Source organism: Mucilaginibacter sp., from assembly GCF_039925265.1.
GTDB lineage: Bacteria > Bacteroidota > Bacteroidia > Sphingobacteriales > Sphingobacteriaceae > Mucilaginibacter.
On sequence record NZ_JBDSZG010000032.1, the window covers coordinates 1 to 57,671 of the forward strand.

52 protein-coding genes (1 of these 52 running past the window's edge) are annotated in these 57,671 nt (G+C 45.6%); 35 read left to right on the forward strand and 17 right to left on the reverse strand.

All coding sequences use genetic code 11. The annotated features are described in order from the left end of the window. The first annotated feature begins 322 nt into the window (after positions 1-322). From ABIX36_RS14365 to ABIX36_RS14380, 4 genes are all read left to right on the forward strand, one after another. Positions 323-1,585 (forward strand): DUF5103 domain-containing protein, encoded by a 1,263-nt coding sequence (locus ABIX36_RS14365; protein WP_348082855.1) that lies wholly within the window; start codon positions 323-325, stop codon positions 1,583-1,585. A gap of 147 nt (positions 1,586-1,732) precedes the next feature. After that, complete coding sequence (locus tag ABIX36_RS14370; RefSeq protein ID WP_348082856.1) at positions 1,733-2,257, forward strand: acyl-CoA thioesterase; 525 nt, start codon at positions 1,733-1,735, stop codon at positions 2,255-2,257. 167 nt (positions 2,258-2,424) lie between these two features. Next, positions 2,425-3,294: a pepsin/retropepsin-like aspartic protease family protein gene (locus ABIX36_RS14375; RefSeq protein WP_348082857.1), complete on the forward strand. Its 870-nt coding sequence runs from the start codon at positions 2,425-2,427 to the stop codon at positions 3,292-3,294. Between the two features lie 43 nt (positions 3,295-3,337). Then, entirely contained in the window at positions 3,338-3,862 is a 525-nt protein-coding gene (locus tag ABIX36_RS14380; protein WP_348082858.1) for an O-acetyl-ADP-ribose deacetylase, read from the forward strand. A gap of 74 nt (positions 3,863-3,936) precedes the next feature. On the opposite strand, the gene ABIX36_RS14385 is transcribed toward ABIX36_RS14380, so the two are convergent. The 4 genes from ABIX36_RS14385 to ABIX36_RS14400 form a co-directional block, all read right to left on the reverse strand. After that, on the reverse strand, positions 3,937-4,344 hold the full coding sequence (locus ABIX36_RS14385) for an EVE domain-containing protein (RefSeq protein WP_348082859.1): 408 nt from the start codon (positions 4,342-4,344) through the stop codon (positions 3,937-3,939). Positions 4,345-4,522: 178 nt separating this feature from the next. Continuing rightward, the gene (gene can, locus ABIX36_RS14390; RefSeq protein WP_348082860.1) at positions 4,523-5,269 is read right to left on the reverse strand and encodes a carbonate dehydratase; all 747 of its coding nucleotides are present in this window, start codon (positions 5,267-5,269) and stop codon (positions 4,523-4,525) included. Positions 5,270-5,281: 12 nt separating this feature from the next. Further along, positions 5,282-6,886, reverse strand: coding sequence for a SulP family inorganic anion transporter (locus ABIX36_RS14395; RefSeq protein WP_348082861.1), 1,605 nt, complete (start codon positions 6,884-6,886; stop codon positions 5,282-5,284). 145 nt (positions 6,887-7,031) lie between these two features. Continuing rightward, positions 7,032-7,364, reverse strand: coding sequence for a hypothetical protein (locus tag ABIX36_RS14400; protein WP_348082862.1), 333 nt, complete (start codon positions 7,362-7,364; stop codon positions 7,032-7,034). Between the two features lie 100 nt (positions 7,365-7,464). Here ABIX36_RS14400 and ABIX36_RS14405 point away from each other — a divergent pair, with 100 nt between their 5' ends. From ABIX36_RS14405 to ABIX36_RS14415, 3 genes are all read left to right on the forward strand, one after another. Next, positions 7,465-9,006: an acyl-CoA carboxylase subunit beta gene (locus ABIX36_RS14405; RefSeq protein ID WP_348082863.1), complete on the forward strand. Its 1,542-nt coding sequence runs from the start codon at positions 7,465-7,467 to the stop codon at positions 9,004-9,006. A gap of 131 nt (positions 9,007-9,137) precedes the next feature. Beyond that, a complete protein-coding gene (locus ABIX36_RS14410; protein WP_348082864.1) occupies positions 9,138-9,563 on the forward strand; it encodes an endonuclease domain-containing protein in 426 nt (141 codons plus the stop codon). Between the two features lie 81 nt (positions 9,564-9,644). Continuing rightward, positions 9,645-10,478: an isocitrate lyase/phosphoenolpyruvate mutase family protein gene (locus ABIX36_RS14415; RefSeq protein ID WP_348082865.1), complete on the forward strand. Its 834-nt coding sequence runs from the start codon at positions 9,645-9,647 to the stop codon at positions 10,476-10,478. A 259-nt stretch (positions 10,479-10,737) separates the two neighbouring features. Here ABIX36_RS14415 and ABIX36_RS14420 read toward each other — a convergent pair whose 3' ends face one another. Together ABIX36_RS14420 and ABIX36_RS14425 are read right to left on the reverse strand one after the other, a co-directional pair. Continuing rightward, positions 10,738-11,094, reverse strand: coding sequence for a hypothetical protein (locus tag ABIX36_RS14420; protein WP_348082866.1), 357 nt, complete (start codon positions 11,092-11,094; stop codon positions 10,738-10,740). Between the two features lie 127 nt (positions 11,095-11,221). Then, positions 11,222-12,556: an MBL fold metallo-hydrolase gene (locus ABIX36_RS14425; protein ID WP_348082867.1), complete on the reverse strand. Its 1,335-nt coding sequence runs from the start codon at positions 12,554-12,556 to the stop codon at positions 11,222-11,224. Between the two features lie 179 nt (positions 12,557-12,735). Here ABIX36_RS14425 and ABIX36_RS14430 point away from each other — a divergent pair, with 179 nt between their 5' ends. Further along, complete coding sequence (locus ABIX36_RS14430; RefSeq protein WP_348082868.1) at positions 12,736-13,164, forward strand: tetratricopeptide repeat protein; 429 nt, start codon at positions 12,736-12,738, stop codon at positions 13,162-13,164. Here ABIX36_RS14430 and ABIX36_RS14435 read toward each other — a convergent pair. After that, positions 13,161-13,583 carry a PIN domain-containing protein gene (locus ABIX36_RS14435; RefSeq protein WP_348082869.1) on the reverse strand — a complete coding sequence of 141 codons (423 nt, stop codon included), beginning with the start codon at positions 13,581-13,583 and terminating at the stop codon, positions 13,161-13,163. The two genes, ABIX36_RS14430 and ABIX36_RS14435, sit on opposite strands and share 4 nt — an antisense overlap. 5 nt (positions 13,584-13,588) lie before the next feature. Further along, complete coding sequence (locus ABIX36_RS14440; RefSeq protein ID WP_348082870.1) at positions 13,589-13,834, reverse strand: DUF6364 family protein; 246 nt, start codon at positions 13,832-13,834, stop codon at positions 13,589-13,591. 327 nt (positions 13,835-14,161) lie between these two features. On the opposite strand from ABIX36_RS14440, the gene ABIX36_RS14445 reads away from it, so the two are divergent. Then, positions 14,162-16,888, forward strand: a complete 2,727-nt coding sequence (locus ABIX36_RS14445) for a valine--tRNA ligase (protein WP_348082871.1) — start codon at positions 14,162-14,164, stop codon at positions 16,886-16,888. A 101-nt stretch (positions 16,889-16,989) separates the two neighbouring features. Then, positions 16,990-18,795: an ATP-binding protein gene (locus ABIX36_RS14450; RefSeq protein WP_348082872.1), complete on the forward strand. Its 1,806-nt coding sequence runs from the start codon at positions 16,990-16,992 to the stop codon at positions 18,793-18,795. On the opposite strand, the gene ABIX36_RS14455 is transcribed toward ABIX36_RS14450, so the two are convergent. Next, on the reverse strand, positions 18,796-19,254 hold the full coding sequence (locus ABIX36_RS14455) for a type I restriction enzyme HsdR N-terminal domain-containing protein (RefSeq protein WP_348082873.1): 459 nt from the start codon (positions 19,252-19,254) through the stop codon (positions 18,796-18,798). Positions 19,255-19,425: 171 nt separating this feature from the next. Between ABIX36_RS14455 and holA the strand changes: the two genes are divergently transcribed. The 3 genes from holA (at position 19,426) to can (ABIX36_RS14470) (ending at position 22,474) form a co-directional block, all read left to right on the forward strand. Then, a complete protein-coding gene (gene holA, locus ABIX36_RS14460) occupies positions 19,426-20,448 on the forward strand; it encodes a DNA polymerase III subunit delta (protein WP_348082874.1) in 1,023 nt (340 codons plus the stop codon). 591 nt (positions 20,449-21,039) lie between these two features. Beyond that, on the forward strand, positions 21,040-21,789 hold the full coding sequence (locus ABIX36_RS14465) for a YoaK family protein (RefSeq protein ID WP_348082875.1): 750 nt from the start codon (positions 21,040-21,042) through the stop codon (positions 21,787-21,789). Between the two features lie 13 nt (positions 21,790-21,802). After that, positions 21,803-22,474, forward strand: a complete 672-nt coding sequence (can, locus tag ABIX36_RS14470) for a carbonate dehydratase (RefSeq protein WP_348082876.1) — start codon at positions 21,803-21,805, stop codon at positions 22,472-22,474. A gap of 25 nt (positions 22,475-22,499) precedes the next feature. On the opposite strand, the gene ABIX36_RS14475 is transcribed toward can (ABIX36_RS14470), so the two are convergent. Next, the gene (locus tag ABIX36_RS14475) at positions 22,500-23,318 is read right to left on the reverse strand and encodes a hypothetical protein (RefSeq protein WP_348082877.1); all 819 of its coding nucleotides are present in this window, start codon (positions 23,316-23,318) and stop codon (positions 22,500-22,502) included. Positions 23,319-23,468: 150 nt separating this feature from the next. On the opposite strand from ABIX36_RS14475, the gene ABIX36_RS14480 reads away from it, so the two are divergent. Further along, positions 23,469-23,813, forward strand: coding sequence for a hypothetical protein (locus tag ABIX36_RS14480; RefSeq protein ID WP_348082878.1), 345 nt, complete (start codon positions 23,469-23,471; stop codon positions 23,811-23,813). A gap of 83 nt (positions 23,814-23,896) precedes the next feature. On the opposite strand, the gene pruA is transcribed toward ABIX36_RS14480, so the two are convergent. Then, positions 23,897-25,534, reverse strand: a complete 1,638-nt coding sequence (gene pruA / locus ABIX36_RS14485; protein ID WP_348082879.1) for an L-glutamate gamma-semialdehyde dehydrogenase — start codon at positions 25,532-25,534, stop codon at positions 23,897-23,899. Positions 25,535-26,397: 863 nt separating this feature from the next. Here pruA and ABIX36_RS14490 point away from each other — a divergent pair. Continuing rightward, the gene (locus ABIX36_RS14490) at positions 26,398-26,745 is read left to right on the forward strand and encodes a VOC family protein (protein WP_348082880.1); all 348 of its coding nucleotides are present in this window, start codon (positions 26,398-26,400) and stop codon (positions 26,743-26,745) included. A gap of 175 nt (positions 26,746-26,920) precedes the next feature. Further along, a complete protein-coding gene (locus tag ABIX36_RS14495) occupies positions 26,921-27,568 on the forward strand; it encodes a hypothetical protein (protein ID WP_348082881.1) in 648 nt (215 codons plus the stop codon). Here ABIX36_RS14495 and ABIX36_RS14500 read toward each other — a convergent pair whose 3' ends face one another. Both ABIX36_RS14500 and ABIX36_RS14505 read right to left on the reverse strand, forming a co-directional pair. Beyond that, positions 27,569-28,126 carry an arylesterase gene (locus ABIX36_RS14500; RefSeq protein WP_348082882.1) on the reverse strand — a complete coding sequence of 186 codons (558 nt, stop codon included), beginning with the start codon at positions 28,124-28,126 and terminating at the stop codon, positions 27,569-27,571. Positions 28,127-28,179: 53 nt separating this feature from the next. Then, positions 28,180-28,518 carry a hypothetical protein gene (locus ABIX36_RS14505; RefSeq protein ID WP_348082883.1) on the reverse strand — a complete coding sequence of 113 codons (339 nt, stop codon included), beginning with the start codon at positions 28,516-28,518 and terminating at the stop codon, positions 28,180-28,182. Positions 28,519-28,632: 114 nt separating this feature from the next. Between ABIX36_RS14505 and ABIX36_RS14510 the strand changes: the two genes are divergently transcribed. Both ABIX36_RS14510 and ABIX36_RS14515 read left to right on the forward strand, forming a co-directional pair. After that, positions 28,633-28,905, forward strand: coding sequence for a hypothetical protein (locus ABIX36_RS14510; RefSeq protein ID WP_348082884.1), 273 nt, complete (start codon positions 28,633-28,635; stop codon positions 28,903-28,905). A 352-nt stretch (positions 28,906-29,257) separates the two neighbouring features. Then, positions 29,258-30,544, forward strand: coding sequence for a hypothetical protein (locus tag ABIX36_RS14515; protein ID WP_348082885.1), 1,287 nt, complete (start codon positions 29,258-29,260; stop codon positions 30,542-30,544). Here the strand turns inward: ABIX36_RS14515 and ABIX36_RS14520 are convergent, their stop codons facing one another. After that, entirely contained in the window at positions 30,545-31,486 is a 942-nt protein-coding gene (locus ABIX36_RS14520) for a DMT family transporter (RefSeq protein WP_348082886.1), read from the reverse strand. A 333-nt stretch (positions 31,487-31,819) separates the two neighbouring features. On the opposite strand from ABIX36_RS14520, the gene ABIX36_RS14525 reads away from it, so the two are divergent. The 5 genes from ABIX36_RS14525 (at position 31,820) to ABIX36_RS14545 (ending at position 38,763) form a co-directional block, all read left to right on the forward strand. Beyond that, positions 31,820-32,236: a GNAT family N-acetyltransferase gene (locus tag ABIX36_RS14525; protein WP_348082887.1), complete on the forward strand. Its 417-nt coding sequence runs from the start codon at positions 31,820-31,822 to the stop codon at positions 32,234-32,236. 206 nt (positions 32,237-32,442) lie between these two features. Continuing rightward, on the forward strand, positions 32,443-33,558 hold the full coding sequence (locus ABIX36_RS14530) for a M42 family metallopeptidase (protein ID WP_348082888.1): 1,116 nt from the start codon (positions 32,443-32,445) through the stop codon (positions 33,556-33,558). A 73-nt stretch (positions 33,559-33,631) separates the two neighbouring features. Next, positions 33,632-34,531, forward strand: a complete 900-nt coding sequence (locus tag ABIX36_RS14535; RefSeq protein WP_348082889.1) for a sugar phosphate nucleotidyltransferase — start codon at positions 33,632-33,634, stop codon at positions 34,529-34,531. 195 nt (positions 34,532-34,726) lie between these two features. Beyond that, entirely contained in the window at positions 34,727-37,660 is a 2,934-nt protein-coding gene (locus ABIX36_RS14540) for an insulinase family protein (RefSeq protein ID WP_348082890.1), read from the forward strand. A gap of 734 nt (positions 37,661-38,394) precedes the next feature. Next, the gene (locus tag ABIX36_RS14545) at positions 38,395-38,763 is read left to right on the forward strand and encodes a response regulator (protein WP_348082891.1); all 369 of its coding nucleotides are present in this window, start codon (positions 38,395-38,397) and stop codon (positions 38,761-38,763) included. Here ABIX36_RS14545 and ABIX36_RS14550 read toward each other — a convergent pair. Then, positions 38,742-39,857, reverse strand: a complete 1,116-nt coding sequence (locus ABIX36_RS14550; protein ID WP_348082892.1) for a hypothetical protein — start codon at positions 39,855-39,857, stop codon at positions 38,742-38,744. The genes ABIX36_RS14545 and ABIX36_RS14550 overlap by 22 nt on opposite strands. A gap of 319 nt (positions 39,858-40,176) precedes the next feature. On the opposite strand from ABIX36_RS14550, the gene ABIX36_RS14555 reads away from it, so the two are divergent. From ABIX36_RS14555 to ABIX36_RS14585, 7 genes are all read left to right on the forward strand, one after another. Continuing rightward, entirely contained in the window at positions 40,177-43,278 is a 3,102-nt protein-coding gene (locus ABIX36_RS14555; RefSeq protein WP_348082893.1) for a tetratricopeptide repeat protein, read from the forward strand. Between the two features lie 14 nt (positions 43,279-43,292). Continuing rightward, a complete protein-coding gene (locus tag ABIX36_RS14560; protein ID WP_348082894.1) occupies positions 43,293-45,140 on the forward strand; it encodes a hypothetical protein in 1,848 nt (615 codons plus the stop codon). Between the two features lie 38 nt (positions 45,141-45,178). Beyond that, positions 45,179-46,279, forward strand: a complete 1,101-nt coding sequence (locus tag ABIX36_RS14565; protein WP_348082895.1) for a hypothetical protein — start codon at positions 45,179-45,181, stop codon at positions 46,277-46,279. 49 nt (positions 46,280-46,328) lie between these two features. Further along, positions 46,329-47,042 (forward strand): MotA/TolQ/ExbB proton channel family protein, encoded by a 714-nt coding sequence (locus tag ABIX36_RS14570; RefSeq protein ID WP_348082896.1) that lies wholly within the window; start codon positions 46,329-46,331, stop codon positions 47,040-47,042. Continuing rightward, positions 47,039-47,440: a biopolymer transporter ExbD gene (locus ABIX36_RS14575; protein WP_128531729.1), complete on the forward strand. Its 402-nt coding sequence runs from the start codon at positions 47,039-47,041 to the stop codon at positions 47,438-47,440. The genes ABIX36_RS14570 and ABIX36_RS14575 overlap by 4 nt, the downstream gene beginning before the upstream one ends. Before the next feature lie 69 nt (positions 47,441-47,509). Beyond that, the gene (locus ABIX36_RS14580) at positions 47,510-48,322 is read left to right on the forward strand and encodes an energy transducer TonB (protein ID WP_348082897.1); all 813 of its coding nucleotides are present in this window, start codon (positions 47,510-47,512) and stop codon (positions 48,320-48,322) included. Positions 48,323-48,609: 287 nt separating this feature from the next. Further along, positions 48,610-49,917, forward strand: coding sequence for a folylpolyglutamate synthase/dihydrofolate synthase family protein (locus tag ABIX36_RS14585; protein WP_348083032.1), 1,308 nt, complete (start codon positions 48,610-48,612; stop codon positions 49,915-49,917). Positions 49,918-50,103: 186 nt separating this feature from the next. Here the strand turns inward: ABIX36_RS14585 and ABIX36_RS14590 are convergent, their stop codons facing one another. After that, a complete protein-coding gene (locus ABIX36_RS14590; protein WP_348082898.1) occupies positions 50,104-50,631 on the reverse strand; it encodes a GNAT family N-acetyltransferase in 528 nt (175 codons plus the stop codon). A gap of 154 nt (positions 50,632-50,785) precedes the next feature. On the opposite strand from ABIX36_RS14590, the gene mgrA reads away from it, so the two are divergent. From mgrA to ABIX36_RS14605, 3 genes are all read left to right on the forward strand, one after another. After that, on the forward strand, positions 50,786-51,775 hold the full coding sequence (mgrA, locus tag ABIX36_RS14595; protein ID WP_348082899.1) for an L-glyceraldehyde 3-phosphate reductase: 990 nt from the start codon (positions 50,786-50,788) through the stop codon (positions 51,773-51,775). Between the two features lie 196 nt (positions 51,776-51,971). Continuing rightward, entirely contained in the window at positions 51,972-54,440 is a 2,469-nt protein-coding gene (locus ABIX36_RS14600) for a DUF5686 and carboxypeptidase regulatory-like domain-containing protein (RefSeq protein ID WP_348082900.1), read from the forward strand. Between the two features lie 88 nt (positions 54,441-54,528). Continuing rightward, entirely contained in the window at positions 54,529-54,930 is a 402-nt protein-coding gene (locus ABIX36_RS14605) for a VOC family protein (RefSeq protein ID WP_348082901.1), read from the forward strand. 39 nt (positions 54,931-54,969) lie between these two features. Here the strand turns inward: ABIX36_RS14605 and ABIX36_RS14610 are convergent, their stop codons facing one another. After that, positions 54,970-55,494, reverse strand: a complete 525-nt coding sequence (locus tag ABIX36_RS14610; RefSeq protein ID WP_348082902.1) for a GNAT family N-acetyltransferase — start codon at positions 55,492-55,494, stop codon at positions 54,970-54,972. Between the two features lie 124 nt (positions 55,495-55,618). Between ABIX36_RS14610 and guaA the strand changes: the two genes are divergently transcribed. Together guaA and ABIX36_RS14620 are read left to right on the forward strand one after the other, a co-directional pair. Continuing rightward, positions 55,619-57,148, forward strand: coding sequence for a glutamine-hydrolyzing GMP synthase (guaA, locus tag ABIX36_RS14615; RefSeq protein ID WP_348082903.1), 1,530 nt, complete (start codon positions 55,619-55,621; stop codon positions 57,146-57,148). Continuing rightward, positions 57,105-57,671 carry the 5' end (the start) of an ABC transporter substrate-binding protein gene (locus ABIX36_RS14620; protein ID WP_348082904.1) on the forward strand. 684 nt of this gene lie beyond the right edge of the window, so only the first 567 of its 1,251 coding nucleotides appear in the window; the start codon lies at positions 57,105-57,107; its stop codon lies beyond the right edge, outside the window. Before guaA ends, ABIX36_RS14620 begins: the two co-directional genes overlap by 44 nt.

The window sequence follows — 57,671 nt, forward strand, 5'->3', positions numbered from 1 at the left end:
ACAACTGAAAGTTTGTGAATAGCTTCTCTTGATAATGTTTTTTGCCTTGCATGACGTTAATATACTAAAAATCAACATATTAACGAAATTATCAGGCAAATAAATAATACGTTGTGCAACGGCCACGAGGACAGTTGCGCCAGCGGGTGAATTTTTTTCATACTGAGCGATAGCGAAGGATCTGATAGCGAACTTTGCATCACCGCTAAGCACGTCGGCGAGTAGATACTTCGCTATCGTTCGGTATGACAAAGTGATCTCACTGCGAAAGCTCACTGAAATATTTTCCCGCCACCCGCGTTTTTGTGCTATTATTGTGATAATGAAAAAAGCCCTTTGCCTGTTAATTCTTTCTGCGCTAACCTTTTCTATTGCCTTCGCGCAAGCACCTTACGGCAACGATGTATTTCGCCCGGAGATTAAAAGCGTTGAGTTTTATAAAGTAGATAAACAGGCGGCGGCTTTCCCGGTGATCAGCTTAAACAGCGAGGAAAAAGTTGTTTTAGGCTTTGACGACCTGAGCGGTGGCAGTCGTAATTTTTATTATACCATTGAGCATTGCGATGCCAACTGGAACTCCTCGCACCTCTCCCCTGCCGAGTACCTGCAAACTTTTATGGACGACAGGCTTTTTAACTACACTTATTCATCGGGCACGTTTCAAAAATACACGCACTACGAGTTAACCTTACCTAATCAAAACATCGCCCCCAAAATATCCGGTAACTATATTTTAAAGGTTTATGAAGACGGCGATCTTAATAAAATGATCCTTACCCGCCGCATGTATGTGCTGAACAGTCGCGTAGGCGTTGGCGGCACTATTGGTACATCAAACAATGTAGCGGCAAGGCGTACCAACCAAAAACTGAATTTTACGGTAGATTACGGCGGTATTAACGTGCAAAACCCCAACCGCGATATCCGTGTGCTGGTGATGCAAAACAACCGCCCCGAAACCGGCAAAATGAACAATGTGCCTACCTACATCCGTGGCACACAGCTGGTTTATAACGATGTAAACATTAACGATTTTGCGGGCGGGAACGAGTTCAGGCACTTTGATACCCGTTCGTTAAAGGTAAATTCGGAGCGGATAGGCCGAATCTACCGCGATACGGCCAACACCGTAATGCTGCTGGGCGACCCAAACCGTAACCTGCCCAACTACACTTTACTGTATGATAACGATGGCAAGTACTACGCCATTAACCAGGATGGCCGTGATTCGCGCACGGATGCGGATTACGCGCACATGTATTTTAATGTGGGAACGAATAAGGCTGAGACAGAAGGCACGCCTTACATCGTTGGCCAGTTTAACGATTATAAGATTGATGCGAATAGCCGGATGCAGTTTGACAGTCGTGGCCGTTTTTATACCAACCTACTGCTAAAACAAGGCGTTTATGATTATATGTACGTTTGGGTGAGCAACGCCACTAAACAACCCGATTACACCGCGCTGGAAGGTAATTACTTTGAAACCGAGAACGAGTACCAGCTACTGGTATACGCCCGCCCCGCCGGTGCCCGTTGGGAGGAGTTGGTGGGTTACAGTTTGTTACGGACGGTGCGGCCGTAAGCCTTTCCGTATAAACGCGATACTTTGCGCCTCCCTTAGGACGGCGACAAACTCTGCGTCAGCAAATATTCATTAAGACGCGAAGTATCGCGTCTCTACAACAGATTGGCAGTGTGCTAATTTCCCCTTAAAAACTATCTTTGCAGTATGAACGGAAAAGCGCCTAAAGAATCATTCACCATCATGAACGAGCTGGTATTGCCCAACGATACCAACACCCTCAATAATTTAATGGGTGGGCGCTTGCTGCACTGGATGGATATAGCGGCCGCCATATCCGCGCAAAAGCATTGCAACCGCGTAGTGGTGACCGCGTCGGTAGATAACGTTTCCTTTCATCACCCCATAAAACTGGGCGATGTGATCACCATAGAGGCTAAGGTTACCCGTGCGTTCACCACCTCAGTAGAGGTAAGGATGGATGTATATGCTGAGAACATCCCGCAAGGTACCCGCCATAAAAGCAACGAGGCTTACTACACCTTTGTAGCGCTGGATAAAGAAGGCGGCAAAGTACAGGTGCCCGAACTGCTCCCCGAAACCGAAGACGAGGTAGAACTTTACGAAGGCGCGCTCCGCCGCCGCCAGCTCAGGCTGATCTTAGGTGGTAAAATGAAACCGGATGATGCTACAGAACTGAAAGCGCTGTTTTTCGCTGCGCAGAAGAAGTAAGCACGGCATGTCCCCTTTTACTCACCCCGACAACGCTACGCTGGTCGACCCTCTCTACCTTCGGTAAAGAGGGTTAGAGGATCATTTTAACGTCCTCTCCTTTGGAGAGGATTTAGGTGAGGCTTTTGTAACTTTCACCCTGCTCATCCATCCAAATAAAAAACCGGATGATGAAAAACACCTGCCTGCTTGCCTTTGCCTTACTTTTTGCCTGCTGCAATATCGCCACTGCGCAAAACAAACTGCAATTTTCCATCCCGTTTACCCTGGTAGATAACCGCCCCTTCATCGAGGTGAAAATTCAAAATAAAACCCTGCATTTCATCCTGGATTGTGGTGCTACAGATGTTATAGACGTTACATCAGCAAAGGCTTTACATCTCAACCTCGAAAATGAAAGCACCACAAGCGGCGCCGGTGCTAAACGGATGCCCTCCTGGGAAACTACCGTGGATACCACCCGCATTGGTAAGGCTACTATACTCAAAGGAGATTTTAACGTGGTAGATCTTTCCGAAATCAAAAATAAACTGCACCTGCCCTACCTCGACGGTGCTATCGGCTATAATTTCATGAAGGGCTATATCGTACAATTTGATTATCCTAACCACACGGTAAACTTTTACAGCTCCTATGCCGGCACAAACGGTATACATTTTAGTATGTATTACCATATCCCAAAACTAAAAGCCACTATAGATGGGAAACCCGCCACCCTGATAATGGATACCGGCGACCGCACCGCCCTTACCGTATTTAACCATTATGCAGAAAGCACAGGCATTAAAAACCGCTATTCACTGTCAGATACCAGCATCACGGGTTATGGCATAGGCGGGCCTATTTATGCCCGCACCTTCACGCTGAAACAAATAGGTATTGGCAAACAGTTAATAGCTGGTGTACCCTCCCGCATTCCCATGCTCAAAACCGGCGGCTTTGCCGATAACAATATTGACGGCAGCATAGGCGGCGGCATTTTAAAACGCTATAAGTTTACAATAGATTATAAACGGAATTTGCTGTATTTGGAGTAATTTCGGCACAAACAGGTACGGACAGACAACCGTTATAAGCTTTATGGATTCGAGAATAAAACTACAGCAGGGCGATATCACCAAATTACAGGTAGGCGCCATTGTAAATGCAGCCAACAGCAGCCTGATGGGCGGCGGCGGAGTTGATGGCGCTATCCATCGCGCGGGTGGCAAGCAAATACTTGAAGAGTGCATAAAAATTGTGGACCGACAGGGCCGCTGCAAAACCGGCAAAGCAGTTATTACCAGCGGGGGCAAGCTGCCTGCCAAATATGTTATCCATACCGTTGGCCCGGTTTATAATGGTGGAAAAAACGTTTTGAAAGAAGAAGAGCAATTGGCCGGCTGTTATACCAACAGTTTAAAATTGGCTGTAGAGAATGGGATAAAAACCATCGCCTTCCCCAATATCAGCACGGGCGTTTACCGTTTCCCAAAACAGCGAGCGGCAGAGATCGCGGTAGCAACCGTTGAGAATTTCCTGGCAGAAAACCATCAAATAGAAGATGTGATCTTTATTTGCTTCGACGATGAAAATCTGGGCATCTATCAAAACCTCGGCTTGTAAATTCGCCAAAAAAAATTGAGCGAAAAGGCGCGTTTTCACCCCTTTTAGTGATAAAAAACGCAAGTTTTTGGAGCTTAATTATTTGCCAGTTCCAGTATCCTGTCAAATTCTTCGCGTTTAACGCCCATTACTGATAGGCGGCCCTGGCGTACCAAGCCAATATCTTTGAGGCGCTCATCGGCTTTTATTTCTTCGAGGGTTACGGCGCGTTTGAGGCTTTCTACGGGCTCAAGGTCAACCACTACCCAGTTTGGGTCTTCGGTTGTGGGGTCCTGGTAGGCTTCTTTTACCACGCGGGCAATGCCCACAATTTCTTTACCCTCGTTACTGTGGTACCACATCACCAGGTCGCCTATTGCCATTAGCCTCAGGTTGTTGCGCGCCTGGTAATTGCGTACGCCATCCCAAAAAGTGCGGCCCTCTTTGTTGAATTTATCCCAGCTATATTTAAATGGTTCTGATTTTACCAACCAATGATTCATGATAATGCGCTATAATTTACCAGGCAAATATGATAAAATGCCGCAGTAAACTAAATAGCGGGCTAACATATTTACGCAAATACCACATAAACAGGGCAGCCAACATTCACCAATAAAAAACCCCGGCTGCAAACCTGCAAACCGGGGCTAATTTAAACCTCATCTCAACATGAGTATTTTAGTGCGCAGCTATGGCTTCTACACCGTTCAGTTCGTATACATAACCCAGGTTATGCGGGCTGCTGCTGGTCACTTTTAAGTCTTTTACAAGGCCGCTACCTAGGTCTATCACCCAGCCATGTACCTCCAGGTCGTGGCGTTCCATCCAGGCATTCTGCACAATGGATGTTTTGCACAGGTTATAAACCTGCTCGCTTACGTTAAGCTCAACCAGGCGGTTAACCTTTTGCGTTTCATCTGTTATACGGTCCAGCTCGTGGCTGTGCAGGCGGTACACATCTTTAATATGGCGCAGCCAGTTATCAATAATGCCAAATTGCTTATTAGTAAGCGCGGCGGCAACGCCACCACAGCCATAATGGCCGGCGACTATAACGTGCTTCACTTTCAATACGTTAACCGCGTAATCAAGCACGCTCAGCATGTTCATATCCGAGTGATTGCACACATTGGCAATGTTACGGTGTACAAATACTTCGCCCGGTTTAGTGCCCGTAACTTCGTTTGCCGGTACGCGGCTGTCTGAGCAGCCTATCCACAGCACTTCGGGGCTTTGGCCTTTTGCCAGGTTTTTAAAATATTCCGGATCCTCGCTGATGCGTTTTTCCACCCATTGGGCGTTGTTAGCTATCAGCTTTTCGTAGCTGCTTTTTTGCGCCAGCGATATCTGTTTTACATCAATAGCCGTTTTGTTGCTTTGGCCGTTCTGGCCGTTGTTGTTTTTTTTATCTTCTATGGTCGACATGGTAAATTTCTTTTAGAGTTTATAAACTAATTCTTTTAATGGCGGTACGTCATACTTATCCTTAACATCGATAAGTTGTACAATGATGCCCTTGGTATAGGCATTGTGCTTGTAATTGTGGATGATCTCCAGTACATCCGGGTCTATAAAGCGGGAGTTAGAACCATCGATGATCACATCGCTGCCTTTTGGTAAGCTGGTAAGCGTTACCTGTATGGCTGCTTTGTTGAGGAACGATACCTCTTCTGCAAGCCTCAGGGTGATGGTTTTCTTATCGCCTTTAGTGGTTATCTGGTAAAAATATGGGTTACGTAAATTGGTACGCAGTATATAAAATATACCCACCATCATGCCTATCCCTACGCCTATCAGTAAATCGGTAAATACTACAGCTACAATGGTAACCACAAAGGGGATAAACTGATCGAGCCCCTTGTGCCACATGTGCTTAAACAGCCCGATGCGCGCCAGTTTGTAACCCGTCATTAACAGGATAGCGGCCAAACACGATAAGGGTATCTGGTTAATCAATTTAGGGATAAACAACAGGGATAAGAGCAGCATCAGCCCATGAAAAACTGCACTTACTTTGGTACGTGCACCTGCATTTACGTTAGCAGATGAACGCACGATAACCGCCGTCATAGGTAAACCACCAAGCAAACCGCTCACTAAATTGCCAGCCCCCTGAGCAACCAGCTCGCGGTTCGTAGGTGATATTCTCTTTATTGGGTCTATTTTATCTACAGCCTCCAGGCTTAGCAGCGTTTCTAAACTCGCTACCACGGCAATGGTAAAGGCTGTTATCCAAACTTCTTTATTTGTTATGGCGCCAAAATTCGGGCTTTTAAACAGCGCGAAAAATTCTCCGCTGTTATTCACCATCGGTAAGTTAACCATCTGTTTTTCCTGCAATGCTAACCCTGTCCCGGCAAATAAAGCGCTTAGCGCAATACCTGCAAGCACCACCAATAATGGGGCAGGCACCATGGCCACTTTTTTAATTTTTGGCCAGTAGATCAATATTACTAAGGACACTCCTGCTATAATAACGGCCCCGTAATTGATCTTGCCGAGCGCGCTCATAATACCGCTAAAGGTGTTGTTGCCTTCTCCTGCTTCACTAAAGCCTTCATCGCCTTCAAAATCCTTGTCATAGCCAACGGCGTGCGGAAATTGCTTCATGATGAGGATAATACCTATAGCGGCAAGCATCCCTTCTATAACAGGGGACGGGAAGTAATTGGCAATGGTGCCGGCCTTTATAATACCCAGCAGTATCTGCAGCGCCCCGGCTATCATCACCGCCAATAAAAACGTTTCGTAGGAGCCAAGCTTGGTGATAGCGTTTAATACAATAACAGTTAAACCCGCAGCCGGCCCGGCAACGCTCAGTTGCGAACCGCTGAAGATACCAACCACAATACCACCAATAATACCGGTTAATATCCCCGCGAAAAGCGGCGCGCCGGATGCCAGCGCAATACCCAAACATAGGGGCAGTGCTACCAGGAACACCACTACACTTGCGGGCAGATCTTTTTTAAGATTTTTAGACAGGAAATACTTTTTCAGGTTGAGATCGCCGCCGGCGATGCCTCCTTGATTAATTTGCATAACAGTTTTTTTTAGAATGAATTTGGGGACCAACAGCCGGGTGCCAGAGCCATGATAAAACACGACCAAGCATGCTGCTTCAACCGTAAACAAAATTGTACGGCTGGCTACCCGGTTCAGTGTAATTTGAACCGGCTAAAAGGTGTTATGCGTTGGGAGGTGGGGTAGGTACTACCGGGTGGTAAACCTGCGTGTAGAGCGAATGTTCCTGGTTGTGCAGTACGTTGGTTTCAACTATAAAAGTTTTGTAAACCACAAAGTGCAAGTAGTTTTCATCGAAGATCTTTTTCTCTTTAAAAGCGTCCTTCTCAGGATCCTCTTTTTCGGTTTTCGATTCGTGCTCCAGCTGCATAATAACCGCGTTCACCGCTTTATTATCGAGGCATAAAAAAGCAGGTGCAATGGATATAACCATCTTTGCAACAAAGATGCTCATAAACAAAACCACTACCGAAATTTTTAAATTTCTTGCTTTCATGCGTCGGCAAATATAGTAAAATCTGTAAACCAAAAACAGTGTAATTACAATCTTACAATTTAATTACTAATTTTAGCGCTGTACCTAATAAACCGGGATAGTGAATAAAAAGTTAGAGATACTACAGCAAAAGCGCCAAAAAGCGCTCGAAGGTGGCGGCCACGCCCGTATAGAAAGCCAACATAAAAAGGGCAAACTAACCGCACGCGAGCGCCTTCACTTTTTATTGGATGATGGCAGTTTCCAGGAGATCGGGATGCTGGTTTCGCACCGTTCTACCGATTTCGGGATGGAAAAAGAGAAGTATCCCGGTGATGGTGTGGTTACCGGTTACGGTACCGTTAATGGCCGGTTGGTATATGTTTTTTCGCAGGACTTCACCGTTTTCGGCGGCTCATTATCAGAAACTCATGCCGAAAAGATCTGTAAGATAATGGATCTGGCGATGAAAAACGGCGCACCGGTTGTCGGCCTTAACGATTCCGGCGGTGCCCGCATCCAGGAGGGGGTGGTATCGTTAGGTGGCTACGCCGATATATTTTACCGCAACACCATGGCCAGCGGCGTTGTGCCGCAAATATCGGCCATTATGGGCCCTTGCGCTGGCGGCGCGGTATACTCCCCTGCCATTACCGATTTTATTTTAATGGTAGAGCATACCAGCTATATGTTTGTAACCGGCCCCAACGTGGTAAAAACAGTAACGCACGAGGTAGTTACATCAGAAGAGCTTGGCGGCGCAAATACCCACGCGACTAAAAGCGGCGTAACCCATTTCGCCTGTACAAACGAGATAGACGCCATACAGCATGTGAAGAAACTACTAAGCTATATGCCTCAAAATTGCGAGGACCGCGCCCCTTCCCTGCCCTACGAAACCGGCAACGAAAGCCGCCCCGCATTAACCACCTTACTGCCCGAAAATAATTCCCAGCCTTACGATATCCGAGAGGTGATTGAAGAAGTAATAGATGGCGCATCGTTTTTAGAAGTTCATAAAGATTTTGCTGAGAACATTGTTGTTGGCTTTGGCCGGCTGGCAGGTCGCAGCATTGGGATTGTTGCCAATCAGCCAGCATTTTTAGCCGGGGTGCTGGATATCCATTCCTCCCAAAAGGCGGCTCGCTTTGTCCGTTTTTGCGATAGTTTTAATATTCCGCTACTGGTGTTCGAAGATGTACCCGGCTTTTTACCGGGTACCGACCAGGAGTGGAACGCCATTATCACCAACGGCGCCAAATTGCTTTTTGCATTCTGCGAAGCAACCGTGCCGCGTATTACGGTAATTACCCGCAAGGCTTACGGTGGCGCTTATGATGTAATGAACTCTAAACACATCGGTGCCGATATGAACTTTGCCTGGCCAACAGCCGAAATTGCCGTGATGGGTGCCAAAGGTGCCGCCGAGATCATCTTTAAACGTGAAATAACCACCGCCGAAGACCCCGATGCTAAATGGCGCGAAAAAGAACAGCAATATGCCGAGATCTTCGCCAACCCCTACCGCGCCGCCGAGCGTGGCTTTATCGACGAGGTAATTGAACCAGCCGAAACCCGCATTAAACTCATTCATGCCTTTAAAATGCTAGAGAATAAAGTGGTGAATAACCCGAAGAAGAAGCACGGGAATATTCCGTTGTAAGGGTGAAAGTTTGACTGTTTTGTTGCAGTTTATCCCTCCCTCGGGAGGGGTGGGATGGATTTGTGCGCAAAGGCAGGGAGGGGTTAACCAAGCGATAAGTAACGAATATTAATCTAAACGGATGCGCAGTAATGGCCAAAATAATTCCATACAACCCAAGCTTAAAAGCATTAGCCCGCAAATTGCGGAACGAAATGACTTACGGCGAAGTGCTGCTGTGGAACGAGTTAAAAGATGATAAATTATGGGGCTTTGATTTCGACAGGCAGCGTTGCATTGATAATTACATTGTTGATTTCTTTTGCAAAGCGTTAATGTTAGCCATTGAGATTGACGGCCTATCTCATAATCATGAAGAAGCTTTTCACAAAGACGAGATTAGGCAGCAAAAGTTGGAAAGTTTAGGAGTAACATTTATCCGCTTTAGTGAGGCTGAGGTAAAATATAATATGCTAAATGTGATGCGGGGTATTGAAGAAATTATTCTCCGGCTTATAAAGAAAGACAGTTCCATTAAACTTCCGAAAGATTTTCCATTGGAGGTATTAGATGGTTAATTATTTAATTCTTGATGCATAGTTCATTAACCCCTCCCTACCCTCCCGAGGGAGGGATTAACTACAAAAGTTCAAATCACTATGGGAAATTACACCCTACACCATAAAGCAGAAACCTTTAAAGCCCTGCATCAGCGCAGCGGCATATTTGCCATCCCCAATCCATGGGATGCAGGGTCGGCTAAGGTGCTGGCAAGTTTAGGGTTTGAGGCGCTTGCTACCACCAGCGCGGGGCTCGCTTATTCCTTAGCAAAGCCCGATGGCGAAGGTATGGTAACCCTACAAGAAGCTTTGAACAATAGTATGGCGATCAGCGCGGCTGTGAACCTCCCCGTTTCTGCCGACCTGGAGAACGGTTATTCCGACGATCCCGAAGGCTGCGCCCAGTCTATCCTGCTTGCTGCAAAGGCGGGCGTTGTTGGCGGTTCCATAGAGGATTCAACGGGTAAGTCTGGCTCGCCGATATATCCTTTTGAATTATCCGTAGAACGCATCCGCGCCGCGGTTAAGGCAGCCAGGAGTTTAGATTTTCCGTTTATGCTGACCGCAAGAGCCGAGAATTTGATCCATGGAGTTATCGAATTAAAGGATACCATTAAACGCCTCGAAGCTTACGCCGAAGCAGGTGCAGATGTGCTTTTTGCGCCGGGGTTAAAATCTGCAGAAGATATTGCAGTTGTTGTGAAAGCCGTTTCGCCTAAGCCGGTTAACGTGGTGATGGGGTTATCTGGCCCAAGTTTCTCGCTTAACCAACTGGAAGACCTGGGTGTAAAACGCGTGAGCCTCGGCTCCTCCTTAGCACGTGCAGCTTATGGGGCTTTCATAAATGCAGCCTCCGAAATTAAAAACACCGGCACATTTGATTTTGCTAACGGGATTATCCCTTACGGCGATTTGAATAAGATGCTAAAATAGGAATCGTGAAAGCCAAGTCCTTGCACGATTCCTCCCAACGGGAGGGTTAACATAGCTTAACACAATTTCAATTTTTATTTTTTAACTATTTGACAATCAACTGATTGAAAACATGTAGGGTTAACATATTTTTCAATAATAGCACCATGATTTTCAAGCCTTTAATTAAGAAACCGAATACTGTTTAATAGTGTCTTATGGACTATTCCCGTCGGTAGGGAATCGCACGAGCCCATTTTTTGAGCTTGTTAAAGCGTTACTACCCCGCTTTCTGCTGCGGAGCGCCTTGCTTAATTTCCTGCAATTCCAGTTCGTAGGCGCGCATACGGGCGTGGAGGATGTCCACTTCGGTGCGGAGCATTTGAATTTCGGTAATGAGTTTGGCAGATTCGGGTTTGTGGATGTTTTTTTCGCCGGTGCCGAGGATGAGCCATTCGGGTGAGTATTTAAGCTGAAAACAAAGCTTGCGGATAAGGTAGTAGCTGATGTCCTGCTTTTTGTTGATCACCTTGCTGATGAAGCCCTGGTCTACCCCAATAGCGTTTGCCAGTGCAAGCTGACCGCCATGCTCCTTAACAATAACCTTTATCCTTTTTACAACTGCGTCGTCCGACATATTCTTCGGATGCAATGATAGTAAATAGTTGATGGATCATAGTTCATAGTTCATAGAAAAAGTTAGCAGTGCACAGATGATAGTTTATGGAGCTCCCTGTGATCTATGAACCATTACCCATGCGCTACTAAATCCACTCTTTCACCGCTTCGCTGAGGTCATAAACCGGGACTGCTTTTATTTTGGCCGAGATAATACCAGCAGCAGCTGCCGAGCGATAACCAGCCGCGCAATGTACCACGATGGGCTTGTCGGCAGGAATTTCGCTAACCCGCTCCCTTAACTCGGGCAAAGGGATAGTAAGCGCATCATTAAACAGCTTGCCTACATTTATCTCCGCCCAGTTGCGTGCATCTATAATGGTAAAACTATCGGTATGCGCTTTAAATTCAGCCAGATTGATCACCGGGGATTTAACGGTCGCACTATCCGGCGTAAGCAAAGCTGCCTTTATATTTTTTTCGTAGCCAATTTTGGCTGCTTTTTTTATCAGGGTATCCAAATCGGCATCTGTCGCACCAATAAGGTAAAATTCCTCGTTGGGGGCAATAACCGAACCCAGCCAGGTCTCAAACTTCTCGCCATCCTGCAGGTTGATGCTGTTTTTAACGTGCCCCTTGCGATACAATTCGCTTGGACGGGCATCAACTACCAATACACCTTTCTCTAATTCTATCTGGCTATCGGCCTTAACAACATTGTTAATACTCTCGGCAAAGTTTGGCGCGCCGGTTTTGTTGAGTTCTACATCATAGCCAAAGTATTTGGGCATAAACGGCTGATCGGCCATTAGGGTTTGCACAAATTTCAGCTCGTCCATCAGTTGCAGGGCGTAATTCTCGCGCAACTCTTTGCCAATGGTGGTCTGCAGGTCGGGGCTCATGCTTTTACCGCAAAGCGAACCGGGGCCATGTGCCGGGTAAACGGTAACATCGGCAGGTAATACCATCAGTTTTTCGCGGGTGCTATGATACATATCGCGGGCAAGTTCCTCTTTTTTGGCGGTGATGTTACCGGCAGTCTCGCGCAAATCGGGACGACCTACATCGCCGGCAAACAGGGTATCGCCGGTAAATATGGCGCAATCCTTTCCTTTTTCATCTTCCAGCAAAATGCAGATAGAATCGGGCGAGTGGCCGGGGGTGTTGATGGCTTTTAGTTTTATATCGTCCAATTTTATCACGTCGCCATCGTCGAAGGTCTCGTGTGGGAAAGTACCGCCTGCCAGCTTGCTTACGTAGATAACCGCGCCGGTGGTTTGGTGGATCTCCAGGTGAGAGCTCACAAAATCGGCATGGGGGTGCGTTTCTATCACGCCCAAAATATCGGCGCTGTGTATTTTAGCAAAATCGTAGTAAGGCTGCGGGTCGCGGGCCGGGTCTATCACCACCATGCGGCCATTGCGTATAATGGCGTACGATGCATGGGCAAGCCCCTTATCATAAAACTGGTTAACTATCATAGCGTATATTGGCCGCAAAGATAATGTTTCGGGCGAAAGGTTTGGAGGAGGAAATGTTGGAGGAGGGTAAAGATTGGGGGACTTTATCAATCAGGATTTATTGCTACTTCTAGCCAAACTAAACCTCAAACATGGCTCCAGGCGTCCCTTTCAATCGCACACAACGAATATGGTGGTATATGATCCCACAGATAGCTTTCCTTGTAGCTTTATTTTACCTATTCTCCACCCAGGATGAAACATTCGGGATGATTTATGCAATTGTTGTATATTATTTTATAGTATACTTTTTAAGAGGTGTAATTGCATACGATCACCGTAAAGGAGTTGCGCTTTTAAAATCAAGAGAATATGATGGGGCTATCCGAACTTTTCAAAAAAGTGTTGATTTTTTCACACGTAATTCCTGGATTGATAAGTACCGACCTATAACGCTCCTCAGCGCGTCAAAAAAATGCTATCGCGAAATGGGGCTGTGCAACATTGCATTTTGTTATACGCAAACACAAAAAGGAGCCGAAGCGAAGAAATTATATGAGGAAATATTGAACGAATACCCTGAAAATGACATTGCATATTCGGCGCTAAATACGTTGAGGTCTGTTTAATCTGACTTAATAGAGGCTATTGCTTCAAAAGGTGTCAATACGGATAACGTGCTTTTTTTAAAGTCGTTAGTATCCCGTGTTATTATTAAACTAATATCTTTTATACTAAGGGCACAATAATATTGGATGGCGTCTTCATAATCTTTAAAGTCGGTTTTTAAAGATTGCCGGATAATAGATTTAGTTACATCTACTATTTCGGTCATTTCAGCCAACTCATTTAATAACGAGATTGCCATATTGTTACCGAAAGATCGTTTTACAACGTAGTGGATATTGCCGTAAGAAAGAGCCGAAATATATATTTTTATCTTCTCTTTAACAGCCATATCAAAAAGCTTTGCAGCATCCAATGCAAACGGCTGTCGATTTGTTAGAAAATCTATCACCACATTCGTATCCATAAAAACGTGCTTCATCCGGCTTACTTATATTTTTCAGCCAAGGCATCCCCAAGTTCCTTTTTATAATCAAAATCTTCGAGCACTTTAAGTATCCCCATCAAGCGGGTCACCTTTGGAGACAATTCAGCAATTGTTTCTTCCTGAGTGGCTATGGATTTTAAGTAATTTTCTACGATGTCAGAAAGGCTTTTCCCATTTTCACGGGCATATTTCTTAGCGGAATCAATTACCGTATCTTCCATCGTTAGCGTAAGTTTCGTAGTCATTACACGTGTGATTTAGTAGTCGAAGATACGTATAGTAAAGATTATCTCAAAGCTTTAATTGTAAGATCAGAGAGTCCCGGTCCCCTACTTATTAAACCACTTAATCACCACCGATAACCGCGATAATTTAAGCATAGCTGCCAGGAAACGATTTAATGGAATTGTTTTCATATCTGTGCTGTGATATAACCTATAAACTGCCTGGCTTTTATATTATTGCACCGGAAGCTTATAAATACTGTTTCTTAATAGAGCCATTACCGTGCCGCAAAACTCAATATGCATTAGGGCTTAACAATTTGGTGCAAATAGTTATTTTTGCGGGCTATGATCATTGCTAAAACATATTCCCCAAAAGAAGCCGAAGAAAAGTGGTACAGTTACTGGTTGCAACACAATTTTTTCCGCTCGGTGCCCGATGAGCGCGAGCCTTACACTATTGTGATCCCTCCGCCAAACGTTACCGGCGTGCTGCACATGGGGCATATGTTAAACAATACCATACAGGATGTACTCATCCGCCGTGCCCGCATGAAGGGTAAGAACGCTTGCTGGGTGCCGGGTACGGATCACGCCAGCATCGCTACCGAAGCCAAAGTTGTGGCTATGTTAAAAGAGCGCGGCATCAATAAAAAAGACCTTACCCGCGAGGAGTTTTTAAAGTACGCCTGGGAGTGGAAAGAAAAATACGGCGGCATTATACTGGAACAACTGAAGAAACTCGGCGCATCGTGCGATTGGGAACGCACTAAGTTCACCATGGATGATGACATGAGCGAGGCGGTTATAGACTATTTTGTTCGCCTGCACAAACAGGGGCTTATATACCGCGGCGTACGCATGGTTAACTGGGACCCGCAAAGCAAAACCGCCGTAAGCGACGAAGAAGTAAACCGTAAAGAGGTAAACCAAAAGCTTTATTATATTAAGTATCGGATAAGTCAAAAGTCGAAAGTTAAAAGTCAAAAGTTAGAAATTGGCGGTACACATGATCGTGGAGAACAACTTTCAACTTTGAACTTTGAACCTTCAACTTACTTAACCATAGCCACCACCCGCCCCGAAACCATTATGGCGGATGCGGCAATATGCGTAAACCCTAACGATGAGCGCTACCTGCACCTGCATGGCAAAAGCGTATTCATCCCGCTTATCAATCGCGAGATCCCGGTGATACTGGACGACTATGTTACCATGGATTTTGGTACCGGCTGCTTAAAGGTTACCCCGGCACATGATCTGAACGATTATGCTCTTGGCCAAAAACATAACCTGCCTATCATTGATATTTTAAATGATGATGGCACCCTGAACGAGAAAGCACAGATCCTGGTTGGAGAAGACCGCTTCGCCGCCCGTAAAAAGATCGCGGTATTGCTGGAGGAAGCCGGCGCATTAGCCAAAACAGAGGATTATACCTCACAGATAGGCTTTAGCGAACGTACCAACGCGGTTATCGAACCGAAACTTTCGATGCAATGGTTCTGCAAAATGCAGGAGATGGCGAAACCCGCACTTGATTATGTTTTGAACGGAGAAGTAAAACTCATCCCCGAAAAGTTCATCAATACCTACCGCCATTGGATGGAGAACGTGCGCGACTGGAACATCAGTCGTCAATTGTGGTGGGGCCAGCAGATACCGGCGTACTACCTGCCAAACGGCGAATATGTGGTTGCCAAAACCATTGAGGAAGCATTGGATGAAGCTAAACTCAAAACTCAAAACCCACAACTCACCACTGCTGATTTAAGGCAGGAAGACGATGTACTGGATACCTGGTTCTCATCGGGCCTGTGGCCGATATCCGTTTTTGATGGTGTACGCAACCCGGATAATGCTGAAATAAACTACTACTACCCTACCAACGATTTGGTTACCGCTCCCGAGATCCTGTTCTTCTGGGTAGCCAGGATGATCATGTCGGGCCATGAGCTGCGCGGACAAAAGCCGTTCAGCAATGTATACTTAACCGGTATTGTACGGGATAAACAGGGCCGTAAAATGTCGAAGCAATTAGGCAATTCTCCCGACCCAATAGAACTGATGGGCAAATACGGCGCGGATGGCGTACGCGTAGGCATGCTGCTTTGCTCGCCTGCGGGTAACGACCTTATGTTCGACGAAAGCTATTGCGAACAGGGCCGAAACTTCGCTAATAAAATATGGAACGCCTTTAAACTGATCCAGGGCTGGGCGGTTGATGAGAGCCTTACCAACACCAACCAGATAGCCATCGAATGGTTTGATAGCCGCTTTAACCAGGCGCTTGCGCAGATAGAGGACGACTTTAAACAATACCGTTTGTCTGAAGCTTTAATGGCCACCTACAAGCTGGTTTGGGACGATTACTGCGCCTGGTACCTGGAGATGGTGAAGCCCGTTTACAAACCGGGTGCCGAAAAACAAAGCATCGATGCAGAAACCTATGCGGCTACCATCAATTTTTTCCAAAACATCCTAAAAGTACTCCATCCGTTTATGCCCTTCCTTACCGAGGAGCTATGGCATGATGAACTGTTTGGCGAGAGAGGTGAACTCGATTGCTGTATTGTGGCACAGTTACCCGCAATTGGGGAAATTAATTCCCGACTGGTTTCGGAGATTGAAATTATCCAGCAGGTTGTCACCCAGGTTCGTAACGTACGGAACGCCAAGCAATTATCGCCAAAAGAGACTCTTCCGCTCGCGGTAAAAGTAAACTCGGCTATCGATTACGTTAAATATCAACCCATCATTAAACCTTTGGGGAATATTAACGATGTGAGCCTGGTTAACGAAGCGCTTGGCGGTGCGGTAAATTTCATTGCCGGTACCGATGAATTCTACATCGCTTTGAATATAGAAATTGATGTAGCGGCAGAATGTGAGCGCCTGAAAAAAGAGCAGGAATATCTCCTGGGATTTTTAAAATCGGTTAGTGCAAAATTGGGTAACGAACGTTTTATGGCGAATGCAAAACCCGATATTATAGATAATGAGCTGAAGAAGAAAGCGGATGCAGAATCGAAATTAAAAACGGTAGACGACAACCTGAGAAGCTTGGCTTGCTAATTGTATATATTTTAGGCTGTTAAACCTATATGTAATTTATTGTGTGTATTAAACGCAATATTTTTTTTGGATTTTAATAAACTAACGGCGTAAAGTATAAAGTGGATTTTTTTAACTTCTCAATTTATAAAATACTTTCACGAGACCTGTCGATCCTCGATCAGGCGCGTATCCGCTTACTTTATTATGGCTTCCTGCTCATTTTTGTGGCGCTTGGCGCTTTATTTTTAAGCGTTTATTTGCAGGGGCTGCCTTTGCTTACGGCAACATCGGGTATATTGATGTTTTGCGTAGCGGCGCTATTTAAGTACCTCACCTTTAAGCCGCACTGGCGCAATATATCGCACATCCTACTCATAGTGGGTACTATAGTAAACCTTTCTACCGTGTTTGTGATCATGCAGGATGTTAACATCATCGTGATACAGATCATCATCCTGGTAGTGGTTTTTAGCTTTTATATGCTGGGCCAAAATTGGGGAATGTTCTATTCGCTGCTGAATTTGCTGCCGGTACTACTCTTCCTGGTAATGGTTTATGATCATAACTATTATATCGATTTTAAGCCCGAGAAGGTAGATCAGGCCACTATTATTATAGGGGTGTTCGCCAATTTCATACTCATCATATTTATTCATAGTCACTTTTATACCGCCTTTTTAAAGAACATAAAAGAACTCAAAGATACCAGTGAAGAGCAGGCCGCCCTCAATATCAAATTTGAAAGAGCGATAGAGAAAGCCGAGAAATCTTCGCAGGTGCAGTCGGAGTTTTTGTCCACCATGTCGCACGAGATCCGAACGCCGCTTAACGCCGTTATTGGTATGAGTAACCTGCTGATGATGAACAATCCGCGGCCGGATCAGGGCGAGAATCTGGAGATTCTGAAATTTTCAGCTAACAACCTGCTTGCCATTGTGAACGACGTACTCGATTTTAATAAGATAGAATCGGGTAAGATCGTATTCGAAAAAATAAAATTCAACCTCGTAGATCTGCTGCATAACATCTGCGGCGGGCAGATCATCAAGGCCGAAGAAAAAGGTCTGCTGTTCAAGCTTGATATTGACAGCGCGTTAAGGCGCAAGGTGATCTTTGGCGACCCAACCCGCCTAACTCAGATCATTTTTAACCTTACCAGCAACGCCATTAAATTTACTGCTGCGGGCAGCGTGGGGGTGCGGGTAACCTGTATAGAAGACCGCCACAACAACATCACCGTAAGCTTCTCGGTAAAGGACACCGGTATAGGTATCAAAAAAGAAAATCTTGAGAGCATCTTCGAACCGTTTACGCAGGAATCTATCACCACCACCCGCCAATATGGTGGCACTGGTTTAGGCCTTGCCATTGTTAAGCGCCTGCTGGAGCTGCAGGGTTTACAAATGCACGTACACAGTGTGGTTAACCGGGGTTCGGAGTTCTCGTTTAACATGGAGTTCCCGGTATCTACTGAGGTTGCGGCAGCGCCTGTACAAAAACAGAAACAGATCCAATCGGCTCCTGAAACGGATATTTTTGGCTCGGCCAACCTGCGCGTGCTCATAGCCGAGGATAATCCAGTGAATGTGATGCTGATGAAAAAGCTGTTCTCCAAATGGCAGATAGTACCTACCATTGCCGAAAACGGGGAGCGTGCGGTAGAAATTATGCAATACGGAAACTTCGACGTTATTTTGATGGACTTGCAGATGCCGATCATGAACGGTTTTGACGCCACCATCGAGATCCGCAAAATGCCCGACCCTGCTAAAGCCAATATCCCTATCATCGCGCTTACCGCATCCGCCCTGTTTGATATTAAGGACCAGGTAACCAGTGCCGGCATGAACGATTATGTGGCCAAGCCTTTTAAACCGGATGAACTGATGGAGAAGATCCAGAACCTGGTGGGGAAAACCGCATAGCTACAATTCTTTATACGACGGCAATTCCTCTAAAAAGCGATAACTTTCCTGCTCAAAATCTATGCTGCAATAGTAATGCTGCAATCCGTTGGTCACTACGAGCAACTTTACTTTGTGCACCATATTATAGCGCGCGGCCTGGTCGAACGTAGCCTGGCTAATAGCTACCGATGGCGCTTTGCACTCCACCAATAAAATTTTCTGCCCCGATGAATTGTACACTACGATATCTGACCGTTTGGCCATCCCGTGCAGTTTCAACCCGCCTTCCAGCTTGATGAGCGATTTTGGGTAAAGCTTTTGCTTGATAAGGTATTGCACAAAATGCTGGCGCACCCATTCCTCGGGTGTGAGGATGATCTTTCGTTTCCGCAGTTCATCAAACACGCTCAGCTGCCCGTTATCATCGGTAAGCTTAAAAGGGTATGGCGGAAGATTGAGCGGGAGTAGCAAATCCATTATTAAGTCAAAAGTAAAAATTCAAAATTCAAAAACCTGTATAGGCATATTCTCAGCAATAGTTTTATTATCCACAATAGGGAACTTTTTACTTTTGAGTTTTTCGCTTATTATTTTCGTTTTGGTGCTCAAGAGTGCTTCGCAGTTTTTACTTTTGACTTTTTACTTGAAATGACTGCTCCCGAAATCATAAAAGACCTTAAGGCCCGCAAATTTAAGCCACTGTACCTGTTGCACGGGGAGGAGCCTTATTTTATCGACCTGGTGAGCAACTACATTGAGCACAAAGTACTGTCGGATGCCGAGAAGGGTTTTAACCAAACCGTGCTGTATGGAAAGGATACTGATGTGATGACGGCTATCAACGCGGCCAAGCGCTACCCCATGATGAGTGATTACCAGGTAGTAATGGTAAAAGAGGCGCAGGATATGAAATGGGGACGCGATGATGAGGACAAAAAACACATCAATCCGCTCCTCGCCTACCTGGAAAACCCGCTGCCAAGCACCATATTGGTTTTCTGTTACAAATACGGCAAGTTTGATAAGCGCAAAAAAACATATAAGGCCATAGATAAGAACGGGCTGATATTTGAATCGGCAACCTTATACGACAGCAAGATCCCCGCCTGGATAGAGGGTTATATTACCGAAAAGAAATACAGGATCAACGGACAGGCATCAGCCATGCTTTCGGAATACCTGGGTAACGACCTCTCCAAAATAGCAAACGAACTGGATAAGCTGATGCTGAATGTTAGCGCCGGCGAAGAGATCACTTTAAAGCACATCCAGGATAATATCGGCATCAGCAAGGAATACAACGTTTTCGAGCTGCAATCGGCATTGACCAAAAAAGACGCTTATAAAGTGAACCAGATCGTAAACTACTTTGAGGCCAACCCCAAGGCTAACCCCATAGTGCTGGTTTTAGGCAATCTGAACAACTTTTTCAGCAAGGTGTTGGCTTATCATTATATTAAGGATAAGTCGCCGCAGAGCCTTGCGCGCGAGCTTGGCGTGAGCCCATACTTTGTAAAAGATTACGAACAGGCGGCACGCGGCTACAGCCTGGGCAAAACCTTCCAGGTGATCAGCTACCTGCGCGAGTACGATCTGAAAAGCAAAGGAGTAGAATCAAACACCGGCCCCGGTGGTTTGATGAAGGAATTGATGTTTAAGATATTGCATTGAGGATTCTTTTAGGTACTTAGTGCAAAATGAAATCATCGGCCCGCTCATTCGCCGCGGGAGGCTTTTACTTTTGATGCACCAAAAGTAACAAAAGTGCTTTCAGCAATTAGGCTTCTTTGCCACACAGGCCTTGCCCCGCAAACCCGGCAGAACCACGGGCTGCAAAATCTTGCCCCTTGCTTCGCCCCACAGGCCCCGCTTCTGCAAGCATTGCTATGCCCTTCCCGTCGCACAGCCCACCACGTTCTGCCCGCTTTCGCCCGAAGCTGAGTTGCTGAACCTCAAAAAGAAAAATGTTTAAGTGAGCCCAACGAAGCCCCTAAAAACCGGCATCAGGAACGTTCGGATCGCACAAGCACTGAACAACCACTAACTTTCACAGAACGTAACGTGGCCGGCACTTTTCTTTGGTTCGTTTCTTTTGGTGTCAAAAGAAATGAACATCCACAGGCTTAGCGAAAACCCCACCTCGCACCTAACAATGCACAACAGAACAACGAGCAGAAGCTTCATCTGAAATCTGCACATTTGCACATCTACTTCAGTATAATTTCATATGTTTATACGATATAAACATTCATAAGCCCCCTTATGCTGCGCGAATCAAAAGCCGACCGTACCCTCCGTGGAAACCTGTTGCTCGCCTCTTCTACGGCGGTAGTATCGGGCATTACCAATGTGGCGGGCGTAGTGGCGTTTTTAGCGTTCACGTCCAACATAACCGGGCATGTGGCCAATTTGGCCAGGCACATGGTTGAGCAGAATTTCGGGGAGATCATCATCTTCGCTATCTGGCTGGCCATGTTCTTTTCGGGGGCGTTTTTGGCCACCTATATTGTGCGCAGCTACGAAAGCAAGAGCTATTACAAAGCACATTCCATCCCTATTATTATCGAGACCGTTATCCTGCTGTTCGTGGCCATTTACGGGCACAATTTTTATAAGGAAACCCAAACGGAGAGAGAGGTGGTGATCGCAGCCATCCTATTCGCCATGGGCTTGCAGAATAGCCTGGTTTCCACCATCTCGGGCGGGTTGATCAAATCCTCGCACCTTACAGGGTTGTTTACCGACCTGGGCGGCGATATTGCCGACTGGATGCACGCCAAAAAAAACGTAACCGAAGCTACCCGCCACAAAGTGTACATCCGCACTACGGTGCTGGGCTTTTACTTTTTTGGCTGCCTGGCCGGCGGTTACCTTTTCGATTTGTACGATTTTGCTATATTTTATTTTATACCTGCAATACTTTTAACAATTTTGTATTACGATCTTTCGCCGCTGGCACTGCATAAAGTGTTGCGCTTATTTTCGCGAAACAAAGCATCAAAAACATCATAAAACCTATTATACCATGTGCGCAAAAACCACCAATCCCATACACGATACCAGCCATATAACCTACGAAAGCCTGCTGGAAGGTAACCGCCTTTTTATTGAAGAAACCCTGCAGGAAGACCCTGATTACTTTACCACCCTGGCCAACGGACAAAAGCCGCCCGTTTTGTGGATAGGCTGCGCGGATAGCCGCGTACCCGCCAACCAGATCACCCATACCAGGCCGGGCGAGATATTTGTACACCGCAACATCGCTAATATGGTGATTCACACGGATATGAATATGCTGAGCGTGCTGGATTACGCCGTAAATGTACTGCAGGTAAGGCACGTAATTGTAACCGGCCATTACGGCTGCGGCGGCGTGCTGGCATCCATGACCAATAAGCAATTTGGTATTATTGATAACTGGCTGCGCCATATAAAAGATGTGTACCGCGTACACGCCCAGGAGCTGGATGCCATTACCGACGAAGGCAAGCGCGGCGACCGCCTGGTAGAACTCAACGTGATAGAGAACGTAAACAACCTCTGCAAAACCTCCATTGTACAAAACGCCTGGCAAAACGGGCAAGAACTAAGCGTACACGGATGGGTGTACAGCCTTGCTACAGGTATTATTACCGATATGAAGGTAAGCGCCAACAACAACTCCAAAATGGACGAGGTGTTTAGGTTCGAGAAATAGAAAAAGGTGAAAGCTGAGTATATTGTCAAAGCCAAATAAACCCTTGTTCTTTATTGATCACTGCGGTATCGGTAATTATACTAACAGTATTAAGACACGGCCCCATTGTTTCTAATTTTGAACTGGTTGCAGCTACAATTTGTTTACCATAACTTATAAGTTTTATTCTCGCTGTTTCTAAAAGTTTCTTATTAACAGTTGCTTCTTTTAAGAAATTACTAACTTCCTTAGATAAATCTGTTTTATTATTTTGTGCGACATCGTCTATTATAACAAGTTCTCCAGAGGCAAAAAATAAATTTTTCGGCCCCTTTTCAGTTTGCATTTTTATATCGAAACCGGGTTGTCCATTAACTAGTTTATAAAACAGTTGTAATCCATAAATCTCAAACCTTTCATCCAACTTATTATAGCTATAAAAAACACAGGTAAATTTCAAATTATTGAGTAGGTATGTTAAAGCTTCATTATTAATCCAAAAAGCCTTGGCTTCTGCATTTAATCTGCGGCATAATAATCTCAATGAATCAATGCTATAATCAACAACATGTGTTTTATAGTAATCCGAAATAATTATATCAGAGAGAAAAGACAAATTCTTGTTAGTTACGATTTGACCATTCCCTGTGATAGAAAACGCATTATATTTATCAATTTTAAATAATTTAGTATCTGTATCAGTAAATTGGCAATCTGTTGATGTTCTTTTATCGGCAGTTATAACCAAATCATCTTTATTGGAGATGCCTATAACGAGTGAACCGTGGCTTAATTTATATTGACTCCTCGCGTTTTCGCACATAATCATAATTAAAACACTCAACAATAAATATATTTTCTTCATTTTCTTTTTATAAAAATACTTAAAATTTAAGCAAAAATATAAATTGTGCTAAAGGGAAATTCAAAGCCCTTAAGGGGTTATATCAGTTCAGATTAATTGCGCTCTTTGTTTTTAGTAAGTTATCTTTATGCTACCAAACCAACAATAATTATGTGGAATACAGACACTTTATGGGTAGAAGTAGGCGTTGTAACTATCTTTTTTTTGCTTGGACATATTTACTTTGGCCATTTTGAGGAACGCAGTCCAAAGTGGCGCAAGTTGCTCAAGTATATCATAACCATGGCTATAATGATCGCCATCTCCGTTTATATAGGCCGGGTTTATGCTTTCGCGATTTTGGGGCTGGCCATACTGCCTGTAATTTATATACATGGTGTTGTACTCCCCAACAAAGGCATCAACGGGTGGACAGGCGAACCAAAAGGCAGGTACTACGAGTTCCGCGGCTGGAGTAAAGACATCTTCGGGCCCGAATCCGTCGAGAACCCATAATAGAAAAAGCCCTAACTCTTTTGGAATTTGGGCTTCACTATACAGTTCAAAAGCTCCCCCTTCAGGGGGTTGGGGGGCTCGGGTTAGCGCTCTGGTGTTAAAAAAGGGTACCTGTAATCCGTAGGCGAATCAAAGGTTTCCTTGATGGTTCGCGGCGATACCCAGCGCAGCAGGTTGATCATCGAGCCTGCCTTATCATTAGTACCGCTTCCGCGGGCACCGCCGAATGGCTGCTGGCCCACTACAGCACCGGTTGGCTTATCGTTAATGTAGAAGTTACCTGCCGCGTTGCGCAGCTTGTAGGTAGCATCGGCAATGGCGTAGCGGTCTTGCGATAATACCGCGCCGGTTAAGGCGTAGATAGATGTTTTATCAATGATGCTCAGCGTTTCGTCCCATTTAGCATCCTCGTAAACGTAAATGGTAAGCACCGGGCCGAAGAGTTCTTCGCACATGGTCACGTAGTGTGGGTCCTGCACTTGGAGTACGGTCGGCTCTACAAACCAGCCCTTAGTTTTATCGTATTTGCCGCCGGCGATGATCTCAACGCCATCGTCTTTCTTGGCAGCGTCGATATATTTAGCCAGTTTATCAAAGCTTACTTCGCTGATCACTGCGTTTACAAAATTCTCAAAATCTTCGGTAGGGCCCATTTTAAAGGTGGCCATTTCGCGCACCATGTGCTCTTTTACCGCAGGCCAAAGGCTGGCGGGGATATAAGCACGCGATGCTGCCGAACATTTTTGTCCCTGGTATTCAAACGCGCCACGCATCAGTGCAACGGCAACCGCATCGGCATTGGCGCTGGGGTGAGCCAGCACAAAATCTTTACCGCCGGTTTCCCCTACTATACGCGGGTAAGTTTTGTATTTATGGATGTTGGTGCCAATAGTTTGCCAAATGTGCTGGAAGACTTTGGTAGAACCCGTAAAGTGGATACCCGCAAAATCGGGGTGGTTAAATACTACCTCGCCCACTTCAGGGCCGTCGGCGTAGATCAAATTGATCACACCATCGGGTACGCCGGCTTCTTTAAATATCTGCATGATAACGTTGGCAGCGTACACCTGTGTATCGGCAGGTTTCCAAACCACAACGTTACCCATCATGGCGGCACTGGCAGGCAGGTTACCCGCAATAGCCGTAAAATTGAACGGCGTAAGCGCGAAAACAAAGCCTTCCAAAGGGCGCTGCTCTAAACGGTTCCAAACGCCTTTGCCCGAAACGGGTGGTTGCTGGGCGTAGATCTCCGTCATGTACTGCACATTGAAGCGCAAAAAGTCTATCAGTTCGCAGGCAGAATCTATCTCCGCCTGGTAAGCATTTTTGCTTTGGCCAAGCATGGTGGCGGCGTTTAGTTTATAGCGGTACGGACCGGCTATCAGCTCTGCTGCTTTTAAAAATATGGCTGCACGTTGCTCCCATGGCAGGTTCTCCCAGTCGGCTTTAGCGGCAAGGGCTGCATCAATAGCGGCGGTAACGTGAGTCTTGTCTCCGTAGTGAAAAACGCCCAACAGGTGCTGATGATCATGCGGCGGGCGAAGCTCCACCAGTTTACCGGTGCGCACTTCATCCGCGCCAATGTACATAGGTATATCCAGTTGCTGGGCGCGGGCCTCGGCGAGGGCCGCTTTAAGCGCTGCGCGTTCCACACTGCGCGGGCCGTAGTTTAAAACCGCCTCATTTACAGGTGCCGGAACGTTAAAAAATCCTTTAAGCATAGGTAATAATTTAAGGCTGCAAAGATAAGGGTAAATGTGCAGATGTGCGAATACGCCATTATTTTGTGACCGGGAGTTGGCAGTTTGCGGTGGGCAGCTTGCAGTTTGGCGGCCTGGTAATTTAGCGGCACTTACATGCAAGGTGTCCCACTTTTAAAAGTGGAACACCTGTTTTTCGATAATCATTGATTATCAATTGGTTGTAGTTTTTCGTGAAACACTTTGGGACACCCCTACTCTTGACATAACAATTGTAATTAACTTACTATTAAACAGTTAAGCAAATATTGCATTTTCAGCTCTCCGGGTTGAAACACTTTTTTGGACACCTTTGGGACAGGTAAATTCCATAGTCCGTATATAGATTTACACTTTACCTGATTAATCCGGAGGTAGGTTTACACGTCATCGATGAAACGATGCAAACTAACCACATCGTCTTTGAGCGATAGCGCGGCAATCATCGGCGATCAGGGCGGCTTTGCAATTGGTTGGTTCTTTTGTGCCCTGTTAGGTATGGCAAAGGTTTAACTTGAGTCTGTGGATGTTCATTTCTTTTGGCAGCAAAAGAAACGAACCAAAGAAAACTGCCGGCTGCGCCCTGTTCTATGAAAGGTTTTGCTGTAGCAGTTGCAGTGGTTGCCGAACAGGTCAATGCCGGTTTTGCAGGCTTCGTTGGGTCTGGCTTATTACTTTGTCATGTTGAAACGAAGCATCTACTCATAGCCATACTCGCCACATCGTCTTTGCGAGCGATAGCGCGGCAATCATCGGCAAGCAGGGCGGCTTTGCAATTGGCTACTTTGCATGCGGGCCACAAGTGAGGACACGCGGCAGCGGGGAAATCCTTACATTCGCTCATCATGCAAATCAAACTATTAGTTATCCGCACACCCGACCAGAAACGCCTTGCGGAGTTCTACTCCTTGCTGGGCTTACAGTTTGATTATCATAAGCATGGCAATTCGCCTTATCATTATGGCACAACAATTAACGGTACCGTGCTGGAGATATACCCCTTGGCAAAGTCACAACCCGAGCCTGATAAGCACTTGCGGTTGGGCTTATCAATAGAAAACTTTGATACCATAATAGATACCTTAAAAGATATTGGAATTGAATTTATAGCCCAACCCATGCAAACAGACTTTGGCTACATGGCCATCATTTGCGACCCTGATGGTAGGAAAGTTGAGATATATAAAGTTTAGATTTTCCCCCACTGGTCGAAGTTTATAACTTCGGCCTACAATGATTTAAGTTCTCATTTTAAGAGGCTTTCGTAGTTGTAGAGAATGCAGCGCAAGGTCTTTTTCAAGCGCCGATGCGACGCCGGGAAAAGAGGGATTGGGGTTGTAAATTCAACCTGTTTTAAAATTTACACAGATGAACAAAATATTTGCGGTTTTAATATTAGCATTAATTGCAAGTTGCAGTGACAGCCCAAAGCAATCTGGCGACGCTTTAACCGATAGCGATACTGTCACCTCCCGGGATCCTTTAAAACAAAAATCTATCGATTCGCTAATGGCGATTGGTAACCGCCCGGAAAGTGAAGAAATGCCCCCAACGCAGGCCGAGGAGCGAAAACGACTGGCAGGAACTTATGATAACATCCTGGTTATTGATACGGTAATAGCGAGTGGAAACGAGCGCCTACAATTACACGTAAAACATTACTGTTTGAAAGATAGCAGCCTCATCATACCAAAAAGGTACGATGATGAGTCTGCAAAGCCTGCCGACTTTGTAACACATCCCTTTGTTTCGGATATGGTGTTGATAAACGGCAAAGACACCGTTTTAAATAAACAGTTCACCGCCAAAGACTTCTATCCGTTTTTTAACGACCCATTTGTTGGAAACCTGAAAAAATATGGAAGCCTTTTAGAGCCTCGTGTGTCTCATCGGAGTGATAATAATAACAACATCATCATTACCTATTCGCTCTCTATCCCCACCACGGACCTTGGCATCCCGGTGGAACTAAACATCAGTAAAAATGGTAGTTATAAAATTAAAGCAGGCTATTGATCATACCAGCACACTCTTCAACACCGGCCAAACCAACTCCGCTACCACTTTATAGCCTTCGGCAGAGGGGTGCAGCCTGTCCCATAAATTTAAATGCTTTTTACCGGCAACGCCTTGCAGCAGGAAAGGCACCAGCGCCATGTTGTTGGCGTTGGCCAGCCTGGGGTAAATGGTGCTGAATTGTACCGCCACATCGCCACCCAAAAACACGGGGATCTCCATGCCCAGCATCACCAGCTTTGCCTGCGGGTATTTGGCTTTTACTTTATTGATGATAGCCTGCAGGTTTTGCGCGATGGTGTTAGGTGGTGTACCGCGGCGGATATCGTTAATACCCAGTTCCAGTACAAAAACATCTACGGGCTGGCTCAGCCAGTAATCCAGTCGTGCAAGGCCGCCGGTAGTGGTATCGCCGCTTTGGCCGGCGTTGCTCACGCGATACTGCAAGCCCGCTGCGTTTATCTTTCCTCCTATCAGCGCCGGGAACGACTGTGTGGCCGCGTTGGCCAGTCCGTAGCCTGCCGTTAAACTATCGCCAAAAAACAAAATGTGCTTCATGGCAAATTAACGTGATACGGTTTGAGATGTTTTAAGAACGACCCGCACGGTATTTATATCCGCCATAAACCGGGGTGGTCGCGGTAGTGGCTAATGTTTTCTATGATCTCCTGTACGTCGTCTGTACTGAGTTCGTAATTACCGTCGGCCGTGTAGGTGAAAAGTTTCCCGGGTGTTTCAAAAGTGATAAAACCCATATAATTTGGGCTTTTCTTTTTTTCCAGCAGCAATTCCTTTTCCTTAAGGTTTATCATCGCTGCGTCCTCAAAACCCTCGTCGCGGTAAACATTGTAGGTGTAGGTAATTACGGTATGCCCATCCAAATGCGCCTCGGTATTGGGGATCACCATCACAGGTAATCGGGCTCCAACTTTAAAAAATATAGGATTCATTGGCGTCTATCGGTTTGCACAAATAACAACCCACTATTCAATTAGTTTAAGCGATTTATAAAATGAGATTAAATACTTTGTTTTTGTATTTTAGAGCAACAAAATACCCTGCTGATGACACAGTTCAACCTTCCCGGCAACCTCACCCTCCTGTTAGAGCCTGCCGATAAAAAATTCCGGCTGGTATTAAGCGACGGCACCAATGAACTCGCCTGCCACAAGGAAACCCGGACTAACCTCAAAAAGTTCATCACATCAACAGAAAGCCAATTATTTAATGGCAGGCTGCAATTACACAAGAACGGTGAGGCAATTGTGATAAGGCTGAAAGGGGAAGATGTTGGGGTGATAAGTTTGAAGGAGTTGGAAAATGTGTTAGAAACCTGAGCTGCCACAAAAGCCTCACCTAAATCCTCTCCAAACAAAAGGACTTAAGAACCCTCTCCTTCGGATAAGGGCACAGGGAATCCCTTTTAAAATTCAGGATTGGCAATTTTCGGCTAAAGCCAGTTCTTTCGTTTCATTGTAACCGTTGGCTGAAGCCGAACGGCAATGGATGAAAAAGGTATTGTTTCTACATTTATTGCCGCCCCCTTTAGGGGACGGATGGCATAAAACATAACATGGCTTTAGCCAAAATCAGCGTAAAAGTTTAAAATCGATTTCCCTGGAGAAGGACAGGTTGAAGCTACAACCTACCAAAAAAATCACTATATTACCGCTACCTATTTTACACTTTATGACAAACGCTGCCGAACCCGCCTACTGGTCCGCCCCGAGAAAAATTGCCTGCCGCTTTTTTGTGGTATTTTTTATCCTTTACGTTTTCCTAAACCCCAACGGTGTGCTGCCCCAGGTAGACCGCGTTTACGAATACTATATCGAACCGTTTCATCAATTGATGGTGTGGATAGCCGCGCACATCCTGCACCTGGCCAAGCCCGTAACCCAGTTTACCGGCGGCAGCGGCGATACCACGTATGATTACCTCATCCTGCTGTTTATTACCTTTGTGGCCACGGTAAGCGCCATCATCTGGTCGGTTATTGATAGGAAGGCACGCAACTACAACAACCTGTTTTACTGGCTTACCGTTATTGTGCGGTACTACATGGCCATTACCATGGTTACTTATGGCGCGGTAAAAATCATCAAACTGCAATTCCCCAGTCCCTCGCCGGATAGACTTTTGCAGCCGCTGGGCAGCATGTCGCCCATGGGGCTGGCGTGGTCGTATATGGGCTACTCCGTTGGCTTCAACCACTTCACAGGCTTTGCCGAACTTGTTTGCGGCCTGCTGCTTTTCTTCCGTAAAACGGCGACACTTGGCGCGGTAATAGGGCTGGTTGTTGCCGGGAATATCATGGCTATTAACTATTGCTTCGATGTACCTGTAAAACTGCTGGCGACCATGCTGGTGCTAATGAGTATTTTCCTGCTGAGTAAGGATGCTATCCGGCTCATCAATTTCTTTTTCCTGAACAAGCCGGCGGCCCCGGCAAACCTTAGCCCTCATACTTTTAAAAAACGCTGGAAGAATATTACCCTCTGCATTATTAAATATGTGCTCATTATCTACTCGGTGGCAGGCAATTTCATCAGCGACGTACAGGCTATGAGCCAATATGGGGATAAGGTAAAAAAACCGCCCTTGTACGGAATCTATATCGTACAAAGCTTTGTGCGGAATAAGGACACCATCGCGCCCCTGAATACCGATACCACCCGTTGGAACAAACTGGTAATTAGCTACGCAGGTAATGCAAGGGTGAAACTGATGAACGACAGTACCAAGCGGTATGATTTTGTGATAGATACCCTGAAGCACACCATTGTAATGAATACCTATGCCGATACGGTTAAGAAAACACACTTTACTTATCAGCTCAAAAAAGACACCCTGTTGATGGTGAGCACATTCCCAAAAGATTCTCTGCGCATCCGAATGAAAAAGTTTGATCTGAATAATTTCATCCTGATCAAGCGCGGCTTCCATTGGGTGAATGAGGTTCCGTTCAACAGGTAGTTAAACGATAGCTTTCTTCCGGAATTTGCTAAAATCTATTCGCGTTAGGTAAACACCGCCAAGGATGATGAACAGGCAGCCAATTTGCCCAATGGTGATGGTTTCACCGTAATACCAGCCCCAGCCAAAGGCCACAAAGGGAATGCCGTAACTGGCCGTGGAGGTAAACAATACGCTGGTGCGTTGTACCAGGGCGTAAAAAAGCATCCAGGCCAGGGCCGTGCCCAACATCCCCAAGGTACAAACCGCCACAACGGCCTTAATGTACTGCGGCTGAAGAAGCGGCAGGCCGAAAAAACCTGTTTGCCATAAAATCACCAACGATGGCAAGCCTACCGATATCAAACTAAAGGCCGTAATAATAAGCGGACTCACACCATTAAGGTACCGCTTCACCACAATGATGTTGATCCCATAAAAAATGGTGGCTAATATCACCAGTCCGGCATAACCTATTTGCCCGTACCCGGTATGCTTTTGCACCAGGTACAAAAGTACAATACCGGCAAAACCGATGATGATGCCGATGATATGCGTAAAGGGGATCTTATTCCCAAAGAACAGGAAACCAAATATAATGGCGAAGATGGGTGTGAGCGAATTAAGGGTACCTGCAAGTGCGCTATCTATTTTGGTTTCGGCGATGCAGAATAAAAAGGCGGGTAAAAAACTGCCGAAGAACCCCGAGAACACCAGCCAGCCCGAAAGCTTAAAAGGTATTTTGCTGCGATGCCTGATGAGTACCGGCATAAGCACCACCCCCGCGGTGATGATGCGGATAGCGGCTACCTGCGACGCGGTAAGCAACGGTTTGCGGTCATCGTCATACAAACCAAGTTTCATCAAAATAAAAGAACTCCCCCATATTAAACAGATAGCAAAAAACATGAGCCAGTTGATGAGTTTGGGCGGGAAAATGGTGTTGGGGGCTTGCTGCGGCATGATGCTGCAAAGTAAGATTTTTGTTTGAGAGATAATAGTTGATGGCGGAGTCAACCAGGGAAATCGCTTTTAAAATGTGGTGGTTAACAGGAGGCACCTACGGAGCCAATTTCGTTGCTTAATTATTTCTACAAACAGGTTACTCCTCCGGAGTTATAGACAAATGAGTTCGTAGTTCCGTAGGAACTTCCTGTTTATAGCATCATTCAAAATGTTTTTTGGCTCCGTAGGCGCCCCCTATTTTAAAAGCGATTTCCCTGAGGGGCCAACTAAACACTCTCCTATTTCGCATTTAGGCTTTAGAATTTATTCAAAGCCTTACCTTTACCCCTAATGTTAAGCATCGAACAAATACGCCCCGAACTTACCTGGCGCTTACGGCGCGAGGTGCTGTACCCCAACGAGCAACTGGCCGATATGGCCATGGAAGAAGACAATCACGGCTATCATTTTGGTGCCTTCCATGATAACGCTTTGGTGGCTGTTGTATCCCTGTTTCAGCGGGAGCGAGATTGGCGGTTCCGCAAGTTCACGGTAGCCGATGCCTTGCAGGGACAGCAGGTGGGTACGCAGTTGCTTAATTATATTACGGATTTTGTGGTGAAAGAAAACGGCGGACTGCTCTGGTGCAACGCCCGGCTATCGGCCATTGGTTTTTATAACAAGTTTGGCTTTAGCGCCGTTGGCGAAGTGTTCCATAAAAACGGGGTCGATTACATTATCATGCAAAAAGATATCCCCTCCGGCTAAAAAGCAACAAGTCGGCCTGCCTCGCGCAAACCGACCTGTTAAATTAACTGATCTTATTTATTAACGGGGACGAAGTTGAGCTTATAGTGTTAAAACTGTGTTAACAAACAAACAATATTTAATATACCGTGTAAAGGGTATTGCAGCAATATCAACCGCTTTACTATATTTGCGAATGGCCATCCAATGGCCTCATACTTATATCAATGGCTAAAAAGAAAACTGAAGTAGAGCAGAAACCTGCCGTAGTTACCGAAAATTCCCTTGCATTCTTCGAGAAATACATCAATAACGCTTCGCCTACCGGCTTTGAGTGGAAAGGCCAGCAAATGTGGCTGGAATACCTTAAACCTTACATCGACGATCATTTTGTAGATAATTATGGCACCGCTGTAGGTGTGATAAACCCTACCGCCGAATACAAAGTAGTGATTGAGGCCCATGCCGATGAAATATCGTGGTTTGTAAATTACATCACCACCGATGGTTTGATCTACGTGATCCGCAACGGCGGGTCCGATCACCAGATAGCACCTTCGAAACGGGTAAATATCCATACCGATAACGGCATTGTAAAAGCGGTTTTCGGCTGGCCTGCTATCCACACCCGCCTCGGCGGCGAAAAAGAAGAGGCCCCTACCCTGAAGAACATTTTTCTGGATTGCGGCTGCACCAGCAAAGAGGAAGTTGAAAAACTGGGTATCCACGTAGGTTGTGTCATCACTTACGAAGATGAGTTTATGGTGCTGAATAACCGTTATTATGTTGGCCGTGCGCTGGATAACCGCGCCGGAGGCTTCATGATAGCAGAGGTTGCCCGTTTACTAAAAGAAAATAAAGTAACCCTTCCTTTTGGTTTATACATTGTAAATGCTGTACAAGAAGAAATTGGCTTACGCGGCGCCGAAATGATAGCCAACCGCATTAAACCGCATGTGGCCATCGTTACCGATGTTACGCATGATACAGGTACGCCAATGATCAATAAAATTACCCAGGGCGATCTGAGCTGCGGCAAAGGCCCGGTAATTTCTTACGCACCGGCGGTACAAAATAACCTGAACAAACTACTGATTGAATCGGCACAGAAAGCGAATATCCCTTTCCAGCGCCAGGCTTCATCGCGCAGTACAGGAACGGATACAGACGCGTTCGCTTATTCTAACGACGGCGTACCATCTGCACTGATCTCTTTACCGCTGCGCTACATGCACACTACGGTAGAGATGATCCACAAAGAGGACGTGGATAACGTGATCCGCCTCATCTACGAATCGTTACTAAATATCAAATCCGGACAGGACTTTAGATATTTTAAGTAATTATTAATAATAAACGGAAAAATCATTATTATTGGCAATAATTTAAGTAATACAATAAAATTCTATCAAAAATATGAAACCTACCTTATTGATCTTGGCTGCAGGTATGGCAAGCCGCTATGGAAGCATGAAACAAGTTGATGGATTTGGCCCTAACGGCGAAACCATTATCGACTATTCTATCTACGATGCTATTAACGCCGGTTTCGGCAAAATATCATTCATCATACGCGAAGAGTTTTTAGACAGTTTCAAAGCTATTTTTGAGCCTAAATTGGCAGGCAGGATAGAAACAGATTACGTTTTCCAAAACTACGATCTTAAACAGTTCGGCATTGACGAAGAAATTGAGCGTGCAAAACCATGGGGAACCGCCCACGCAGTTCTGGCTGCCCGCAACCAGGTAAACGAGCCATTCTGCGTAATAAACGCCGATGATTTTTACGGGTTCGACGCGTTCAAGAAAATGGCTGATTTTTTAACAAGCGAAGTAGCTGATGACACCTATTCTATTATAGGTTACCAGGTAGATCGTACCTTATCAGATCATGGTTCGGTATCGCGCGGTGTTTGCCAGGTTGAAGATGGTAAAATGGTTGCTATAAACGAGCGCCTTAAAGTATATTTTAAAGAAGACGGCACCGTTGCTTACGAAGAGGATGATAAAGAATTCCCATTGGATCCGCTTACCCGCGTATCTATGAATTTCTGGGGCTTTACACCAGCTGTTTTCAAACAAAGCCTGCCAATGTTCAAGGATTTTGTTGAGGCCAACAAAACAAACCCTAAAGCAGAATTTTTTATCCCGTTGGTTGCCGATGGTTTAATTAAAAGTGGCGAGGCATCTTTTAAAGTTATCCCTACCGATGCAAAATGGTTTGGCGTTACTTACAAAGAAGATAAGCCAATTGTACAAAAAAGCATATCAGACCTGGTTGAAAACGGAACTTATCCGGCTAACCTTTGGTCGTAGTTTTATATTAACCTATAAAGAAATCCTGCTCAATTTTGGGCGGGATTTTTTATGCGTTGATATTTAGCTGCGGAGGGCGCAGAATTTTACGCAGAGTGACTAAATCGCAGGCATTAAATCTCTACTAAAATTTTAGTTCAATTCCCTTTTACCTCCATTCTCTTTTAATTATATTTATAGCCTAACACCTCCAATATGAAAATAAAACTGATCCTTATCCTGTTACTGCTTGGCTCGTACACGGCCAAAGTATCTGCCCAAACACCCTACGTTTGGAAAACAGCCACCACAGGTGGCTACAACTATAAATATGTAACCAACGACCCAACACAGGCCCGTTTCTATACTTTAAAGAATGGCTTAACAGTAATCCTAAGCCCAACCAATAAACAACCCCGCATACAGGCTTACATCGCTGTAAAGGCCGGTAGCAAAACCGACCCTGCCGACCATACCGGCCTTGCCCATTACCTGGAGCACATGATGTTTAAGGGCACCGATAAGTTTGGATCTCTTAACTGGGCGAAAGAAAAACCGCTGCTTGATAAAATAGACGACCTGTATGAACAATACAACTCTACTACAGATGAAGCAAAGCGTAAAGAAATTTACAAGGAGATAGACAAAACATCGGGCGAGGCTGCCAAATTCGGCATCGCTAACGAGTACGATAAAATGATGGCCGCAATGGGCGGGCAAGGCAGCAACGCCTTTACCTCTTTTGAGCAAACCGTTTATACCGAAGATATCCCCGGCTCGGCAGTTGATAAATTTTTAACTATGCAGGCCGAGCGTTTCCGCGCGCCTGTACTGCGCATCTTCCATACCGAACTGGAAGCGGTGTATGAAGAAAAGAACCGTGGCCTCGATAACGACGGACGCAAAGCCCAGGAAGCCATGTTCGAGGCGCTGTTCCCCAACAACAACTATGGCAAGCAAACCACTATCGGAACTATCGAGCATTTAAAAAATCCATCGCTGAAAGCCATCCGTAAATATTATTACGACTACTACGTACCCAACAATATGGGGATCATTCTCTCGGGCGATTTTAACCCCGATGTGATGATAAAAAAGGTAGCCGCGCATTTCAACTACATGGTGCCAAAGGCTGTCCCGGCCTACACCTTCGCGCCGGAAGCACCGATAACCAGTCCTGTTAAAAGAGATGTTTACGGCCCTACCCCCGAGAATTTGACCATTGCTTTCCGTTTCCCGGGTGCAAGTACAAAAGATGCCCGCATGCTTAGCCTTATTGGTTCTATATTAACTAACGGCAAAGCCGGTTTATTCGACCTCGACCTCACCAAAAAGCAAAAGCTGCTTGGCGCGTCGGCTTCGCCGTATGTGCTAAAAGACTACAGCGTGTTGATGCTGCGTGGTACCCCGGTTAAAGGGCAATCGCTCGACGAGGTGAAGGCCTTGATGCTTGCAGAAATTGATAAGCTGAAAAAAGGCGAATTTGCCGCCGACCTGATCCCATCTATTGTAAACAATTTAAAAAAGAGCACCATACAGCAAAACGAAAACTACGGTAACCGTGCCGGTAACCTCATGAGCGATTTTACATCGGGTGTGGATTGGCGGGTAGACCTGGCCAGTATAAATGAATTGGCCAAAGTGGATATTGCACAGGTTACCGCCTTTGCCAATAAGTATTTAACGGCCAATAACTATGTAATTGTTTACAAGCACCAGGGCGAGGATAAAAAAATCCTGAAGGTTGAAAAACCACCTATAACACCTGTTGAAGTAAACGCGGGCGAACAATCGGCATACGTTAAAAAAATAAACGCCATGCCCGATAATCCTATCCAGCCGTTGTTTTTAGATTACGCAAAGGATATCCAGCGTGCAAAGGCCGGTAAGGTTGATGTATTGTCGGTTCAGAACAAGGATAACAGCATCTTCCGTATGTATTACCGTTTTGATATGGGCAGCTGGAATAATAAACTTTTGCCTGTCGCGGCAGCGTACCTGCAATTTTTAGGTACCGATAAAATGAGTGCCGAAGATATCAGCAAGGCATTTTATAAACTGGCATCTACCTACAGCATCAGCGCCAGTCCCGAAAATACAAATATCAATATTGGCGGACTACAGGAAAACTTTGGTGCCACGGTAACCTTGTTAGAAAACCTGCTGGCCAACTGCCAGCCCGACGAAAAAGCACTGGCCAGCTACAAGGTTCGGTTTAAAAAAGTGAGAGAAAACCAAAAATTGAATAAAGGGTCTATTATGCAGGGCCTGGTTAATTACGCGCAATACGGTATCAACAATCCTTTTAACAACGTACTTACCGATGAGGAAATAGACAACGTTAAAGCGCAGGACCTGGTTGATATTTTACACAGCCTGGTAAATTACAAACACACCATATTATATTACGGCCCGCAAACCGCCTTGCAGGCAGGCGCAACTTTGGCCAAACTGCACAAAACACCGGCAACCTTTTTACCTTACCCTGCTGCTAAAAAATTCACGAGGGTAAAACCGGGCGAAAACCAGGTATTGTTTGCTAACTATGATATGGTGCAGGCAGAGATAAACTGGATACGTAACGAAGAAACATACGATGTTGCCAAAACACCGGCCGCTGAACTGTTGAACAACTATTTTGGATCGGGGATCAGCTCTATCATCTTCCAAAACATTCGCGAATCTAAGGCGCTTGCCTACTCCACCTACGCCTACTATAGCCAGGCCGCAAAAAAAGGCGAAAAAGATAGTTTTGTAGCCTATGTAGGCACCCAGGCCGATAAAATGAACGAGGCCATCAAAGCGATGAACGAATTGCTGAACAGTATGCCCGAATCTGAAAAAGGCCTGCTTGCCGCCAGGGACAATGTGCGCAAATCTATAGAAACCGAACGCGTTACCCAGGATGATATTTTGTTTAATTACCTGGATGCAAAACTGCGCGGACTGGATTACGATCTGCGTAAAAATACATTTACGGCTATTAACAAATTAGGGCTGGCAGATGTAAAAGCTTTTCATGATGCCGAACTAAAGGACAAGCCATACACTTATTGTATTGTGGCATCCGAAAAACGGGTGAGTGATGAAGACCTGAAAAAATATGGCGTACTTTCAAAACCCGATCTTAAAACCATATTTGGGTATTAAATAGTATATTATTGTAACTATAAAAATGGCGGCCCGCTTAAGTGGGCCGCCATTTTTATTTGCTTGATGTATAAATATTATTCCCTCAGGCTATATGGTGGTGATATATAATATTATATATTTGTTACAACATTTAAACACACTAAATACAATACCCCCTAAATTGTATGACCTCGCCTGCTCCAGCTAAGATCACACCCCGTAAAAAAGTAACTGCAATATGTTCCAAATGCAAATCGGTTTTGGAAAGCCGCGCCCATCGCAGTTTTTTTGTGAAAAACTTCCTTTTTTGGTTACCTATCCGCAATTTTAAGTGCTATAAATGCATGCGTACGCAATATACCCTCGTTAACCGGTAGTTAAATAAAAGGCGCTTTATAATTCATTTTTTTTAACAAAATACCTATTTCGTTGTTCTATTTTACTAATATTACATTTTAGTAAACATTTACAGCCGATACCTTGGAGAAAACTACAAAGCCCCTGAGTTCAAAATGCCCTAAGTGTGGCAAACATTTCCATCATAAACTGCACAGAAGCTGGTTTGTAAAAAACCTGCTGGCCTTTATTCCCTTTAAAAAATATTTCTGCGCCAACTGTAAAAAGGCATATTACATCATAAAAAAGAGTCCCAATAAGGATGAATAGTATTTTGGTATAAGTATTGTAGTAACCCAATGGATTATTGTGCGTTTTGGCGCATTGTGCAGATACTTAATTAGAATGACATGAACATGGGGAGGATTTTAGCTGTAGACGATGATAACGACATACTGGAAGTACTACAATTTATACTGGAAGACTCCGGTTACGAGGTAGAAACATTATCAGACGGGCACTATTTACTGGACACTATTCGTAAAAAAGCGCCAGATTTAATACTGCTGGATATTATGCTGGGCAGCATGGATGGCCGCGAACTTTGCAAAGAAGTAAAAAATCAGGATTCTACTCACAATATACCGGTGATATTAATTTCTGCAAGCCACAATATCTCCAACGCTATGAACCAGGACGGCGCACCAAACGATTTTATTGCAAAACCGTTCGATATCAACAACCTGCTTGCTAAAATAAAAAATCAGTTAAGGCCCGCCGCCTGATCGACAGCAGGTTTTATACCCAACTCGTGCAGTTCCGTTGCAATGCGTGCGTTCCACAACTGCTGCCGGTAGGTATTTGTACTATGCCCGGTTTCGGTATCGTACTGTTTTTGCAGCGCGTTAATTTCTCTCAGCGCATCAAAATAAGCCATGTTAATGGGGCCGTCATAATTGTCTGCATTCAGTTTTTCGGCCAGGATCCACGTTTTAAAATGTTCGCCAACTATTTTCACAATATCAAAATGGTGTTGCTCGTGGGTAAGGCTGTTGCTGTTAATTGCATCATAGCGCACCCAACACGCGCTTTTTGGCAAATACACCTTAATATCCAGCTTAACGTTTACAACGCCGTTAACTATTTTAACCCTCTCGTTGTAGCCCAAGCTCGCGAAAACCTCGGCACCAAACTTATTATTTTGCGGCTTTTGCTTAAAATCCGCCCATGTTAAGGGTCGGTTTACGTCGTAATATACAGTATCACCTTCAGGCTCTTCATTGTAATCGGTAAAAACAATGTTCACCCCCTTCGCAAGCTTAATATTGGTAGCTGCCTGCTTGTTCATCCAGGTATTAAGGTAAGTTAACATATTCACTATGGCGTTTCTCAATAAGGGTTCAACCTGCTGCGCCGGGCCTGTATTACGTTGGTACGTACTTACGGTGCTATAGTCGCCCAGTTTTATAAAATCTTCATCGCGGTCATAGCCAAAGGTAATTGCCATGCTGATGCGTCCATCGGCCCTGGCATTTGCTAAAGGGCTTTCTGTCACGCTAAGCGTATGTAGTTTTATAATAACCGGCCGCAGGCTTTTATCAGCGGTAAACCCATTGTCTGTAAATTTTTTAAGGGCCGCAGCGGCACCGCCTTTAAAATCAACTTTAAGGGTTTCATCCGTTTTACCGGCTCCGCTTTTAACGGACAATAGCCGGCCAATTAAGGCTTTATCGCTCCGCTCGTCGTCTATCCGGGCAATATAAAACTCTTTGGGGATGAAGGTAAAACGCTGGTTTTGTAGTTCGATGATGGCATCGGGTGCGAGTGGTAATTTAAACGCGGGCGATATCAAAACAAAAGCCAGGGCTATTATTAACACTGCATGAATTTTAAACCGGCCTAATTTTACTGGAAGCATTCTGTAAAACAAAACGTTACAAATTTCGCAATATTTTATGCGACTTACTGGTTTCCAGTGGGATAATTCTCCCTGTGCCGAATTACTTTTAAACACCCCCGCTTAATTACCCACATCCGCCTGCTATGTACAAACATTCTCCCTACTTTTAATTTTCCACAGGCATACCACCGCGTTTTTGCCTTCGTTTAAAAAAAGTGCTTATTCACATTTGTTAATTACTATTGTGGATTGCATTTTTGCGTTTAGCTATTTTAGCACCATCATTAGTATGCGCTTTATGATCAAAACTAAGTATATAATTCTCGTTGCACCGGTATTTTTTGCCCTTACCACTCAGGCGCAGCAAAATCCTTCGTTCCATATTAACCAGGTTTACAATACCGCTGCCGACCTGCTGGACAAAGGGAAATACGCCTCCGCTGCAGAGCAATACCGGTTGGTAGAAGAAAGCCGCCTTAAACCTGCGCCGCAATCAAAATTCGAATCGGAACTCTCCCTGTTAAAAGAAAACGCCCAGTATTACGAAGCATTTTGCGCTCTTGAATTGGGCAATGATGACGCCGAGAGCATGTTTATGCGTTTTATAAAAGAACACCCCGAAAACCCGCTTACCAAGCTGGCGTTCTACCAGGTGGGCCGGTCGTATTTTAAACAGGGCAAATTTGAAGAAGCCCTCGTTTGGTTCAACAAGGTGCAGGCCGGTGAACTTACGGGGTCACAAAACACCGAGTATAAGTTTCGCAAAGGCTACGCCTATTTTATGCTGAACGATTACAAGAACGCGCAAGCCCTGTTTGGTGAGGTGAAAAACAAGAAGTCTCAGTTTACCGATGATGCGGTTTATTACTTTGCTTACATCGCCTATTTAAAAAAGGATTACAGCATCGCATTGGTCAACTTCGAGCGGTTAAAAAACTCGAAAAAATACGAAAGCAGCTACCCCTACTATATAACTGCCGTTTACTTTTTAGATAAACGCTACAACGATGTACTGGCCTATGCCATCCCCATCCTAAAAACAACCAAACAGCAAAACGAGACCGAAATGCTGCGCATTGTGGGTGCATCGTACTTTGCTAAAGGCGATTTTGACAATGCGGTAAGCTATTACAGCCGTTTCCAAGACCAGGATCAGAGTAAAACCCAAAACACGCAGGACAGCTACCAGATAGGTTACGCTTATTACAAAGTGGGCAACTACGGCAAAGCATCCAGCGAACTGGAGAAATTGGTGGCCCAAAACGACAACTACAGCCAAAGCGGCAGCTACACTTTGGGCGATGTGTTCCTGAAAATGAATAATAAACAAAGCGCACGGAACGCGTTCCGTGTTGCCTCCAAACTGGATTTTGATAAGCAACTACAGGAAGACGCGCTTTACCAATATGCCAAACTCTCTTACGAACTCGATTTTAACAACGAGGCGCTGATAGCCACCCGTGCATACTTAAAAAATTACCCCCGCAGCAGCCGTAACGATGAGGTAAAAACCTTACTGGGCGAAGAGCTGCTGAACTCGCGCAATTATAAAGAGGCCGTGGAAATACTGGAACCCATCCCTAACAAATCGGCCAGTGCGCAGGAAGCGTATCAAAAAGTGGCCTACTACCGCGGGCTGGAGTTTTACAACGAACGTGCTTTTGAAAATGCCATCGGTATATTCCTGCGTTCGCTTAAAAACCCTATCGATACCAAAATACAGGCGCTTACTTATTACTGGATGGCCGAGGCCATGTACGAAGTGCGCAAATACGGAGAATCGGTTGATAATTTCCAGCGGTTTTTGGCGATGCCGGAGTCAAAGGAGACCGATGTAGCTAATTTTGCCAACTACGCGCTTGCTTACGCGGCCTTCGGTGGCGAACAATACCGTACGGCTGCCACCTACTTCGAGAAATTCCTGAAGGGTGATATTAAAGATAAAAACAGCGAGAATGACGCCATTAGCCGCCTGGGCGACAGCTATTTTGTTTTGAAAAGTTACGATAACGCGATGGGTGCATATAACCGCATCATTGCGCAGCAAAGCCAGGACCAGGATTACGCCCTCTTTCAACGCGGTATCATCCAGGGCTTACAAGGCAACCCGGATACCAAGATAAGCACACTTAACGATGTATTGTCCCGTTTCCCGAATTCAGATTATGCGGATGATGCATCCTTCGAGATAGCCTACACCTACTTTTTGAAGAATGAAGGCGACCGTGCCAAGACAGATCTGCAGGCCATGATACAAAAGTATCCGCGTAGCAGCTACGTGCCACGTGCTTTAACAACCATCGGCCTGATAGATTATAATGCCGGTCGCGATGACGAGGCCGTTACTTCCTTTAAAAAGGTAGTGGCCGATTATTCATCAAGCGACGAAGCAAAACAAGCGCTTAAACAGGTAGAGAAAATTTATACCGATAAAGGTGACGCGCAAACGTTCATCAACTACGCCGGTACCACCGCTATAGGTAATTACTCTACTGCCGACCAGGAGAACATCATGTACGCGGCAGCCAACAACCTTTATCTGCGTGCCGACTGGCAGGGCACGGTAAATGCCGTTAGCGCTTACTTTGATAAATTCCCAACCAAGCAGATCTTTGAAAAAGAAGCAAGGTTTATCCGCGCGCAAAGCCTGGTGAATTTGGGTAAAACAGACGAGGCTGTTGTTGATTACAACGTTATCCTGAACGATTGGACCAGCGCCTACAGCGAAAAAGCACTTATCAGCATGGCAAAGCTTTACATGGCACAAAAGAAATACAATGACGCCATCGTGTTCCTGAAAAGGCTGGAGACCAACTCCGAGTATAAGGCAGATTACTCTTACGCCATCAATAACCTGCTGTTCTGCTACTCGCAGATCAACATGCCCGATGATATATTGAAATATGCCAACCTGATACGCGATAACGAAAAATCGGCACAGGAGGATATTTTTAAAACAGGTACCTATGCGGGTAAAGCTTACCTGGCAAAAGCAGATACCGCATCGGCCATTACCGAGTTTAACTACACGCTGAAAAACACAAAAACAATAGCCGCCGCCGAAGCTAAATACAACCTGGCCAACATCGAATACCTGCGCGGTAAGTACAAGGCATCTCAAAAAACCTGCTTCGACCTGGTGAAGGAAATGCCAAACTATGATTACTGGGTGGCAAAAACCTACATTCTGCTGGCTGATAATTATGTGGGGCTTAAAGATGCTTTCCAGGCAAAAGCAACCCTGCAAAGTATTATTGAGAACTATAAAGGTGATGATGATATTTTGGCAACGGCCAAACAAAAGCTGGCGCAAATGTCGCCCCAAAAAGCTGGCGCGTTAAAACCCGCTGCTGATAAGCCGGCAGCAACAGATACAACTAAACAAGGTACCAAAGAATAAAAGAGGAACAAGCAATGAACACAAGATACACTTACATACTGCTCGCCTTGTTAATGAGTTTTTTCTTTGTCCCGGCAAGTGCGCAAACAAAGAAACCGGCGACAAAAAAACCGGCCGCTAAAACAGTCCAAAAACCGGTTGCTAAAAAGAAACCGGCTAAGGCAGCGCCGGTAGTAAAAAAATCATCGGCCAAAAATCTGGGCGATGCGGCTTCTACCGTTGCGGTGGATACCACCAAAAAAGGCGGACAAAACAACCCCAACAGTACACCGGGTGCCGGCCTTACAGAAGAGATAGTAGTTACCACCGCTTACAAGCCGGTATTGGCCGAAGCGGTAAAAATACGCCATAACCCAAACCTCGAGGAGGCATCGCCATTTAAAGCGCCTTTGGCTTATGCCCCTATCGACAAAAAGCTGCAACAGGACAATAACATTGGCGAACTGGAAGCGATGAAACGCCCCGCCGAACAAGATTCTGTACCGGTAAACAACTATGTTAAAGTGGGCGCCGGGAGTTTAAAAACCACTTACGGCGAGGCTTATTTTGCCAACGGTCGCGATGAAGCGCTGCAGGTTGGCGGCTTTTTAAAGCATTTTTCACAAGCCGGCAACCAGTACAAGCAAAACGAGATCAGGGATGAGGTAGGCGTTTTCGGTAAAAGTATTATGGCCGATAATACGCTCACCGGCCGTATCAACTACAAGCGCCGCGGTACTTATTTTTATGGCGATAACACTTCGGGCGTTGTCCCTGCTACTTACGTTTTCGATCCGCAGAAGCAAATTTTTAGCACCATAGGCGCCGAAGCTGAGTTGGCCAAAAACTATAAAGATGTTGAGAACGATTTTACTTACGCCTTAAAACTAAAGGGCTATCTTTTCAGCAATGCTTATAAGGCAAAAGAGAATAACATCATTTTATCGGGTTTTGTAAACCAAACCGTAAAACAGTTTTACGCGGGCCTGGCCGGTTCATTGGACATTAGCACCCAAAAGGATGCGCTTTATTCTCTAAATAACAATATTGTAAGGGCAAACCCTTACATCAAGTTCCAGGGCGAAAACTATAAAATTGACGCCGGCATCAACATCGTCAAAGAGTTTGGCCTTTCCGACAGGTTCTTCATTTTCCCCGCCGCTAAACTGGAGTACCAGATAGTACCTAAATATGTGCGCTTATTTGCCGAAGCCAAGGGCGATGTAAACCGCGCCTCGTTGCTGGAGTATACCGATGTAAACCCTTTCCTCGGCGAAAATATCAACCTTGTAAACTCGGTAGATCAGCTGGATGTCACCGTTGGGCTGAAGGGAACCCTTGCTCCTGGTTTGAGCTTTAAAGCAGCCATTTTCCGCAACAGCGTAAAAAACCTTCCACTCTTTGTAAACGATTTTGCTAACACCGGTAACAAGTACGGCGTTATTTACGATGGCGGTAAAACACGCATCAGTGGTTTTAATGGTGAACTAAACTTTAAAGCAGCCGATTTCGACCTGTTTGGCAGGGTAGAATTTAAAGATTACAAAATGGCTACTGAGGCGCAGCCATGGAATTTGCCAACCTTTAAGTTAACCGCGGGTACGGTGATTCACATCAGCAATACGGTTGATATAAACGGTTCGTTAATGTTCCGTGGTGCCACGCAGGATAGGCCGCTTGGTGCAGGCGGGTTATCGTCAACACCCGTGAGTTCAAATATAGCGTCCTTTGCCGACCTGAGCGGTGGGGCAACTTACAAGGTGAATAAAAAGTTCTCGGTATTTGTACAGGTAAATAATATACTAAGCACCAGCAACCAAACCTGGCTTTATTACCCCAATTATGGGCTTAATGTGTTTGGCGGAGTGGGTTATGCTTTTTAAGCTTTTTGATGTTTTATAATTATCCGTACTTTTAGCGAATGGATGTAGGCTACTATATAAGCGAATTGCTTGGGCAGCACGGCGATGTAAATGTGCCGGGGCTTGGCTATTTTGCTCATACCCGTGTAAACGGCTATTATAACGATAGGGAGGGCAAATTTCACCCTCCGGGTTACAGCGTACAGTTCGATCCGCAGGATTTAGACGACGATGCGCTGGCTATCCATATTGCCGAAAAGAAAAATATCTCGGTAGCATCATCCAAGTACTTTACCGAAAAATTTGTACTGGCCCTTAAACAACAGGCTGCAATAGGCGAAACAGCGCTTGCCGATCTGGGCTGGTTCACCATGTATAATTTACAGCTTATTTTTAGGCCCAACAGCGTTACCAGTACCGACCCTGAGTTTTTTGGATACCCGACTATCAAGCTGCACAAATTAGGGAAACAACCGGTTATTGAGCAATATGAGCCAGGAGAACCAACGTACAGTGCCGATGCCGCAGCACAACCGCAATACAATCCGCAACCGTATATTCCCGGGGAGCAGTACCAAACCGGAGATGGGCAGGAGGAATACCTGATAGAACTCACCCGCAAAAAGCGCCGTAAAACTACCTGGGTATTTATTTTACTCACGCTTATAACTACCGCGCTTGCTGTATATATGGTAAAAAGGTACGACCCCGAATCGTTTAAGTTTTCCTTCGGATCGAAAGAAAAGGAACCGGCAAAGGCTCCAATAATTTTGGAAACAATCGATACCGGCAAAACAAAAGCTGATACAGATTCTGTGTCGATAATACGGAATGTAAAGCCAGATTCGGCAGCAAGTACTGCAATAACCGCCCCTGTAAAAGATACTTCATCACTACAGCGCTATGAGGTTATTGCCGGCTCATTTAAAAGCCTTGCTAAAGCCGGCAAAGCAATTTTAATGTTTAAAATAGCAGGACTGGATAGTGCCAAAATAGTGCCCGACGCTCCGGGCAGACGCTTTAAAGTTTCCGTAGGTACTTTTATTACCCAAGAAAAGGCTGATGCCTTAAAGCGAAGTTTAATAACTGCAAAAAAAATAAAACCCGATTCCTATACGTTACCTATTAACCCGAAAATAGTGGTAAAACAGCCGCGGTAAAAATAATCCGCATGTATTTCCTCTAAAATAAATCCAGAAACAACAACAAATGACTTTATTATTCGCCCAGGTTACAGATACAGCAACAAAGCTGATAGATACAGCAAAACAGGTAAGCCAGCAATTAGCGGCGATACCTGATGAAGAACTACACTTTGGCGACCTTCTTATAAAAGGCGGCTGGGTAATGATCCCTATCGGGATACTGGCTGTATTAGGCCTGGTTATTTTCTTCGAACGCTTTTTCACTATTCGTAAAGCCTCGAAAGACGAATCGCACCTGATGACACAGGTTCGCTCCAGCATCATGTCGGGCAACCTCGAGTCGGCCATTGCCTTCTGCAAAAACAGCAATTCACCGCTGGGTCGGATGCTGCAAAAAGGTTTGCTGCGTATCGGCCGCCCTATAAAAGATATCGAAGGCGCGATCGAGAACATCGGTAAACTGGAAGTATCCAAGCTGGAAAAGAATATCGGAATTATCGGCATCGTAGCCGGTATAGCGCCCATGTTTGGCTTTTTGGGTACCATCGCGGGGGTTATCAAGATCTTTTACGATATCTCTAAAACGGACAACATCAGCATGGGGGTAATTTCCGGTGGTTTATACGTGAAGATGGTTACATCGGCAGCCGGTTTGTTTGTAGGTATCATCGCTTACGTTTGCTACCATATTTTAAATATGATGGTTGATAAAGTAATTTTGAAGCTGGAAACAGATGCCATTGAGTTTATTGACCTGTTAGAGGAGCCAAGCAAATGAATTTAAGAAAGAGAAAACGCGGTGCATCAGCAGAGGTACATACCTCGGCCATGAATGATATCATGTTCTTCCTGCTTTTGTTCTTTTTGATAGCATCTACGGTTACTAACCCAAACGTTATTAAGCTGATGCTGCCAAAATCATCCAGCGGGCAATCGGTATCTAAAAAAACCATCAATGTTTCCATAGATAAAGACCTGAAGTACACCGTTGATAAAAAAGAGGTGCCCGTTGCCGACCTGCCCACCGTAATTGGCAACTACAAAAAACTGGCAAGCGAATTGACGATAGTATTATACGTAGACCGCACCGTAGCCATACAGGACGTGGTACAGGTGATGGATATAGCACAAAAATTAAACATAAAACTGGTACTGGCAACGGAACCGAAAGGATAAAAGTGGCGGTTGCTGTAGCAGTCATAATGCAAATAACTGCTACAGCAACCGCTACTACCAACTAAGAAAATGGATTACAGGGAACAAAATAATTATCCGAAAGCGTTTGCTGCAACAGGTATTGTACTTGCTGTGGTGATTGCCCTGTGCTATTTTATCGTGTTTCAAACACCGCCCAAGGATGAAGACGGCACCGGAGGTATATTGGTAAATTACGGCACGGTAGACGAAGGTACCGGCAGCGATTATATGAGCATTGAGGAACCATCTGTTGCCGAAAACGCTAATCAAACCAAACCGGATAAGGTAACCGAAACCCCGCCAACGGAAGAAAAACAGGAAGTGGATAACAGCGATAAAAACGTAGTTACCCAAACTAACGAAGACGCGCCCGAAGTGGCGGCAAACTCCAAAGCACCAAGCAAAACGGTAGCCACACAACCGGTAACAAAACCTGTAGCCGCGCCAAAAGTTAACCAAAACGCGCTCTATAAAGGCAAAACCAATAACGGTACCGGCGAAGGCGACGGAACCGGCAGCACACCCGGCAACCAGGGTAAAACCACCGGTACAACGCTTACCAACAATTACAATGGTACAGGCAGCGGCAATGGCGGCAATCTTAACCTTACCCAGCGCGCTTTTGTATCCTATCCTAAAGTTGTGGTTAAAGGCTTTAGTGGCAAGGTTGTAGTTGATATACGCGTGGATAAAAATGGCTACGTAACTTATGCAAATGCAGGAGCTAAGGGCACAACTATTGTTGATGCAGATTTGCTCAGAAAGTGTGAAGAGGCATTGTTAAACGCGAGATTTAATTCCTCTGAAACAGCAGCAGATTCACAACCAGGGCAAATGACGTTTGTGTTCAAGCAGAACTAAGCTTTAGTTCATGGATCATGGCTGATGGTTCATTGCAAAATATCCCCCGGGGCAACCGCTTTTAGAATTTTTATAGGCTTATTCAGTAATGATTTGTTGAAAATCAAGCTTGTTCGGGCTGTTCGCGCCAGATGTCGAACGCGAACAAGCCTAAAAACCAGTACTGTTAGCGTTTCTGTTTTAAAGCAATTTCCTGAAATATCCCTTTCCAGTTTTCATTGTCATTTCCCGGTGCTACCTTTGTTGCAAACGGATATGGTTCGTCCATGAACTATGAACCATCAACCATGAACTACAACGACACCCTCAACTACCTCTACACCCAACTGCCCATGTTTACGCGTGTGGGTGCCTCGGCCTTTAAAAAGGATTTGGATAACACCATCGCTTTATGCGCTAAGCTGGACAACCCGCAGCATAAATTTAAAAGCATTCACGTAGGGGGCACCAACGGCAAAGGTTCCACCTCGCATATGCTGGCGGCAATACTGCAAACTGCGGGATACAAAACAGGGCTGTACACATCACCCCATCTGAAAGATTTTAGGGAGCGAATCCGTATTAATGGCGAAATGATAAGCGAGCAAACGGTGGTTGATTTTGTAGCCAAACATCAAACCGATTTTGAAGAAATTGAACCCTCTTTTTTTGAAATGACCGTCGCGCTGGCTTTTGATGTATTTGCAAAAGAACAGGTTGATATAGCAGTGATAGAAGTAGGTTTGGGCGGCAGGCTCGATTCCACCAATATCATCACCCCGCTCCTCTCCGTGATAACCAATATTGGCTGGGACCACATGAACATCCTGGGCGATACCCTGGAACTTATAGCAGGCGAAAAGGCAGGTATTATAAAACCCGGCATACCGGTGGTGATAGGAGAACATCAGCCGGAGGTATCAGAAGTTTTTTTAAACAAGGCGAAAAAAGGGAGTAGTCCCATTGAGTTCGCATCCGAAGAGTGGGATGTATTATCAGAAAGCAGCGATTTGAATTTACTGACTGTAGAGATCCAACGACAAGTGCTGCCCACTTTTGCATTTTCGGAGGAACCCATATTTACATTCCGGCTCGACCTGCCTGGCAGTTACCAGGTAAAAAATCTGAAAACCGTTTTAACAGCGGTAGACGAGTTGCGCAATCGGGGTTTTAGTATCACCGATGAGCACCTCTCCATAGCGCTTCAAAACGTTAAAAAACTAACCGGGCTGCACGGCCGTTGGGAAGTGCTTAGCACTGCTCCGCTTACCATTTGCGACACGGGCCACAACCCCGAAGGCATTGCGGAAGTATTAAAGAACATCACCTCGGTAACCTACAAACAACTGCACTTTGTAATAGGTATGGTGAACGATAAGGACATTACCAAGGTGCTGGCCATGCTGCCGAAAAAAGCGATCTACTACTTCTGCAAGCCCGATATCCCCCGGGGGTTGGAAGCGGAAAGCTTAAAGCTTAAAGCAGAAAGCCTTGGGCTGAATGGCGAGGCTTACCCTTCGGTAAAAGATGCGCTTAACGCTGCACAATCTGCCGCTACTGCCAATGACCTGGTATTTGTTGGTGGAAGTACATTTGTAGTGGCAGAGGCGGTATAGTCTCTCCAAATTATTTCGAATTGTCATTGCGAGCGCAGCGCGGCAACCTCATATGACATTACCGATCTGCACGTTTTTTCGCTTGGCTACTTTGCACGCGGGTATGCTGAGGTTGCCACGTCGCTATCGCTCCTCGCAAGGACAGGATTTTTTATTTTGCATATCCATACGGCCCGAGCAACGAAATTATTTGGAATAGCGAGTTATCACATACCAATTATGCTTCACCCCATCATGCTCAAACTCCTCCACAAACTTTAACCCGGCTTTTTGCAGGGCTTTGTTCGACGCGATATTATCCACATCGGCCATGCCGTACATTTCTTTTAGTTTCAATACCTCAAAGCCATATTTTACCGATGCTATAGCTGCTTCGGTAGCGTAACCCTTGCCCCAGTAGCGTTTGATGAAGCGGTAACCCACATCGTAAAAATTGCTGTGCCCGTTACGGGTTTCGGTCATAAACTTTAGTCCGGCCCAACCCGTAAACTCACCTGTTGCTTTTTCAATAACCGCCCAGCGGCCTATGCCGTCGGTAACATATTGTTGCCGCACGTAAGCGATCATGTCCCTCGCCTGCTGAGTAGTTGTGATAGGTTTGTTGCCGAGGTAGCGGTGCACATCGGGGTCGCTGTCCAGCTCAAACATACCGTGCTCATCGGCGGGCAATAGTTCACGTAAAATAAGGCGTTCGGTTTCTGCGAAGATCTGCATAGTGGTTTGTCTGAGCTGACTTGAACGAATTTATGGAATTTATCGAATTAGCCCCTGCTCGCCATTTATCTATTTCTGTCTATTCTAAAAATTCCCTAAAATTCGAGTTCAGACAGACAAAAAATCCTATTTTTATCGCCATAAACCAAACAACATGGCCTACCAACCCTCAGCAGAACGTTACGATAAAATGCAATACCGCCGTTGCGGTAAAAGCGGAATAAAATTACCGGCCATCTCTCTTGGTCTTTGGCATAACTTCGGCCATGTGGATGTGATGGAGAATTTTCGCAAGATACTGCATCTCGCATTTGACAGCGGCATCACCCATTTCGACCTGGCTAACAACTACGGCCCGCCTCCGGGCTCTGCCGAAACAAACTTTGGCAGCATTTTAAAAGAAGATTTTGCCGGCTACCGCGATGAGATGATCATCTCTACCAAGGCGGGTTACCATATGTGGAACGGCCCTTACGGCGAATGGGGATCCAAAAAATATTTAGTTTCCAGTCTTGATCAAAGCCTTAAACGCATGGATCTGGATTATGTGGACATATTTTACCACCATCGCCCGGATCCGGACACGCCGCTGGAAGAAACCATGATGGCACTGGATCTTATCGTTCGCAAGGGTAAGGCTTTATACGCCGGTATCTCCAACTATAACGCCGAAGAAGCTGATAAGGCGATAGCCATACTGAAACAATTAGGCACACCATGCCTTATCCATCAGCCCAAATACTCCATGTTCGTTCGCGACGCGGAGGCAGGTTTGCTGGATGTGCTGGAAAAAGACGGCGTAGGCTGTATCCCTTTCTCGCCATTGGCGCAGGGCCTGCTAACCAATAAATACCTGCACGGTATTCCAGAGGATTCGCGTGCGGCAAAATCAACCGGCTTTTTACAAACCGACCAGGTAACCGATGAGGTTATCGCTAAAATAAAAGCCCTGAATGATTTAGCAGTACAACGCGGCCAAACCCTCGCGCAAATGGCATTAGCCTGGTTGCTGAAAGACGCGCGCGTTACGTCGGTGCTAATCGGTGCCAGCAGAGTTGAGCAGTTAGCCGACTCGTTAAAAGCACTGGATAATATTGATTTTTCTGCGGGTGAACTGCAAAAGATAGAGGGAATATTGGGATAGTGGATCATTGAAAGTTCCGGTGAGCGCACCGGAACCTGGATATAAGACCCCCACTGGCGGTGTCCCCACCGCCATCACCCAAAAGGCATATTTAAGGCAAACTTAAATATGCCTTTTGCTTTAACAATAATTAACATTAGGCGTCTAAGATCTTTCGCATATAACATCCATCTTAGTACAAACTTTATCCTACCTGATGAAATCACCTCTCCTCCTTGCATTTATCTTATTTTTCTCGCTTAAATTATCGGCACAGGACGCCACCATCAGCGGAAAAATAACCGCCGAAGACGGCAAGCCCATCCCCTTTGCTACTGTTTATATAAAAAACACCACCAAAGGTACATCGGCAAACAGCGAGGGCGAATACAGCATCAACCTAAAAACCGGCACATACGAATTGCAGTTTAAAGCCATTGGTTACCGTCAGGAAAGCCGTAAAGTAGAGTTGAAAACCAGCCAAAGCATCAGCGTTGTTTTAAAGAACGAGGATTACCAGATAAAAGAAGTAACGGTACGTGCAGGCAGCGAGGACCCGGCATACGCCATCATCCGCAAGGCCATTAAAAAGCGAAAAGGTTATTTGAATGCCGTAAACTCCTACACCGCCGAAGTGTATATAAAAGGGCTGCAAAAGCTGCTGGCCGCACCAAAAAAGTTTTTAATGTTTGATGTGCAGAAGGCCACCCGCGAGGCCGGGCTGGACAGCAACCGCACGGGCATCGTTTACTTGTCCGAGTCGCAATCTAAACTCAGTTTTATGCGGCCGGATGATATTCACGAGGAGATCATCTCTTCCAAAGTATCGGGCAGTAACCGGGCATTCAGTTTTAACCGGGCATCAGACCTTCGGGTGAATTTTTACGAGAACACCCAGGTTTGGGAAGGCTTAAGCAACCGCCCGCTGGTATCGCCCATTGCGGATAACGCACTTTTTTATTATCGGTACCAGTGGATGGGCATTTCGATAGAGAATGGCGAAACCATTAACAAAATAAAGGTTACTCCCCGGCGCGAACATGATCCATGTTTTAGCGGGTACATTTATATACTGGAGGATAGCTGGCGACTGCAAAGCCTCGGCCTTTCGATCACTAAAAAATCGAACATCAACTTTGTAGATACGCTAAAAGTGAACCAGGAATTTGTACCGGTGAGCAATGATGTTTGGATGCCCAGTTCTATCAAATTCGAGTTTACAGGCGGGCTGTTCGGCTTCCGTATCGGCGGATATTTTATATCCATCTATAAAGATTACGACATAAACCCTACCCTCGATAAAAAGCAATTTGCCGAAGTATTGCGCATCACCAAAGGCGTAAATAAAAAAGATTCGGCCTTTTGGGAGCAGCAACGCCCTATTCCGCTTACGCTGGAAGAAAAGACAGATTATACCAAAAAAGCGGTGCTGGCGGCCAAGCGGGAATCAAAGCCTTACCTCGACTCTCTCGACAAAGAGAACAACAAAGTAAGCTTTACTAAACTACTTTTAAGCGGATATAACCACCGTAACCGATACAAAAACGAATATTATAAATTCAACTCTATTATCAATTCGGTTTACTACAACACCGTACAGGGCCTCGCGCTGGATTACGGCGCTTCCTACACCAAGGGCTTAGATAGTCTAAACCGATTCCTTTCTACCAAATATTACTCGGTATACGGGCGGGCAGGTTATGGTTTTGCCAACCACATTTTCACGGGCAGCGGCGGCATTACGCTATCCAACGGGCCGGTTACCTTCAATATCAACGGCGGCTCGGATGTGGTGGACTTGAACAACCGGCAGCCCATCACCCGTTTTATGAACACCGCTTACAGTTTGCTCAACCGCGAGAACTTTCAAAAGCTTTATCAAAAGCAATATGTATCGGCGAGCCTATCCACACGCATCAGCGGCGGCTGGCTGGCCAGCGGAAGCATGGAATGGGCCGACAGGATTTGGCTGCCCAACACGGCATATTATAGTCTGTTCCATCCAAAGGGAAACGAATTTACTTCTAACAACCCGTTAAACCCGGCTGTAGATGCACCTTTGTTCCCGCAAAACCAATCATTTAAACTGAGCCTGCGCACCTCGTATGATTTCAGCAACAAGTACGAAACCTATCCAACTGGCCGTCGCTACCTGCCATCCAAATATCCTACTATTGGGTTTAATGTAACCAAAGGATTTAAAAACATATTAGGCTCGGATGTGGATTACACCCTGCTTTCGGCAGATATTTCCAAATCAGATATCCCGATGGGCTTTTATGGCAAAACAAGTTTCTACGTAGGCGCTGGCAAATTCTTCAACGCCAACAGTTTGTTTTATACCGATTACAAACATTTCTCGGGTAACCGCGTTTTGTTTTACGATTCGGGCATCAACCATTTTATGCTGTTGGATTATTATCGCTACAGCACCGGCGATAAATACTTAGAAGGGCATTTAGAGCATAACTTCTCGGGCTTTATCACCAATAAGATCCCGTTGATCCGCAAGCTGAAACTACAGGAGATCTTCGATGTGAATTACTTGTACACCCCAGCCTTAAAGCATTATACCGAACTGGGTTTCGGGCTGCAAACCAATACCGGCATCCGCGTAATGTACGGCATGGCCTTTAACCAGGGCGGCAAGGTGGATAACGCGTTGCGAATTGGGGTGAGTTTTTAGTGGGTTAGTGGAATCAAATTAAACCACTTGTGTTTGCATTATGGCAATTAAAACCCGTAAATTTATTTCAACAAAACCAACCTGTATTATGATATTTAAAAATGCCGTTAGCTGGTTCGAGATACCCGCAGAGGATATCAGCCGTGCCCAAAAGTTTTACGAAACTATTTTTGATATCGAGATGATCCCGATGGAGATGCCGGGCTTCGAGATGCGGATGTTCCCTATCGAAAACCCGATGGAAAATGTAGGTGGTGCCATCTGCAAAAGCGGCGATTTTTATAAACCATCTGCCGAAAGCGGCCCGGTAGTTTACCTGAACGCTAACCCCGATGTTCAGATCACTTTAGACAAGATAGAAGCCGCGGGCGGTAAAATTGTAGTTCCCAAAACAGAGATCTCGCCGGAATACGGCTTCATGGCCGTGTTTATAGATAGCGAAGGAAACCGGGTAGCCTTGCATTCGGTACCGGCGGGAATGGGAGAATAAAACTTTCAGATTTGACAACTTTTTAAAAGTTGTCAAATCTTACACAAGCACCTTCCTCATTCTCACAATACCCAATACCTCGTCATCAGGCAAGGGTTCGTTTATGCGTTCAACAGCCATATAGCCAAGTGCCTCGTAAAGCGGTACGCCGGGCAAAGTTGCGCCAAGTTCCATTACCGTAAACCCGTTTGAGCGGGCGGCATCTTCGCAGGCGGTTATCAGTTGCCTGCCTATCCCTTGCCGGGCAAAATCGGGGTGTACAAAAAAAGCGCGGATGCGTGCGGCATCTGTCGATGGGTCGAGTAGCGAATCTTCAGCCTCCTTATGTTGGTCGCCGCCGAAGAGGGTGTTGCGCTTGCTCCATCCGCCGCAGGCAGCAATAACGCCGTCTCTTTCTACGACGTAATAGGTACCATCGGTAACCAGCTGGCTATCTACACCAAAAATGTATTTGATTGCACTTTCTATCTGTGCATCGGTGTAATAACCGCTGCTTAACCCTCTTACGGAGTCGGCTATTAGTAGCTGTAAGACAGGAACGTCGTTGAATGTGGCTAATCTCATACCCTCCAGCCCCCTAAAGGGGGAGCTTTTGATTCGCAAGGTAAGCATCACTATAAAAATTTCGAAATCGAAAATTCGACATTCGAAATCTTCTCAAATTCCCCTTAAAAACCTATCTTTGCCCATGCAAGAAAAAATCCTCATTCTTGACTTCGGTTCGCAGTTTACCCAGCTTATCGCGCGCCGTGTCAGGGAACTCAACATCTACTGCGAGATCCACCCCTTTAACAAAGTTCCTGAAGTTGACGAAAGTGTAAAAGGTATCATCCTTTCGGGCAGTCCGTATTCTGTTCGGCAGGAAGATGCTCCACATTTCGAATTTGTAAAACATCATAAAACGCTCCCTATTTTAGGCGTTTGCTATGGTGCACAATACATTGCCCATTTCCATGGCGGCGAAGTTTTAGCCTCCAGCACAAGAGAATATGGCCGTGCTAATTTAGACTACATTAAACAGGGCAACCCTTTGTTTAAAGATGTGCCAAAGGAATCGCAGGTGTGGATGTCTCATGCGGATACTATTGCTACCATCGCGGGTGATTTTGAGATCATTGCCAGCACCGATAGCGTAAAAGTTGCGGCATACCAGGTAACCGGTACGCAAACTTACGGCATTCAGTTTCACCCCGAGGTAACCCACAGTATCGACGGTAAGCAATTGCTGCAGAATTTTCTGGTAGACATTTGCGGATGCAGCCAGGATTGGACGCCCGATTCGTTCATCGAAACTACCATTGCCGAACTGAAAGCTAAGTTGGGCAATGATAAAGTCGTATTAGGATTATCAGGCGGTGTAGATTCATCGGTTGCGGCGGTATTGCTGCACCAAGCCATCGGTGCCAACCTGCATTGTATATTTGTAGATAACGGCCTGCTGCGTAAGGACGAATACCAATCTGTTTTGGATTCGTACCAGCACATGGGGCTCAACATAAAAGGCATTGATGCAAAGCAGCGTTTTTACGATGCACTGGCAGGCTTAACCGACCCCGAGAAGAAACGCAAAGCCATTGGCCGTGTGTTCATCGAAGTATTTGATGATGCCGCGCACGAGGTACAGGGCGTAAGCTGGCTGGGCCAGGGTACTATTTACCCGGATGTTATCGAATCGGTTTCGGTGAAAGGGCCATCAGCTACCATCAAATCGCACCACAACGTTGGCGGTTTGCCCGATTTTATGAAACTGAAGGTGGTTGAACCTTTAAACACCTTGTTTAAAGATGAAGTACGCCGCGTAGGTAAAGCCTTAGGCATCGACCCGAATATATTAGGCCGCCACCCTTTCCCGGGTCCTGGCCTGGCTATCAGAATCTTAGGCGATATTACGCCCGAGAAAGTTGATATTTTACAACAGGCTGATGCGATTTATATCAACAATTTGCGGTCGGCAGGTGTTTATGATCAAGTTTGGCAGGCAGGCGCCATTTACTTACCGGTACAATCGGTAGGTGTTATGGGCGATGAGCGCACTTATGAGAACGTAATTTGCCTCCGCGCGGTAGAATCGTTAGACGGAATGACGGCAGATTGGTGCCACTTACCGTATAACCTTCTGGCTAAGATCTCTAACGAGATCATCAACAACGTAAAAGGAATTAACCGGGTAGTATATGACATCAGTTCGAAGCCACCGGCCACTATTGAGTGGGAATAAGTGGTTTATTGTATTAGTAGCACTTTTGGTGGGCGCATGCTCGCCAAAAGTGCGTACTGTACCCGTTGCTACCAAACCCGTAGCCGAAAAACCGGTTGCAAAACCGGAGAAAGCGCCCGCTAAACCAAAGCCCGTAGAGGCTAAATCCTCGGTAGTGTCGCTTATTTTACCTTTGAGTTTGGATAAGCTTGCTCCCGGGCAAAGCTACAGTTCTGCCGATCTAAAAAAGGCGAATATGTCGGTAGAATATTACCAGGGCTTTAAATTAGCGCTGGATTCTGTTGCCACCGACGGCGCCAACTTTAAACTCCAGGTTTACGATAGTAAGGATGACGCCGCCATCCACAGCCTCGGGTTAAACCCGCAGGTAAAAAATGGCGACCTGATCGTCGGGCCGATCTTCCCGGAGGATATCAGGCTTTTCGCGGCGATGTTTCAATATTCGCGCAAGCCTCTTGTATCGCCGTTATCGCCGGCTTCGCCCACGCTGTTCAATAACCAAAACCTGGTTACCATGACACCG

What these genes read in the sequence shown, in the direction of transcription:
- ABIX36_RS14365 (WP_348082855.1), top strand. Translation starts at nt 323, where the DNA reads ATGAAAAAAGCCCTTTGCCTGTTAATTCTTTCTGCGCTAACCTTTTCT.
- ABIX36_RS14370 (WP_348082856.1), top strand. Translation starts at nt 1,733, where the DNA reads ATGAACGGAAAAGCGCCTAAAGAATCATTCACCATCATGAACGAGCTG.
- ABIX36_RS14375 (WP_348082857.1), top strand. Translation starts at nt 2,425, where the DNA reads ATGATGAAAAACACCTGCCTGCTTGCCTTTGCCTTACTTTTTGCCTGC.
- ABIX36_RS14380 (WP_348082858.1), top strand. Translation starts at nt 3,338, where the DNA reads ATGGATTCGAGAATAAAACTACAGCAGGGCGATATCACCAAATTACAG.
- ABIX36_RS14385 (WP_348082859.1), bottom strand. Translation starts at nt 4,344, where the DNA reads ATGAATCATTGGTTGGTAAAATCAGAACCATTTAAATATAGCTGGGAT.
- can (WP_348082860.1), bottom strand. Translation starts at nt 5,269, where the DNA reads ATGTCGACCATAGAAGATAAAAAAAACAACAACGGCCAGAACGGCCAA.
- ABIX36_RS14395 (WP_348082861.1), bottom strand. Translation starts at nt 6,886, where the DNA reads ATGCAAATTAATCAAGGAGGCATCGCCGGCGGCGATCTCAACCTGAAA.
- ABIX36_RS14400 (WP_348082862.1), bottom strand. Translation starts at nt 7,364, where the DNA reads ATGAAAGCAAGAAATTTAAAAATTTCGGTAGTGGTTTTGTTTATGAGC.
- ABIX36_RS14410 (WP_348082864.1), top strand. Translation starts at nt 9,138, where the DNA reads ATGGCCAAAATAATTCCATACAACCCAAGCTTAAAAGCATTAGCCCGC.
- ABIX36_RS14415 (WP_348082865.1), top strand. Translation starts at nt 9,645, where the DNA reads ATGGGAAATTACACCCTACACCATAAAGCAGAAACCTTTAAAGCCCTG.
- ABIX36_RS14420 (WP_348082866.1), bottom strand. Translation starts at nt 11,094, where the DNA reads ATGTCGGACGACGCAGTTGTAAAAAGGATAAAGGTTATTGTTAAGGAG.
- ABIX36_RS14425 (WP_348082867.1), bottom strand. Translation starts at nt 12,556, where the DNA reads ATGATAGTTAACCAGTTTTATGATAAGGGGCTTGCCCATGCATCGTAC.
- ABIX36_RS14430 (WP_348082868.1), top strand. Translation starts at nt 12,736, where the DNA reads ATGATCCCACAGATAGCTTTCCTTGTAGCTTTATTTTACCTATTCTCC.
- ABIX36_RS14435 (WP_348082869.1), bottom strand. Translation starts at nt 13,583, where the DNA reads ATGAAGCACGTTTTTATGGATACGAATGTGGTGATAGATTTTCTAACA.
- ABIX36_RS14440 (WP_348082870.1), bottom strand. Translation starts at nt 13,834, where the DNA reads ATGACTACGAAACTTACGCTAACGATGGAAGATACGGTAATTGATTCC.
- ABIX36_RS14445 (WP_348082871.1), top strand. Translation starts at nt 14,162, where the DNA reads ATGATCATTGCTAAAACATATTCCCCAAAAGAAGCCGAAGAAAAGTGG.
- ABIX36_RS14455 (WP_348082873.1), bottom strand. Translation starts at nt 19,254, where the DNA reads ATGGATTTGCTACTCCCGCTCAATCTTCCGCCATACCCTTTTAAGCTT.
- holA (WP_348082874.1), top strand. Translation starts at nt 19,426, where the DNA reads ATGACTGCTCCCGAAATCATAAAAGACCTTAAGGCCCGCAAATTTAAG.
- ABIX36_RS14465 (WP_348082875.1), top strand. Translation starts at nt 21,040, where the DNA reads ATGCTGCGCGAATCAAAAGCCGACCGTACCCTCCGTGGAAACCTGTTG.
- can (WP_348082876.1), top strand. Translation starts at nt 21,803, where the DNA reads ATGTGCGCAAAAACCACCAATCCCATACACGATACCAGCCATATAACC.
- ABIX36_RS14475 (WP_348082877.1), bottom strand. Translation starts at nt 23,318, where the DNA reads ATGAAGAAAATATATTTATTGTTGAGTGTTTTAATTATGATTATGTGC.
- ABIX36_RS14480 (WP_348082878.1), top strand. Translation starts at nt 23,469, where the DNA reads ATGTGGAATACAGACACTTTATGGGTAGAAGTAGGCGTTGTAACTATC.
- pruA (WP_348082879.1), bottom strand. Translation starts at nt 25,534, where the DNA reads ATGCTTAAAGGATTTTTTAACGTTCCGGCACCTGTAAATGAGGCGGTT.
- ABIX36_RS14490 (WP_348082880.1), top strand. Translation starts at nt 26,398, where the DNA reads ATGCAAATCAAACTATTAGTTATCCGCACACCCGACCAGAAACGCCTT.
- ABIX36_RS14495 (WP_348082881.1), top strand. Translation starts at nt 26,921, where the DNA reads ATGAACAAAATATTTGCGGTTTTAATATTAGCATTAATTGCAAGTTGC.
- ABIX36_RS14500 (WP_348082882.1), bottom strand. Translation starts at nt 28,126, where the DNA reads ATGAAGCACATTTTGTTTTTTGGCGATAGTTTAACGGCAGGCTACGGA.
- ABIX36_RS14505 (WP_348082883.1), bottom strand. Translation starts at nt 28,518, where the DNA reads ATGAATCCTATATTTTTTAAAGTTGGAGCCCGATTACCTGTGATGGTG.
- ABIX36_RS14510 (WP_348082884.1), top strand. Translation starts at nt 28,633, where the DNA reads ATGACACAGTTCAACCTTCCCGGCAACCTCACCCTCCTGTTAGAGCCT.
- ABIX36_RS14515 (WP_348082885.1), top strand. Translation starts at nt 29,258, where the DNA reads ATGACAAACGCTGCCGAACCCGCCTACTGGTCCGCCCCGAGAAAAATT.
- ABIX36_RS14520 (WP_348082886.1), bottom strand. Translation starts at nt 31,486, where the DNA reads ATGCCGCAGCAAGCCCCCAACACCATTTTCCCGCCCAAACTCATCAAC.
- ABIX36_RS14525 (WP_348082887.1), top strand. Translation starts at nt 31,820, where the DNA reads ATGTTAAGCATCGAACAAATACGCCCCGAACTTACCTGGCGCTTACGG.
- ABIX36_RS14530 (WP_348082888.1), top strand. Translation starts at nt 32,443, where the DNA reads ATGGCTAAAAAGAAAACTGAAGTAGAGCAGAAACCTGCCGTAGTTACC.
- ABIX36_RS14535 (WP_348082889.1), top strand. Translation starts at nt 33,632, where the DNA reads ATGAAACCTACCTTATTGATCTTGGCTGCAGGTATGGCAAGCCGCTAT.
- ABIX36_RS14540 (WP_348082890.1), top strand. Translation starts at nt 34,727, where the DNA reads ATGAAAATAAAACTGATCCTTATCCTGTTACTGCTTGGCTCGTACACG.
- ABIX36_RS14545 (WP_348082891.1), top strand. Translation starts at nt 38,395, where the DNA reads ATGGGGAGGATTTTAGCTGTAGACGATGATAACGACATACTGGAAGTA.
- ABIX36_RS14555 (WP_348082893.1), top strand. Translation starts at nt 40,177, where the DNA reads ATGATCAAAACTAAGTATATAATTCTCGTTGCACCGGTATTTTTTGCC.
- ABIX36_RS14560 (WP_348082894.1), top strand. Translation starts at nt 43,293, where the DNA reads ATGAACACAAGATACACTTACATACTGCTCGCCTTGTTAATGAGTTTT.
- ABIX36_RS14565 (WP_348082895.1), top strand. Translation starts at nt 45,179, where the DNA reads ATGGATGTAGGCTACTATATAAGCGAATTGCTTGGGCAGCACGGCGAT.
- ABIX36_RS14570 (WP_348082896.1), top strand. Translation starts at nt 46,329, where the DNA reads ATGACTTTATTATTCGCCCAGGTTACAGATACAGCAACAAAGCTGATA.
- ABIX36_RS14575 (WP_128531729.1), top strand. Translation starts at nt 47,039, where the DNA reads ATGAATTTAAGAAAGAGAAAACGCGGTGCATCAGCAGAGGTACATACC.
- ABIX36_RS14580 (WP_348082897.1), top strand. Translation starts at nt 47,510, where the DNA reads ATGGATTACAGGGAACAAAATAATTATCCGAAAGCGTTTGCTGCAACA.
- ABIX36_RS14585 (WP_348083032.1), top strand. Translation starts at nt 48,610, where the DNA reads ATGAACTACAACGACACCCTCAACTACCTCTACACCCAACTGCCCATG.
- ABIX36_RS14590 (WP_348082898.1), bottom strand. Translation starts at nt 50,631, where the DNA reads ATGCAGATCTTCGCAGAAACCGAACGCCTTATTTTACGTGAACTATTG.
- mgrA (WP_348082899.1), top strand. Translation starts at nt 50,786, where the DNA reads ATGGCCTACCAACCCTCAGCAGAACGTTACGATAAAATGCAATACCGC.
- ABIX36_RS14600 (WP_348082900.1), top strand. Translation starts at nt 51,972, where the DNA reads ATGAAATCACCTCTCCTCCTTGCATTTATCTTATTTTTCTCGCTTAAA.
- ABIX36_RS14605 (WP_348082901.1), top strand. Translation starts at nt 54,529, where the DNA reads ATGATATTTAAAAATGCCGTTAGCTGGTTCGAGATACCCGCAGAGGAT.
- ABIX36_RS14610 (WP_348082902.1), bottom strand. Translation starts at nt 55,494, where the DNA reads ATGAGATTAGCCACATTCAACGACGTTCCTGTCTTACAGCTACTAATA.
- guaA (WP_348082903.1), top strand. Translation starts at nt 55,619, where the DNA reads ATGCAAGAAAAAATCCTCATTCTTGACTTCGGTTCGCAGTTTACCCAG.